This is a genomic window from Arthrobacter oryzae, assembly GCF_037911235.1.
Lineage (GTDB): Bacteria > Actinomycetota > Actinomycetes > Actinomycetales > Micrococcaceae > Arthrobacter > Arthrobacter oryzae_E.
Map to the genome: position 1 here is coordinate 1 of NZ_JBBLYW010000019.1, position 42,434 is coordinate 42,434.

Consider the following 42,434-nt stretch of genomic DNA (forward strand, 5'->3'; position numbering starts at 1 on the left):
CCCAAGAACGTGAAGGCCCCCACGGCTCCGGAAGAGGACGTCGTCTCCGTCCTCCGCGGACCGGCGAAGGCCATCGCGTCCAACATGGTTACCAGCCTGGAAGTTCCCACGGCCACCAGTGTCCGCGCCATCCCGGCCAAGCTGCTGATCGACAACCGGGTGGTCATCAACTCCAACCTGGCCCGTGCCCGCGGCGGCAAGGTTTCCTTCACGCACCTCATCGGCTATGCCGTCATCCGCGCCCTGTCCCAGTTCCCCTCCATGAACGTCTACTACGACGAAGTGGACGGCAAGCCCGTTGCAGTCCAGCCAGCACACGTGAACTTCGGCATCGCCATCGACATGCCCAAGCCGGACGGCACACGCCTGCTGATGGTGCCGAACATCAAGAAAGCGGAGACCCTCAACTTCTCCGAGTTCTGGCACACCTACGAGGACCTCATCAAGCGGGCCCGCAACGGCAAGCTGACCGCCGACGACCACTCCGGCACCACGGTTTCCCTCACCAACCCGGGCGGCATCGGCACCGTGCACTCCGTGCCCCGCCTTTCCAAGGGCCAGGCTGCCATCATCGGCGTCGGCGCGCTGGACTACCCGGCCGAGTTCCAGGGTGCCAGCGAGAAGATCATCGCGCACAACGCCATCAGCAAGGTCCTCACGCTGACCTCCACCTATGACCACCGTGTCATCCAGGGTGCCGGCAGCGGCGAATTCCTGAAGCTCGTGCACCAGCTCCTGCTGGGTGCGCAGAACTTCTACGACGAGATCTTCGAATCCCTGCGCATCCCGTATGAGCCCGTGCGCTGGAGCCCGGACCTGCAGGTTGACCCGGCCGACCAGATCAACAAGGTCGCCCGGATCCAGCAGCTGATCCACTCCTACCGCGTGCGCGGCCACCTTATGGCGGACACCGATCCGCTCGAATACGTGCAGCGCAAGCACCCGGACCTCGATGTGCTCACCTACGGGCTGACCCTGTGGGACCTCGACCGCGAGTGGCCCACAGGCGGCTTCGGTGGCAAGCCCATGCTTGCCTTCCGCGACATCCTCGGCGTGCTCCGGGACGCCTACTGCCGCACCACCGGCATCGAATACATGCACATCCAGGACCCCGCGGAGCGCAAATGGTTCCAGGACCAGATCGAGCACCCGTACTCCAAGCCGAGCCGCGAAGAGCAGCTGCGCATCGTTTCCAAGCTCAACGCCGCGGAAGCCTTCGAAACCTTCCTGCAGACCAAGTTCGTGGGCCAGAAGCGGTTCTCGCTGGAGGGCGGGGAGTCGCTGATCCCGTTGCTGGACGCCATCATCTCCGATGCTGCCGACGACAACCTCGATGAAGTGGCGATCGGCATGGCCCACCGAGGCCGCCTGAACGTGCTCACCAACATCGCCGGCAAGACCTACGCACAGGTCTTCCGCGAATTCGAAGGCACCCAGGACCCGCGCTCCGTGCAGGGCTCCGGCGACGTCAAGTACCACCTCGGCACCGAGGGCACCTTCACGTCGGACAACGGCAAGGAAACGAAGGTCTACCTCGCCGCCAACCCCTCGCACCTCGAGGCCGTGGACTCCGTCCTCGAAGGCATCGTCCGCGCCAAGCAGGACCGCCTGGACCAGGGCGAGGCCTTCCCCGTGCTCCCCATCATGGTTCACGGTGACGCCGCGTTCGCAGGCCAGGGCGTGGTGGCGGAAACGCTCAACCTCTCCCAACTGCGCGGCTACCGCACCGGCGGCACCATCCATGTGGTGGTCAACAACCAGGTGGGCTTCACTACCGCACCGTCGTCGTCGCGTTCCTCCACCTACTCCACGGACGTCGCCAAGATGATCCAGGCTCCGGTGTTCCACGTGAACGGCGACGACCCGGAGGCCGTGGTCCGCATCGGCCAGCTTGCCTACGAGTTCCGCCAGCGTTTCCACAAGGACGTTGTCATCGACATGGTCTGCTACCGGCGCCGCGGTCACAACGAGGGCGACGACCCCTCGATGACCCAGCCGCTGATGTACAACCTGATCGAAGCCAAGCGCTCGGTCCGCAAGCTGTACACCGAATCGCTGATCGGCCGCGGCGACATCACCGAGGAAGAAGCAGAGCAGCTGCTCCGCGACTACCAGGAACGGCTGGAACGCGTTTTCGCCGAGACCCACGCAGCGCAGACCTCGCCGATCCCGATCATCACCGCGGATTCGGCTGCCGTCTCGGACCTTGAGCGTCCCATCGCCCAGCAGACCGATCTCGACATCAACGCGCCGGCGTCCACCGCGATCTCCGCCGAAACGCTGGCGCGCATCGGCAAGGCCCACATCGAGATCCCCGAGGGCTTCACGGTCCACGCCAAGCTCAAGCAGCTCCTGGAGAAGCGCGAACAAATGTCCCGCGAGGGTGGCATCGACTGGGGCTTTGGCGAGATCGCCGCCTTTGGCTCACTCATCATGGAAGGCGTTCCGGTCCGGCTTGCCGGCCAGGACTCGCGCCGCGGCACCTTCGTGCAGCGCCACGCTGTGTTCCACGACCGCGCCAACGGCAACGAGTGGCTGCCCCTGGGCAACCTCTCCGATGACCAGGCCAAACTGTGGATCTATGACTCCCTGCTGTCCGAATACGCGGCCATGGGCTTCGAATACGGCTACTCCGTGGAGCGTCCCGACGCCCTGGTGCTGTGGGAAGCGCAGTTCGGTGACTTCGTCAACGGCGCGCAGACCATCATCGATGAGTTCATCTCCTCGGCTGAGCAGAAATGGGGCCAGCGCTCTTCGCTGGTGCTCATGCTGCCCCACGGCTACGAGGGCCAGGGTCCGGACCACTCGTCCGCACGGATCGAGCGCTTCCTGCAGCTCTGCGCCGAAGACAACATGATCGTGGCCAACCCCACGACGTCGGCTTCCCACTTCCACCTGCTGCGCCGCCAGGCGTACAGCCGGCCGCGGAAGCCGCTCATCATCTTCACGCCCAAGCAGTTGCTCCGCCTGAAGGCCGCAGCCTCTTCCGTGGAGGACTTCACCACCGGCGCCTTCCAGCCCGTCATCGGCGACCACGAACAGCTGCAGGCGGATGCCGTGGAGCGCGTTCTGCTGGTGTCCGGCCGCCTGTACTACGATCTCCTGTCCACGCGGCAGAAGACCGGCGACAAGACCACTGCGATCGTCCGCGTCGAGCAGCTCTACCCGCTGCCTGCCGCTGAAATCGCCGCCGAGCTTGCCAAGTACCCCAACGCCGAAGTGGTGTGGGCACAGGACGAACCGGCGAACCAGGGCCCGTGGCCGTTCATGGGCCTGAACCTGCCCGACGCACTGGACCGCCGGGTGAAGCTGGTCTCGCGCCCGGCCTCGGCCTCCACGGCAGCCGGTTCAATGAAGCGGCACGCTGCGGAGCAGGACACCCTCCTCAAGCAGGCGTTTTCACGGAAGTAGCTTGAACGCTGCCCGGCCGGAGCTCGACATTCACGACTCCGGCCGGGCAGCGTTGCTTAATGGATAAGGGGACAGCAGCCAGCCGCCGAAGTTGGCCAGGAACCCGTATCCATGGAACGCTAATTTTGTTGCACATTGAGGTTAAGAGGTAGTGGTGGAAGACAGAAAGCTGCGGATTGCGGCTGTTGGAGATGAACTGCTGGCCGGCCTGGGCGATCCCCGGGCGCTGGGCTGGCTGGGCCGAGTGTTGGCCCGCACTCCGCAGGACGGCATAACCGTTGAGTGTTACCCCCTCCCCTGCCCGCAGGAAGGCACCGAGGGCCTGGCAGCCCGCTGGCTTGATGAAGCCGGACGACGCTTCGGCAACAACCACGAAAACCGGCTGGTGATCGGGCTGAGCGGGCGTGACGTCGAGTTCGGACTTTCCACAGCCCGCAGCCGCCTCAACCTGGCCAACATCCTGGATTCGGCGTCCCAAAACAAAATCGAGGTCTTCGTGGTGGGCCCGCCGCCGTCACTTGACCCCTCGCAGAACCGCCGGCTGGGGGAACTGAACACGGCATTCGCCGATGTCACCACGCGGCGCAAACACCTGTACGTGGATACCTTCTCCCCGTTGCTCAACCACGAGCAGTGGCGCCAGGACCTCGCCGCCAACGGCGGAACGCCGGGACAGGCGGGCTACGGCCTGATGGCCTGGCTCGTGCTGCACCGCGGCTGGTTCCAGTGGCTCGGCATCGCCGCCCCGGAGTAGGAACGGCACCACGCACGACGCCGGCGTCCCGGCCTGCCCGCGCAGGGAAGGCTTGACACCTGCGGCCCGCACGTGCCCCAATGGCCCCATACCGCCGTCGACAAAAGGTTGTGGGTCATGACCGTCACCGGAAAATCCAAGGCCTCGAATACCGCGGCAGCGCTGGCACTGGCACTGGTTTTGGCACTGCCGGCTGCAGGCTGCAGTGCCGGGCAGGCTCCGGCGCCACCCGGGTCGCAGCCGGCCTCAGAGGCATCCTCCGACGGCGCCCTGCAGCGGTTCGACCAGGCGGCGCTCGAGCAGGCCTTCAAGAACGCCGCCCAGGAACTGCGCGTCCCCGGCGCGGCGATGCTGCTGCGGACCCCCGGCGGGAACCTCACCTACACGTACGGCGTGCGAAGCTTCGGCGGCACGGACCCCGTGACGCCGGCGGACCACGTCCGGATCGGCTCCATCACGAAGACCTGGACCACCACTGTCATTCTGCAGTTGGTCCAGGAAGGGAAGATCAAGCTCGACGACCCGGTGGCGGATTACCGTCCTGAAGTGCCGAACGGCGCAAACATCACCATCGAACAGTTGTTGACGATGCGCAGCGGACTCTACAACTACACCGAGGACCCCGATGTAAACCAGGTCCTCGATACCGATCCAGGAAAGGTGTGGACCACCGATGAACTGCTTGCCGCAGCCTTCCGCCATCCGCCGTACTTCGCTCCCGGCGAGGGCTTCCACTATTCCAACACCAACACGGTGCTCCTGGGCCTGATCGCGGAAGCCCTGGACGGCAAACCGCTCGCCGCGGCGTTCCGCGACAGGCTGTTCACCCCGCTCGGACTGACCGGATCCGTGTTTCCGGAGCAGGCGTCCAACGCAATTCCGGCACCGCATCCGCAGGGCTACATGTTCGGGACCAACGTGCTGACCCTCGACGACCCGGCCCTCCCCGAGGACATGCAAAAGGCTGCCGCCGACGGAACCCTCCTGCCCGCAGACCAGACAGCCATGAACACCTCGTGGGCCTGGTCCGCCGGGTCCGGAATTTCCACCGCGGAAGACCTGGCAACCTGGGCAGAGGCACTGGGCGGCGGGAAGGTCCTGGGGCCCGGCCTGCAGAAGCAGCGTCTTGACAGTCCGCGGCCGGTAAAAGCCGATGACCCGGGAGGCGCGCTCTATGGGCTGGGAATCGCAAAATTCGGGAAGCTCTACGGGCATACCGGTGAACTGCCCGGCTTCAACAGCTTCGCAGGCCACGACCCCGCCAACCGGGTCACCCTTGTCGTCTGGACCAATCTGGCCCCGGCGCCGGATGGCCGGGACCCGGCCACCACGATTGCCCGGACACTGATCGGAAAAATCTACTGGTAGCCGCCGTCGCCCATTGCATTCGCGTGGAACGCGATATATCGTCAAAATATATTCACGATATATCGCAACTTGGAGGGCGCAGTGGACGAGAACACCTGGACCGTTACCGGTCCGCAAACCATCGACGTGGACGGCGTCAGATCACTTAAACTCGGAATCATCCGGGGACGGTTCGACGTCGTCAGCCACGACGAGGACGTTACGCGGATCGAAGTGTCCGAAATCCACGGCGACCCGCTGACCATCACCAACGTCAACGGCCGGCTTGAGGTGCGCCACCAGCTGCACGGCGCCCAGGGCTGGTTCAAGAACCTCATGGAGACGGTCAACAACAGCAGCACCAACTCCATCGTCATCAGCATTGCGCTGCCGGCCGGGGTGGAAGTTGAGGCAGGTACCGTCAGCGGCGACGGCCTCGTCTCCGGGATCACGGGGCACACAAAGCTAAACACCGTCTCCGGTTCCGTCATGGCAGACCGCACCGGCGGGGAACTCCACGTCAACACCGTTTCCGGCGACGTCATTGCCCGGAACCATGACGGCGTGCTTACCGCCAAGAGCGTCTCCGGCGAGGTCACGGCCTCCGGCCGGTTCAGCAACATCCGCGCCAACACGGTTAGCGGCGACATGAGCTTCGACCTGCATGGATTCACCCACGATTTCGGGGCCAACTCAGTGTCGGGCGACCTCACCCTCAGGCTCCCGCACGACGTCGGAGTGGACATCGTCGCCAAATCCGCCAGCGGCGCCGTGGTCATCGATGACCAGAAATATGTTGTGCCGGGCGGCAAGGTCCAGACCATCGCCGGGCCGGATGAGCAGCTCATGCTCGTCCGAACGAACTCCGTCTCCGGCAAGACCTACATCATCCACAGCCAGCCGCCTGCGGACGCCGAAACGGAGGCCTAGATGCCTCCGGTCTTCGCCCACGGCGCCCTTCGCCTCTATCTGCTCTCGCTTCTGGAATCCGGCCCCAAACACGGCTATGAGCTCATCAAAGCACTCAGCGAACGGTTCGGCGGAACCTACTCCCCCAGCGCGGGCACCATCTACCCGCGGCTCGGCAAGCTCGAGGAGGAAGGGCTCGTGGCGACGGAAACCGTGGGACGCCGCACCAACTACCGCATTACCCCCGCCGGGCTGCTGGAGCTCAACCGGCGCCGGGACGAACTGGCCGGGGTCGAGAATGACATATCCGCCTCGGTCCGCCGGCTGGCCGACAACTTGCGCGAGGATATCCGCGTCAACATGCGCGGCCTCCGGGCCGACCTCGCCGCCACGGCGGAAGCAGCCAGGGCGTCTGCCCGTTCTGCCGGTTTTCCGGAGCGCGGCATGCGGCACACTCCGGAAGGCGACCGCGCCCTGAAAGAGGCGGAAATGCTGGTCCAGGCGTTCAGGGACGACCTCCGGGTGGAACTTCGGCTCCGGGCAAGCGCTACGCCTGTCAGCGGGGTCACGCTCGAAACGATCCGGACGGTCCTGGACCAGGCCCGCATTTCCATCCGTAACTCCCTGAATGCCGACAGTTACTGAACTGCGTCAGTCACTGAGGGTGCCGGTTCGCGGGCCGTCGCGTGATGTGGGAGACTTGAGGGCAGCTCTTTTGAGTACCAAAAGATTAAGGAGGCCAGCTATGAGCAAGCGTGCACGTAAACGTCGTGACCGTAAGCGTGGCGGCGCGAACCACGGGAAGCGCCCCAACACCTAAGCTACGGTTTGGAACATGAGCTTTAAAGCGAAGGGCCCCGGAAACCACATGGTTTCCGGGGCCCTTTGCTGTGGAACTAGGCCTCGACGGGGCGGATCGAGTGGATCCGGTCAAGGATGGCGCTCTTCAGGTTCTCCGGGGCGGCTTCCGTGCAGGAGCGCTTGACCACCTTGCGGATGACGCACTCGAGATCGTACTCCTCAAGGCACTCCGGGCAACCGTCCAGGTGATCCTTGATCTCGGCGATGTCGCTGTGTGTCAACGCACCGTCCAGGTATTCGTAAATACGTTGCATCCGGGCGTCATCGCAATCGCCCAGTCCCTGGCAGTCGCTCATTTCCTGTTCTCCTGTTTTGTGCTTTCGGCCGCTGCGCCGGGATCGGCTGCGGCTTTGAAACCCCGCTCTGCGGCGTAGTCCGCGAGCATGTCGCGCAGCATTTTGCGGCCGCGGTGGAGCCTGGACATCACAGTGCCGATGGGGGTGTTCATGATGTCTGAGATTTCCTTGTAGGCGAAACCCTCCACGTCGGCGAAGTACACAGCGAGGCGGAATTCCTCCGGAATCGCCTGCAGTGCGCGTTTCACATCGGAATCGGGAAGGTGGTCCAGTGCTTCCGCTTCAGCAGAGCGCAACCCGGACGAGGTGTGCGATTCCGCCCGTGCCAGCTGCCAGTCCTCGATGGTGTCCGAGTTCGACTGCAGCGGCTCGCGCTGCCTCTTGCGGTAAAGATTGATGTATGTGTTGGTGAGGATCCGGTAAAGCCATGCCTTGAGGTTGGTCCCGGGCTTGTACTGATGGAACGCGGAGAACGCCTTGGTGTAGGCCTCCTGCACCAGGTCCTCAGCATCGGCCGGATTCCGTGCCATCCTCATGGCAGCGGAATACAGCTGGTCAACGTACTGCATGGCATCGCGTTCAAACCGCTGCCTGCGCTGCTCGGGGGTCTCGGACACTACGTCGACTTCCGCCTCCGCAGATTCCGCCTCCGCAGATTCCGCGACCGCCGCGTCCTTGCCAGCCGCGGCATCCGCCGGAGGCGCAGTGGTGGTCTTGCCGTCGTTTCCGGCAGCCTCATATATGGCCGCAACGGCCGGATCAATGGTGCTCATTGCCTTCAAGTCTACTGTGACGCGTCCGGCAGCCGCCGGACGGTCTCCGCCCGCCTCGCCGCCGCGTCTGGAGAACTCCAATGGCGCAAGGAGTTCCACGCTGTCCCTAACCAATGTCAAAGCTCCATCTCCGCTCAGTGTCCTGACGTCCGTCGTTACTAGGACGTCCTTGCAGGCGTCGGTGCCGGGCGCCCGCGCTGACCCTCCCAGCGCCGCGCCCGCGCGGCGTCCGCAAGTGCCTCAGGCCGTAGCCAAGCACTGCCCCTGACTCACTGGGACCTGCTTTTCACAACCACGGCCGGCGGGCAAATATTCCGCAAAAGTGCAAGACTAGAACCGGTTCCCCCGCAGAAGTTCCGCGGCTCGTCCACCCAGGAGGAAATTCATGTCGTTTGTCCGTATTCTCGCCCGGCCCATGCTGGCCTCAAGTTTCGTTCTTGCCGGCCTGGACAAGCTCAAGAACGCGGATGACACTGCGACGCAGCTGTCCCCCTTGTTGCGCCGGGCTGCGGATTCCCTCCCGTTCGCCACCAACGAAAAGGTCCTGGCACGCGTCATCGGCGGCGCCCAGGTGGGCGCCGGCGTGCTTTTTGCACTCGGCAAGTCGGCCCGGCTGGCCGCCACCGTGCTTGCGGTGATTTCAGCACTGAACGCCTTTGTCGAGTGGCGCAGCGCGGACATCACGTCCAAGGAGGGCAGGGACGCGCGGCGAAACCAGCTCCTGAAGAACGTCACCCTCACCGGCGGTGTATTGCTTGCATCCGTGGACACCGCGGGCAAGCCGAGCCTCGCCTGGCGGGCCGAGCACCTGGCAGCCGACGCCCGCAAGGGCGCCAGCCACCTCGCTGCAGACGCCAGGAAGACCACCTCGAAGAAGCTCAAGAAGGCCGACAAGGCTGTCCGCAAGGCCGTGGACCACGCAGTGAAAGCATAGGCACGAATGACAGGCACTGCCCCCGCCACCCCCGTACCGTCCGCACCGGCTGCGGCGGGTTCCTGCTGGCCCGCGCCGTTCGCCGAAGGTCCGGTCGATGCCACAGTCACCGTCCCGGGCTCCAAGTCCCTCACCAACAGGTATCTGGTGCTTGCAGCCCTGGCAGACGGTCCGTCCCGTCTCCGCGCACCCCTGCACTCGCGCGACTCGACCCTGATGATCCAGGCCCTCCGCCAGTTGGGAGCAGGCATCCGGGAAGTTCCGGGAGACGGCTCGTTCGGCCCCGACCTTGAGGTCACGCCCCTGAGCCCGGACGCTGTGCCGGGTGACGTTGCTATCGACTGCGGACTCGCCGGAACGGTGATGCGCTTTGTCCCTCCGGTGGCCGCCCTCCGCAGCGGCGCCACAGTCTTCGACGGCGACGCGCACGCCCGCAAGCGGCCGATGGGCACCATCATCGAGGCGCTTGCTGCCCTTGGCGTTGGCGTCAGTGCCGCGGACGGAACCAGGCCCTCGTCGCTTCCGTTCTCAGTGGACGGAACGGGCGAAGTGCGGGGCGGCCACCTGGTGATAGACGCGAGTGCCTCGTCCCAGTTCGTGTCGGCGCTGCTCCTTGTCGGTGCACGTTTCGCCGAGGGCCTGCACCTCGAGCACGTGGGCAAACCCGTCCCCAGCCTCGACCACATCAACATGACCGTGGCTGTACTGCGCGAGGTTGGCGTGTCCGTGGACGATTCCGTCCCGAACCACTGGGTTGTCGCGCCGGGCGTCATCCGGGCCTTCGACCGCCGAATTGAACAGGACCTGTCCAACGCCGGTCCCTTCCTGGCGGCTGCGCTGGCAACCGGCGGCACCGTCCGCATTCCCAACTGGCCAACACCCACCACGCAGGTGGGTGACCTTTGGCGCAGCATCCTGGCTGCGATGGGCGCCACAGTCACCCTGGACAACGGGACACTCACCGTCACGGGCGGGCCCGAAATCAAGGGCGCGGACTTCGCGGATACCAGCGAACTGGCACCGACCGTTGCCGCGCTGTGCGCACTGGCCACGAGCCCGTCGCGGCTGACGGGCATAGCGCACCTCCGTGGGCATGAGACGGACCGGCTGGCTGCGCTCGTCACCGAAATCAACCGCCTGGGCGGGGACGCCGAGGAAACCGCCGACGGCCTGGTGATCCGGCCCGCGAAGCTCCACGGCGGCATCGTCCACAGCTACGCTGACCACCGGATGGCCACGGCCGGGGCCATCCTGGGCCTCGCCGTGCCCGGCGTGGAAGTAGAAGACATCGGCACCACCTCCAAAACGATGCCGGACTTCCCGCAACTGTGGGAAGCCATGCTGGCGCCGCGGCGCCAGGGGGAACAGGCCAGTGGGGCGTAGCACCGGGTCGTGGGACGAGTCCGATATCCGGATCCGTCCCAACAAGAAGGGTTCACGCCCGCGGACCAAAGACCGGCCCAGCCATGACGACGCCGTGACCGGCCGGATCGTCACGGTGGACCGCGGACGCTACACGGCAGTGGTGGGCGAAGACAGCGGCAACGAACGCACGGTGATCGCTGCACGTGCGCGTGAACTCCGCCGTTCACCTGTCGTCGCCGGGGACTTCGTGTCGCTGGTGGGGGATGTTTCAGGAGCGCCGGATACCCTTGCCCGGCTGGTCAAGATCCAGGACCGCCGCACGCTGCTGCGGCGCAGCGCCGATGACACGGATCCTATCGAGCGGGCGGTCGTCGCCAATGCGGACCAGCTTGTTGTGGTGGTTGCCGCCGCCAATCCGGAACCGCGTACCGGTTTTATCGACCGTGCGCTCGTGGCGGCCTACGACGCCGGGATCGAGCCGCTGCTGCTGGTCACCAAGGCGGACGTCAAGGATCCCACCGAACTACTGTCCAACTACCGCCACTTGGATTTTCCGGTCATCATCAGCCGCACGGCCGATGCAGCGGCCTCGGGAATCGATGCCCGCTCCGACGACGGACTCTCCGCCCGCCTCGACAGCGACGCCGTGTCGCAGCTGCGGGCCCACCTCAACGGCAAGGTCACAGTCATGCTGGGGCATTCGGGCGTGGGGAAGTCCACCATGGTCAATGCCCTGACCGGTGCTGAACGGGCAACCGGAGGGGTCAACGCCGTCACCGGGCGGGGGCGGCACACGTCGTCGTCTGCGCTTGCCCTGAGGATCAGTGACGCGCCCGCCGGAAGCTGGATTATCGATACCCCGGGCATCAGGTCCTTCGGCCTGGCCCACGTGGATCCGGACCGGATCCTGCGTTCCTTCCCCGACCTCGAGCCCGGAACAGACGCATGCGAACGCGGCTGCAAGCATGATTCCTCTGCTGTCAACTGCGGCGTGGACGCCTGGGTGGCCGAAGGCCACGCTGGCCCGTCCGGTGCTGCGCGGCTGGCTTCCCTGCGTCGCCTGCTCGGCACCGATCCCCGTTTGGAAGCGCAGGAAGCCAAGGAACTCGGCATCGTTTCCTAGGGTCCGGTACGCGACCTCCCGGCCGGCCGGCCCCGGAGACGGTAGTTTGGAAACATGACCCAACCCGCTTCGAGCTACAACGATGACCTGCGGCTCGCCCATGTCCTGGCCGACTCCGTCGACTCCCAGACCATGAGCCGCTTCAAGGCGCTGGACCTTCAGATTGAAACCAAACCGGATCTGACCCCGGTAACGGATGCTGACAAGGCAGCTGAGGAGTCCATCCGCGGCCAGCTCTCCCGTTCCCGCCCGCGAGATGCCGTCCTCGGTGAAGAGTTCGGCAGTTCAGGGCACGGTTCCCGCCGCTGGATCATCGACCCGATCGACGGCACCAAGAACTTCGTCCGCGGCGTGCCGGTATGGGCCACCCTGATCGCCCTCGTGGATGAGGGCGAGCCGGTGGTCGGCCTCGTCAGTGCCCCGGCGCTGGGCAAGCGCTGGTGGGCCGCGAAAAATGCCGGCGCGTACATGGGAAGGTCCCTCGCTGCTGCCACGCGCCTGAAGGTCTCGAACGTGTCCAAGCTGTCCGACGCTTCGCTCTCCTATTCGAGCCTGGGCGGGTGGAAGGACCGCGGGAACCTGGACGAATTCCTTGGCCTCACAGAGGAAGTCTGGCGGACCCGCGCCTACGGCGACTTCTGGTCCTACTGCATGGTGGCCGAGGGATCAGTGGACATCGCCTGCGAGCCGGAGCTTAACCTTTACGACATGGCCGCGCTGGTGCCGATTGTTACCGAAGCCGGCGGCCGCTTCACCTCCCTCGAAGGCGTGGACGGCCCCTTCGGCGGCAACGCCCTCGCCACCAATTCCATCCTCCACTCCGAGGTCCTCAAGCGGCTGAACCCGGACCTCGACGACCTCCTCTGATCCGGTGGCAGATCAGCGAAATTCCGAATAAACGACGGCGGGCGCCCTTCCCAAGGGGTGCCCGCCGTCGTATATTCGACTGAAACCCCGTTCTTCCGCCGTGCGTAACAAAGTGCTTAATATTCGCCGCGGCTTTCCCGCGACGCCGTGAATGTCCTAGTCTCGAAGCAGGTCACGAGTGCCAGCGCTAAACCCCGGTTTGCTGGCCGGCAACCCTCCATTCGCGGTGGGGTGCCCCGGGTGACGACCAGGCCGGTCCGGAACGGACCCGGCAAGCGCGGATCCCCGGAGTGAGGGGTCCCTTTACAGTGAGGTCCCCATGACTACTGCCACGTTCCCCGCCACCCCCGGAACCACCTCCGCCGCAGGACTTCTGGACGAACGGTTCAGCGTCGCCCGGCGCCCCCTCTCAGCCGTCACCGGAGCGGAAATCCAGGCGCCGCTGATCCAGGGCGGCCACGTCCGCTACGCGAACCTGGACTACGGCGCGTCCGCGCCGGCGCTGTCCGTAGTCTCCGCCTACCTCAATGAGATCCTCCCGTACTACGCCAGCGTGCACCGCGGGGCGGGCTACGCCTCGCAGATCAGCACGTCAGTGTACGAGAATGCCCGGAACATCGTCCGCGGGTTCGTGGGCGGCCGGCCGGACGATTCCGTCATTTTCACTCGGAACACCACCGACTCGCTGAACCTGCTGGCCGGCTGCCTCCCGGTGGCCGACGGCCGCCACACGGGCGAGGTACTGTACCTCGACATCGAACACCACGCCAACCTGCTCCCCTGGCAGGGCGTGCCGCACCGCAGCGTTGTCGCCGCCTCCACCCTGAAGGCCACTTTGGAGAGCCTGCGGTCCGAGCTCCGGCAAGGCGACATCAGCCTGCTGGCCGTCACGGGCGCCTCCAACGTCACCGGCGAGATCCTCCCGATCCGCGAGCTGGCCGCGCTGGCCCACGAACACGGAGCAAGGATCGTTGTGGATGCGGCACAGCTCGCACCGCACCGCCGGATCGACATCGCCGCGGACGACGTCGACTACCTCGCTTTTTCGGGCCACAAACTGTACGCGCCTTTCGGCAGCGGCGTCCTGGTCGGCCGGCCGGACTGGCTCGACGCCGGAACCCCGCACCTGGCAGGAGGCGGCGCCGTCCGCGAGGCACGGCTGGACTCCGTCAGCTGGGCCACGGGACCGGCACGGCATGAAGGCGGCTCGCCCAACGTGCTCGGGGCGGCCACGCTGGCCCGGGCCACCCAGGTCATCGGTGCCCTGGACCAGGAGCTGTGGCACGCGCATGAGACAGCCATCCGGTCCTTCCTCGTGGAAGGGCTGCGAAAGATCGACGGCGTTACGGTGCACCAGATTTTCAGCGACACGGACCAGGCAACAGACACCATCGGCGTCGTGAACTTCTCCGTGGCCGGCTACGACGCGGGACTTGTAGCGGCCTATCTCTCTGCTGAACACGGCGTGGGCCTGCGGGACGGCCGCTTTTGCGCCCATCCGCTGCTCAAGCGGCTGGGCCTGCCGTCCGGCTCCCTGCGGGCAAGCTTCGGCGTCGGCTCCCGGCTGGAGGATGCCCAGCGCCTGCTTGCCGGCATCGAGGAACTCCGCCGGACCGGACTGGGCTGGGACTACGTGGTGGACGCGGGCCGCTGGGTGCCGGCCAATGACACCCGCAGCTACCCGGACTGGGCACCCAACACTCCCGGCACCGCCGGCGCAGCGCCCTGCAGCGACGACTAGGGACCGACGACTAGGGACCGAAGTCCAGGGCCGCGCGCAGTACGGTAAATTCGAGGGGTAAGAATTCCAGCCTGCCCGAAGGAGACTGCACGTGGCACGGGGAGGCCCCAAACTGCACCACCGGCGCCGTTATGAGCTCGGCCAGAGTTTCCAGGACGGCGGCGAGCATTACGACCGCGTCCGGCCCGGTTATCCTGCCGACTCCGCAGACTGGCTCGTCGGCAGCGTCCGCAGGGCGGGCGGGGCGTCCGACGCCGCCGACATCGGGGCCGGGACCGGCAAGTTCACGGCGTTGCTGGTCCAGCGCGGACTGGCCGTCTCCGCGGTGGATCCCTCGGAGGACATGCTCACGCAGCTGCGGTTGGCACTTCCGGGCGTTCCCGCGTTCGTGGGCACCGCGGAAGCCACCGGCCTCGCGGACGAAGCGTTCGACGTCGTGAGCGTTGCCCAGGCATGGCACTGGTGCGATCCGCTCCTGGCCAGCACCGAGCTTGCCCGCATCCTTCGCCAGGGCGGAGTGCTGGGGCTGTTGTGGAACCAGCTTGATACGTCGGTCCCGTGGGTGCACAGGCTTTCCCGGATCATGCATGCCGGCGATGTGCACAAGCCGGACTTCCGCCCCGTCGTCGGCCCCGAGTTCGAGGGGCTGGAGAGCCACCTGACACGGTGGGAAGACCCGGTGACCACCGGAGACATCATCCAACTGGCCAAATCCCGCAGCTACTACCTCGCCGCCGGAGAAAGCACCAGGGCCAAGGTTATGGCCAATCTGGACTGGTACCTCCACGAACACCTGTCGCATTCCCCTTCCGACGTCCTGGAACTGCCGTACCTGACCCAGACCTGGCGGGCGTTCAAGACGTGAGCGCCGGCGCCAAAGCGGTAGGCTTGGACTCGTGAAGACCAGCGCGCCCTCCTCCTCCATCGAGGACTACGTCAAGGTCATCTACTCCTTTACGGAGTGGCAGGACAAACCCATCACTTCCTCGCAGCTTGCGCAACGGCTCGGCGTCGCCAACTCCTCGGTTTCGGAAATGGTCCGCAAACTCAAGGACCAGGGCCTGGTCGACCACAAGCCCTACAGCGCCATCACGCTCACGGCCGACGGCGTCCGGCTCGCGCTTTCCATGGTGCGCCGTCACCGGCTCATTGAGACCTACCTCGTCCAGGAGCTCGGTTACAGCTGGGACGAGGTCCACGACGAAGCCGAACTCCTGGAACATGCCGTATCGGATACCTTCATCGAGCGGATGGCGCGCAAGCTTGGCAATCCGCTGCGCGACCCGCACGGCGATCCCATCCCGGCAGCCGACGGCACCGTCCACATGCCGCACGCCCACCGCATGAGCGAACTCGACGAAGGCCACACAGGCCGGATCACCAGGATCAGCGACGACAATCCCGAGCTCCTGCGCTATCTCTCGGCCGAGGAAATCGACCTCGACGCCGACATCGAAGTCCTCGGCCGGAAGCCGTTCGGCGGAGCCCTCGTGGTCCGGATCGGCACCGCAGGCAGCCACCGCGAATTCGACCTCGCCGATGAGGTGTCGTCAGCCCTGTGGGTGCACAGCGAGTCCCGCCATGCCGGTTGCCGGCTGGCAGACGCCTGAATGGTTCCTCCTGGATGAAGGTTTCCGGCGTGAAGGCCGACAAGAGCCCAGGCTGGCGGGCATGGACGGCAGTGGCTGTCGGCGCACTCGTGGGGACGGAGCTCCGCTATGGCCTCGGTGTGCTCTTCCCGGAAACCGCGGGAGCAGTTCCCTGGACCACGCTGGCCGTCAACGTTTGCGGAAGCTTCGTCCTTGCCGCCCTCACCACAGTGTGGATCGCGCGCCCCAGGACCGCGTTCTGGTTGAGGGCCGGTATCGGCCCGGGGCTGCTGGGGTCCTTCACCACCTTCTCGGCAGTGGTCTTTACCATTGACCAGCAGGCACGCTCCGGGCAGCACCTGACGTGGCTGATCTATCTCGGGCTTTCGCTGGTGCTGGGGCTCGGTGCGGCCGCCGTGGGCTGGAAAACCGGCAAGGCCCTGAGCGACCGGACGGCCGGAGCCTCATGACTGCACTGTTGGTCGGGGTCTTCGGCGTGGCCGGAGGGTTGCTCAGGTTCACCATCGACACGTGGTTCGCCCATCGCGCGGGGATACGCAGGCACTGGCCCTGGGCAACACTGCTGGTAAATGTTCTTGGCTCGCTGATCATCGGCCTGTCCCTGGGCGTGACCGGCAGGCTGGGGCTCGGCGCGGAGTGGCAGACGGCGATCGCCACCGGGCTGGCCGGCGGCCTGACGACGTTCAGTTCCTGGACCACTGCGACGATCCGGCTCGTCAGCGAGGTCCGGTATCTGGCAGCGGCGCTGAACGTGGGCGTCAATCTCCTGGCCGGGCTCTCGGCGGCCGCGGCCGGCATCGCCCTCACCGGTGGACTGCTCGCCGGCTGACAGCATGGGGCGGGACGGCCGCGGGCGCCGGCGTCCCGCCGTCGTGAATCTGAAGCGGTCCGGCGTCCCGTATCGTTAAACGATGGTTACGCGACGTGAAGCAGCTCAGATCCTCGATATTCCGCTGGAAATGGCACACCGTCACGGTATCCCGGCCCGGCTGTCGGACGCCGAACTGTCCGAGCTCCTGGACAACCCCCCGGCCTGGCTGGTTCAGTCCAAGGCGAACCGCACCGGCAAGCGGCCCGTCTGGGTCCAGCTGACCTGCGCGGTCTGCGGTTTCTCGGAAGCCGCCCGGCCCAAGAAATGGTGGCCGCCGTTTACGTACGTCTGCTGCGTCCATCATGCACCGGCCGACTTGCCGCCGGTCCTGCCAGGCCAGGTGCGCAGCGAATACGAGGGAATCGGCAGCCGATTCGTCGGAATCGTGGACGTTGAGGTGCCGGGTTCCTGACGTTCCGGCGCCCGGCCAGGAGCCGCGGTGCACGTAGAAGGACCGGGGTCTGAGGCCGCCGATGGAGCCAGTTTCATTCGCGGCAAAACAGGCGTACCTTACAAGCACGGGGCTTATTCAAGGCCCCGATGTAAGGGAGGGCGACATGCCTGACAAATCGCCGCACCGGCAGGTCACCAAGAAATCGGACAAGACCATCAAGCAAAAGAGGGCCGACAAGAAGTCCAAGCATGAGCTGGACGCCCACGTAGACCCCGTGGCGCACATCAAGAAGCGCTAGATCCGCGGCCGCCGACGGCCGCTGGAGAATGCAGGAACGGTGCAGAAAACAAAAGGCCGGAAGCTTTCGCTTCCGGCCTTTTGCACCGGGTGGAACCGCGTTGCCGCTGTCCCGATGGTGGAGATGGGGGGAATTGAACCCCCGTCCGATGTCGTGTTGTCAGGGCTTCTCCGGGCGCAGTTTGCGTCGGATTTTCTCGGCCCCAGCTATCCTGCAAACAGGTAGCTGATCCGGGCCCAGTCATTTAAGAGTCCCGTTCACCCCAATGACGAAGGTCAACAGCAGTGGCTATCTTAATGACGCCAGGATCCGGGACGATAGCAATCCCGGGCTGACGGACTGTCTTACTGCTTAGGCAGCGAGAGCGAAGTCAGTGCGCGTTTGTTTGGCACTTATTGTTTTGCAGACAGCGTTTACGAGATAATTCTGCATCCTCGGCCCGCTTCACCTGTCGCGACTAACATCGTCGAAACCGATCATCCCCGTATTTTGTTACCAAACCGGTCAGGTTCCTTGCAGACTCCTTGCGGTTTCCGCGCCGTTCCTTCCCGGACTACCAATCATAACGCACCGCCGCCCGGAATCATTCCCGGCAAGCCGGAGGCGGATTCAGCGGCTGGTTCAGCGGCACGTTCACCGTCTGGTTCAGCCGCGGTTTCTCTCGCGCATGACGCGCAGCGCTTCGCGCTTGTCCTGCTGTTCGCGGAGCGTCTGCCGCTTGTCGTATTCCTTCTTACCGCGGGCGACGCCGATCTCCACTTTCGCCTTGCCGTCCAGGAAGTACAGCTGGAGCGGAACGATGGTGAAGCCCGATTCGCGGACCTTGTGTGAGATCTTGGTCAGTTCCTCGCGGTGCAGCAGCAGTTTGCGCCGCCGCCGGGCGGAGTGGTTGGTCCAGCTCCCCTGGTTGTATTCGGGAATGTGAATCCCCTCCATCCAGAGTTCGTCGTTATAGAACGTGCAGAACCCGTCAACCATGGAGGCGTGGCCCTCGCGAAGGGATTTAACTTCCGTCCCCATCAAGGCAATGCCCGCCTCATAGGTATCCAGGACATGGTAGTCATGCCGGGCCTTCCGGTTGGTGGCCACTACCTTACGGCCACTTTCTTTCGGCACGGTGGAACTCCTCAACTCTTGGTCTGGATGCTTTCCCCGACGTTGTGGTCGGAGCTATTTAATTCTACGGCAGGGCCAGGCCTGCCGTGGGTACCGGCCATTGCCCCGACCGTGGTTGGCAGAGCATGCTCGTGCCCGCGTGGACGCAACCGTCAGAGCAGGATCATCGGATCAACGGCCTGCCCGTTAAGCCAGGTCTCGAAGTGCGAGTGGCAGCCTGTTGAGTTGCCGGTTGTGCCTGAATAGGCGATGAGCTGACCCTGGCTGACCTGCTGGCCCATGGACACCACCACGCTGCTGTTGTGGTAGTAGACGGTGGTCAACGAGTTGCCCTGGACAACGCCATGCGAAATCTTCACGTTGTTTCCGCCGCCGTCGCTGCCCCAGCCCGCTGAAACGACAGTGCCGGCCGCCGGAGCGTAGACCGGGGTGCCGCAGCCGGCGCCGAAGTCGATGCCCGTGTGCATGTAGCCGCCGGAGCCGTAGAAGTCGACTGTGCCGGGAGGCGTCGCGCGCCACCCGAAGCCGGAGGTGATGGCGACGTCGGACGAGAACGGGTGCCGCAACCCAAAGGCGGAGGGAGGCCCGACCTGCGGAACGTAGGGCTTGGCTGCCTGCCCTGCGGCCCTTGCTGCGGCGGCTGCGGCCTCGGCGATGCGGCGCTGCTCAGCTTCCCACGCCTCGCGCAGCTTCCTGTCACGTTCAACGATCTCCGCGGCCACGGCGTTCTGCGCGGCCTGGACCTTGGAGAGCTGGCTCTGGATGCCGGGCTTCGCGGCCTGCAGCTCGTTGTTGATCCGGGTGGTGTCAGCGATGAGCTTGTCCACCTGTTCCTTCTTGGCTGCAGCTTCGTCGCGGGCTGCCTTCTCCCGGGCCAGCGCGGCATCCGCCTTGGCCTTGAGATCCTTGATCTCCGCCTCAACCGCTTGCAGGCGTGCCTGCGAATTGACGTTGGTGGCGTTCTGCTGGGACAGCTTGTCCATCGCCGAGTTCTGGCTGCGCATGGCCTGGTCCGCGAGGTCCATCGTGTCCGTCAGGCTGCCGCCGCTTTTGGATCCAAAGAAGAGGGTGAGGTTGGAGGGAACGCCGCCCGACTTGTATGCCTGGGTGGCGATCTGGCCGATGAGCTTCTTGGTGTCGGCGATTTTCTGTTTGTCGGTTTCAAGCTGCTGCGTGATCTTGGCTTTGTTCTGCTGGGCCAGATCGACTCGGGCGGCCAGTGCTTCGACTTCCTTCACCGCACTTGCTACCTTGCCCTGCGCCTCCAGCAATGCCTGCTGGGCGGCCGGGAGCTGTCCCTGGTAGATCACCAGGTCTCCCGCGGCCTTGGCGATCTTGGCATCGACGAACTCAAGGGACTGCTGTACACGCGCCGCCTCGGCCTCAAGCGCTGCCTGCTTGTCTTCGAGTTCGTCAGCGAAGGCCACCGGGGTGGAAGCGCCCAGGCTCGCGGCAAGGACCAGCGCCAGGGCAGCGCTGATGATGCGGCTGCCCCGTCCCGGTGTCCGGAGCCTGCGGGCCTTGCGGTCCATTTCTGTCATGGTCAATCCTTCGTTGGTATGCACAGCCTAGACCCGCAAATATCTACGTAAGGTCAAGAGAGACGAAATTCCAGCCAAAGTCGCCCCCAGTCCCAGGAGCGCCGGAGCGAGGATCAGGGTCTGCGCCGGAGAGATGAACGCTGTGTCCGGATACTGCTTGGACATGTACTCGCCGAGGAAGAAATGCGCCACGGCCCAGAGCGTGCCCGAAGCCAGCGCCGCTCCGATCACGGCGGCGATGACACCTTCGAGGATGAACGGCAACTGGATGACTGTCTTGGAGGCACCGACCAGCCGCATGATTCCGGTCTCCCGGCGCCTGCTGAAGGCTGACAGCCGGATGGTGGTGGCAATGAGCAGGATGGCGCAGACAATCATGACACCGGCAATGATCACTGCAACCAGTGAGGCCGCGTTCATGACGGAGAAGAGCCGTTCCAGGACCTGCCGCTGGTCGATCACGGTCTCGACGCCGGGCTGCGACGAGAACGTCTCGCTAATGATCTGGTATTTCTCCGGGTCCTTCATGTTGATCCGGAAGGATGCCGGCAACTGGTCCGGCGTCACCGAGTCGACAATGGGCGAGTTGGAGAACTGCTCCTTGAAATGCTTGTAAGCCTCTTCTTTGGACTCAAACTGGAAGTCGTTGATGTACTGGGCCACGGCGGGAGATTCCAGCAGCGTGCGCAGGTTCTCCTGCTGCTCCGGCGTCGCCGTCCCGGTGGCGCAGCCGGCCGCCGTCGAGCCGTCACCGCAAAGGAAGATGGCCACCTGGACTTTGTCGTACCAGTAGCCCTTCATCTGGTTGATCTGGAGCTGCAGCATGCCGGCGGCACCGACGAATGTCAGCGACACGAAGGTCACCAGGATGACCGACACCACCATGGACAGGTTGCGCCTGAGACCGCTGCCGATCTCGCTCAGGATGAAGGCGAGCCTCACAGTGCCTCCCCCGTCCGCGAGGAAGCGGAGCCGTCTCCGAGGCCGGGCTCGGCGCCCTCCGGGCGTCCGCTGGCGTCCTTAAGACGCCGGGACTGCCCCACCACCGGAATCATGGAGGTGTACAGGGCCCGGGCCTCGTCGCGGATGACGATGCCGTTCCTTAGTTCCACCACGCGTTTGCGCATCTCGTTGACGATGTCGTCGTCGTGCGTTGCCATGACCACCGTGGTGCCGTTCTGGTTAATCTTGTCCAGCACGCCCATGATGCCCATCGACGTTGTGGGATCAAGGTTTCCGGTGGGCTCGTCCGCCAGCAGGATTCCCGGACGGTTGACCACGGCGCGGGCGATCGCCACACGCTGCTGTTCACCGCCGGAGAGTTCGTGCGGCATGCGGTGTTCCTTGCCTTCAAGGCCCACCGTCTTAAGTACTTCGGGAACGGTGTCCCGGATGATGCTGCGGCTTTTGCCGATCACCTGCATGGCGAAGGCAACGTTGGCAAAGACGTTCTTCTGCGGGAGGAGGCGGAAATCCTGGAAGACGACGCCGATGCCGCGGCGCAGCCGGGGAACACGCCAGCTTGATATGTTCGCAACGTTCTGGCCGGCGACGTAGACGGCGCCGGAGGTGGCCCGGTCCTCCTTGAGGACCAGCCTGAGGAAGGTGGATTTGCCGGAACCGGAAGCGCCCACGAGGAACGCAAACTCACCACGGTCGATTTCAAGGTTGACAGAGTCCAGCGCAGGCCGGGCTTTCTGGTCATAGACCTTGGTGACATTCTCGAAACGGATCATTGCCCTAAGTACCCTGCAGGACATGGCTGATGGAGCCCAGTACTGCAGCCGGTGCACGGGCTTTCTTTTGGGGGAAGTAGAGCTCCGGCCCCTCGACTATACGCACGGCCACCTGCAGAAAAGCTGGAGTTCCGGGGCGTGTCGCGGGATTCAGCCACCGAATGGACGCCCTGGGCGCCTGCGCGCCTAGTCGGCGGCGTTGCGGTTGTCGGTGCGCCAGCGGATGCCGGCATCGATGAAATCGTCGATTTCGCCGTCGAACACCGCCGACGTATTGCCGACTTCGTGTTCGGTCCGGAGGTCTTTGACCATTTGGTACGGATTGAGGACGTAGGAGCGCATCTGGTCGCCCCACGACGCCTTGACATCCCCGGCGAAAGCCTTCTTTTCCGCGTCTTCCTGCTCCTTCTTGAGAAGCAGAAGCCTGGACTGGAGGACCCGCAGGGCCGCCGCGCGGTTCTGGAGCTGCGATTTTTCGTTCTGCATCGACACCACTGTCCCGGTGGGGATGTGTGTCAGGCGCACCGCCGAGTCGGTGGTGTTAACGGACTGTCCGCCGGGGCCCGAGGACCGGAAGACGTCCACGCGGATTTCGTTGTCCGGGATGTCGATGGAGTCCGTCTGCTCGATCAGCGGAATGACTTCCACGGCTGCGAAGGACGTCTGGCGGCGGCCCTGGTTATCGAAGGGGCTGATCCGGACCAGGCGGTGTGTGCCGGCTTCGACGCTCAGCGTGCCGTAGGCATAGGGTGCGTTGACTTCGAAGGTGGCGGATTTGAGGCCGGCTTCCTCGGCGTAGGACGTGTCCATAATGGTGGTCGGGTAGCCGTGGCGTTCCGCCCAGCGAAGGTACATCCGGAGCAGCATCTCCGCGAAGTCCGCCGCGTCCACTCCGCCTGCGCCTGCACGGATGGTGACAACAGCTTCCCGCTCGTCGAACTCACCGGACAGCAGCGTCACCACTTCAAGGTCCTTCAGCGACTTGCGGATGGACTCAAGCTCCGCGGCAGCCTCGCCCATGGAATCGGCGTCGTCCTCGTCCTGGCCCAGCTCAACCAGGACTTCAAGGTCGTCGATCCGGGAAACCAGGGTGTTGAGCCGTTCCAGCTCGCTCTGGCGGTGCGAGAGCCTGGAAGTGATCTTTTGCGCGGCCGCAGGATCGTCCCAGAGGTTCGGCTCGCCGGCGCGTTCGCTCAGTTCGGCGATGTCTTCCTTCAGCTCTTCAACATTCGAGACGTTTTCGATGGAGGTGTAGGTGGCGCGCAGAGCGCGGATTTCTGCGGAAAAATCAATTTGAGCCATGGTTGTTAAAGCCTACGCTATCCTTCCTAGCCGCCCCGCACCGGTTCCGGACCGCTACCGGACAAGCCTGGAACGCGCCGTGGACGCCGCCTCAATCCTGATTCCGTCCGGGATAAGGAAGTTGACGATGGGTGGATGCACTTCCGCGCTCAGTACGACGACGGCCGTGGAACCGTCGGGACTCCCGGTCTCCGGTGCGACCGCGAGGCCGTCGAACCGGTCAAAGGCACCGTTCCGGCTCAAGTAGTCCGCGGCAACGCTGCGGACCCGGCCGCCATTGAGGACCGCGGACGGGCTTCCGCCAGCAGTCTCGACCTGACCCAGCGTGTAGCTGTCCGCCGCTGCCACGGAGGCACCGTCGGCCGCGGACAGCAGCTTCTTATGTTCAAGGTAAAGCGAGGACGCCGCCATGACTGCGGTGGTGACCAGGAGCGCCAGGAGTACGTAGCCGATGATCAGGACCATCATCTGGCCCTCTTCCCGGCTGTGATCAGCGGTGGGATGTTGAGCCGTTATCGGAATCGCCCCACAATCTGTGTGGCCGAGGCATCCAGTTGGCTTACGTTGAGCCGGAACGAATCGCTGAAGGGCACAAAGGGCAGCGGGACCGAGAGGTGGACGGTGATGGTGACAGCCGACCCCGGGGCCAGGCAGTCCGAGGGCTGGCAGCTTGCGTCCATACGTGCGTTGTCCGCCGGATGCCCGTAGTCCGCGAGGGCGAGCATGACTGCCTGTTCGGCCGCAGCGCGGCCGCTTTCTGCATCAGGCTGGGCGACGTATACCTTGGCGGCCTGGTCGGCCGCTCCGACGACGGCGAAGGCGCCGCCTTGGATCTGTCCCACGGTGATGATGAAGTATACGAGGGGAACCATCAGGAGCAGTGCGAGGAACGTGAACTCGACGACGGCGCTCCCCCGCTCCCCCGGGAGCGCTTGCCCGTCACCGGCCATGGGACCCGGTCCCGCTTGGTGTCCGCTGCTTCGGGCGGAGCAACGTTCATGTTCCGGACCGGCCATGATGCATGCGGCCTCAAGGAACCGGCGCGACAATCTGGCTCGAATCCTACGGCTGGATGGCAGCATGGCCTTTCACCTCCAAGGCCTCCCGTGGACCGATCAGGCCAATTACCGGCAACGGCGCCCTGACCGTCACCTCGAGGGAACGGACACCTTGATAATTCACTTCCGAAGTGGTCACGTCTTTCGCGAAGTCCCCGTTGAGCGCCATTCCGATCAGCTCGCCCGTGCGGTCCCTCGCATCGGCCGCGTTCCGATCGGCGAGTGTGCCGTACCTGGCTCCCGACGCCGCGGCGTCGATCAGCGTGTTGCGGACGTGCAGGACAAGCGCCAGTTGGATGATCGCGAGGAAAAACATCGTGAGAAGCCCTCCAACGAGGACGAAATCCACAACAGCGGAGCCGCGCTCCCGCCGGAACGGATCATCGCTCCCGGCCGGCTTCCCGGTTGGCCGGCAAGCCGTGTCTTCCGCCGCCCGGAGCCCTGCGGGCATGTGCTAGTTTCCGACCTTGTCCATGGCTTGGTTGAACAGCCCTTCCAGGGCTGGTCCGGCAAGCGCCAGCAGGGCGGCCACGAGCACGGCTGACATCAGCGTGATCATCACCCAACCCGGGACGTCCCCTCTTTCGGGATGGTCGGCGCTGCCGGGCTGCCTGCCGCAATCTTTAGCGACGAGCGCTGCCGATGATGTCCGGAGCAGCAGGGTGATGGTGTGGATCAAGGCCAGGGCACGGATTCCGAGGTGTGTCATCGAGCTTCCATTCTGTGTTTAGGGCTGGATTGTCCCGGCAGTCCGGGCGGTCTGGGTTCAGTCATAGTCCAAGGCTGATGGCCGCGAGGCCGGGAAACACCGCAAAGATGACAGTCAACGGCAGCACGCCGAACACCAACGGCACCATCATGGCGATCTCTTTCCTTCCGGCCGATTCCATCAACTCGCGCTTGGCGGTGTCGCGGACATCCTGCGCCTGGGCCCTAAGGACGTCCGCAAGCGGTGTCCCCCGCTCCACTGCCACGATGATGCCGTCAACAAATCGCACCAGGGGACCCAGGTCGGTCCGTGAGGAGAATCGCTGCAACGCTTCAATCAGTGGCTTTCCGGCCCGGGTTTCACCCAGCACAAGCTCGAACTCCCCTGCCAGTTCGCCTCGCGAACTGCGGCAGACCCGGTCGAGTGCCCCGGTGGCACTTTCGCCCGCACTGACGGCGAGCGCCATCAGCTCGGCGAGGCTCGGGAACTCGGCCATCATGCGTTTTTCCCGCTTCTTGATCTGGGCACCCAGCCAGTAGTCCCTGAAGAGGAATCCGCCAAGGGCACTCCCCAGAATTGCGACGACGGCGAGGAACGGATTGAACTGTCCCCTTGCGGCTCCGATCAGTACCAGCCCGGTGGTGATGACGAATCCCAAAACGGCCCACAGCAACTGCTCGGCCCTGAAGTCGACGACGGACTTCCGGATCCCGGCTTGGGCCAGCCTTCGGCTCAGCGCCGTCGACCCTGTGTTGAAACGCATGAGGAATGCCAGCCCGTCCTTCAGGAATGGACGCAGGATGCGCTCCAGCGGCCCGAACGGCGTGAGGTTCTCGGTGGACGCTGACAGCAGCTTGGACTCGAGGTTCTGCGACTTCAGCTGCGGCTCAATGCGTTCCGTAAAGCTCATGGGCCGCATGAAGGGCAGCCGTACAACCAGTAGCCAGAGTCCGGCGCCGAGGAGGAGTCCGCAGATCACTGCGCTGGCGCCAGTCGACGTCACCTGAGCACCCGTTCGTCCTCGGGTAGGGCCCCGATCCGCAGCATGACGGAGTAGCATATGGCCGAAACCACCAGCCCGCCCAGAAGCACAGCCGCACCCATCGCGGTGTTGTAGGCGGCGACCGCTTCGGGCCGCGTGGCCAGCAGTACCATGACAATCCACGGCGCAGCCACTGCAAGCCTGGCCGCATTCACCGTCCACGACTGCCGCGCTTCAAGCTCGCTTCTGGTCCGAGCGCTTTCCCGCAGGAATTCGCCCAGTGTTCCCAGCAACCGGCCCAAATCGGAGCCGCCCACCTCGCGGGTGAGCCTGAGGGCTTCGACAATCCGGTCCGCGACAGGATCGGCGAGACGCTCCTTGAGCCTGTTGAGGGCCGGATCGAACTGACCGCCGGCGCGGTAATCGGCACCAAAATCGCGAAAAACGTGCCGCAGCTCCTCAGGGCCTTTTTCACCCAGTTGGATCAGCGCTTCTGGAAGTGACAGCCCGGCCCTGATCGCGGAACGAAGGTGGTCAACAACGTCGGGCCACAACTGACGCAGCGTCGCGGTGCGCTTGCGTGCCCGCCACCTGACGACGGCTATCGGCAGCCAGCCTCCAAACAGGCCAAAGCAGGCGGAGATTGGCCAGGACCTGGTCACAGCGAAGAAAACGATGCTGACGAATGCCGCAACACCAAGGCAGGTGGATACAAGGCCGGTTCCCGATACGTTTTCAATCCCGGCCGCACGCAGGAGGTCCCTGAGCCGACTGGACCGCGGACGCCGTGCAACGGACCGGGGCTGCTCCCAGGCCGACCACCAGATAAGGAACAAACCAGCCCCCAGAACAACCCCCAGCAAGGGTGCCATCAGCGGACCTCCAGCAGGGCAGCAACGTCGAATCCCGCAGCGGCAAACTTCTCAACGGCGGGCATCGAGTTGGCCTTGGGTTGCAGCTGGCCGTCGGCCAGCGCGAAAACCATGGAGGATTCGATGATGCCATTCTCAACGCGCCTGCCGAGGGAGAGGATTTCCGTCACCTGGCGGCGGCCGCTGGCCTGCCGGCTGCAATGGACCACCAGATCGATGCATGAAGCGACAGTCGGCACCACGAACGCACTCGAGATATTGTCACCCGCCAGAAGCGGAAGGGTGCACAGCTTGGTGACGGCGTCGTGCGCCGAGTTCGCATGAACGGTACACATGCCGGGGAGGCCGGAGTTAAGAGCGATCAGCATGTCCAGGCTTTCCGCCTCACGGACCTCGCCCACCACGAGGCGGTCCGGCCGCATCCTCAGGGCTTCCTTGACAAGCCTTCGTAGCGGGATCTCCCCTTCGCCCTCCAGGTTCGGCTGACGGCACTGCAGTCCCACAACGTCACGCAAAGGAAACTGCAGTTCGAAGATTTCTTCCACAGTGATGACGCGCTCCCGTGCGCCAATACTCGCGGCTAGGCAGTTCAGCATGGTGGTCTTGCCCGCCTGCGTGGCACCCGAGACCAGGATATTGAGACCGCTGGCCACCGCGGCGCCGAGGAACCGGGCAGCCTGTGGAGTAAGCGTCCCGAGCTCCACCAAGTGCTCCAGCCGGCTTGCCTTGACCACAAACTTCCGGATGTTCACCGCCCAGTGGCGCCGCGTGACGTCAGGAATGACTACGTGGAGCCGGGATCCGTCAGGGAGGGCCGCATCTACAAACGGGGAGGACATATCGAGGCGGCGGCCAGAGCTTTTCAGCATGCGTTCCACGAGGTCCCGAACCTGCTGGTCCGAGAGGCTGAGGGAGGTGAGCTCAGACTCCCCGTTCCGTGCCACGTAAATTTCGTTAGGCGCGTTAAGCCAGATTTCCTCGATACCGGGGTCATCCAAAAGGGGCTGCAGCGCCCCGAATCCGGCTACGGCGTCGTAAACGTGGCGGCGGGCGGACTCCAGCGGGCCGATCGGCGGCAGCGGGCCCATCAATGCGCGCTCGTCGTAGTCGCTGACTGCCGCCTCGACCAGGCGCCTGACCTCGCCGGCCTGCCTCAGCGGATCCAGGCCGCGGCGCCTGATCAGCTCGCGGACCTCGTCCTCCACGATTCGAACAGCATCCATGAGTTCCCCAATACGACTGCCGCCCCCGGCTGAGGCAGTACAACTGCGTTAAAGCTAAGGGAGCATACACATGTCGGCCAAGTCACACGGATAAAACTGTGGATAACCCCTAAACAGGGGCCTGGGAACGGGGCGCTACGTCACACTGATTCTTCGTAGCCTGACGGGTTCCTGCTTTGCCAGCGCCAGTGGTCTTCGCACATTGTTGCCAGGTCCCGCCGTGCTGACCAGCCCAGATCCGCGAGTGCCGCGGAAGGATCGGAATAGCTGACGGCGGCGTCGCCGGGCCGCCGGGGAGCGATCTCGTACGGTACGGGCGCTCCGGCCGCCTTGCTAAAGGCCTCGATGACTTCAAGGACGGATGACCCGCGGCCCGTCCCGAGGTTCCAGCGGTAGACGCCGGCCTTGTCCCGCAGGTAGCCCAGTGCGGCAAGATGACCGGCCGCAAGGTCCATCACGTGGATGTAGTCACGGACACCGGTGCCATCAGCCGTCGGATAGTCATCGCCGAAAACCATGACCTTTTCACGTCGGCCCACCGCAACCTGGGCCACGAAGGGCAGCAGATTGTTGGGCACGCCGACGGGGTCCTCACCGATCAGACCGGATTCGTGGGCACCAACGGGATTGAAGTAGCGGAGCAGGGCTATGCTCCAGCTTGGGTCCGCCGCACCGAGGTCCGAGAGAATGTCCTCGATCTGTTCCTTGGTCCTGCCGTAGGGATTGGTGGCGTCCAGCGGTGCCTTCTCTATCAGGGGTACTTCCTCGGACGCCCCGTAAACGGTGGCGGAGGAGCTGAAGACGAGCCGGCGGACACCGGCGCGCTCCATGCTGTGCAAAAGATTGAGGGTGCCCACCACGTTGTTCTGGTAGTACCAGAGCGGTTTCGCGACCGATTCCCCGACTGCCTTGAGGCCGGCGAAGTGGATCACGGCATCGAAGGTGCCCTCCTCGAAGAGGCGGTCCACCGAGGCGGCATCAAGCAGATCGACCTTGCGGAAGTCCACTTTCTTTCCGCTGAGCTTCTCCACCCGGCGGAGCGACTCGGGGTTGGAGTTCATCAGATTGTCGAGGACGACTACCTCGTGTCCTGCTTCCAGCAAACAAAGCGTCGTGTGCGATCCGATATATCCGGCGCCGCCGGTGACCAATACTTTCATGGCCTCTAGTCTAGGGCGGCGTTGGACGTAGGTCACAGCAGGGACGCTGCAGAACGTGATGCGACGCCGCCAGGAACAGACACATCCGGCCGCGGGGTCCGCACGGCAGAAGTCCTGTGCTTCGGCTCGAACGTTAGGATGTTGAGCATGACGACCCCCGAGCACGGCACTCCGCCTGCCCACCAGACCGGCCCCTCAAACCCGTTGAACGTGGGTGTTTCCATGCTCACCCTTGTCCCGGGCGGAATGGGCGGCAGCGAAACCTACGCACGCGAATTGGTCCGCCAGCTTGGAGCTTCCCCGGCAGTCAATCCCACCTGTTACGTCAATGAATCAGGGCGCGGCTTCAGTGAAGGGGCGGAGGAGGTTGTGATTCCTGGGCTGGCCGGCGGCGGCTCAACCGTTGCCCGATTGGCCACCCTGGCCAAGGGCCTCGTCATGAGAAGTTCAATTCTGCGCAGGATGCGCCCGATGGACGTTTTCCACGTCCCGTTCACGGTGCCGCTGCCGAAGCCGCCGAAGGGCACGCCGTTTGTTCAGACGCTGCTGGACGTTCAGCATCTCGACCTCCCTGAACTGTTCGGCACCGCAGACAAGCTTTACCGCAAGGTCTTCTATGAGAAAGCCGCACGCGACGCGGACGCGATCGTGACCATCAGCGACTTTGCCAAAGAGAGCATTGTCAGCCACCTCGGCATCTCCCCGGACAAGATTTTCACGGCCCATCTGGGTGTCAATGCCGAAGAGTTCACACCGAATTTGGGACCGCGCGACAGCTTCATCATGTATCCGGCCCGAGGGTGGAAGCACAAGAACCACGCCAAACTTTTCGAGGCCATGCGGTTGCTTGAGGTTACTCATCCCGGGCTTCGCCTGATCCTCACAGGCGGGGCCCTGGACGACCTCACCGACATTCCCGCCAACGTCGAAGTCCGTGGCCTGGTCCCGCTCGCCGAGCTGAGGGAACTGTATCGCCGAGCCGCGTGCATGGTCTTTCCCAGCCTTTACGAGGGATTCGGGCTTCCGCCGCTGGAGGCAATGGCTTCGGGCTGCCCCGTGGCAAGCTCAACCGCTGGTTCGCTTCCTGAAATCGTGGGAGATGCCGCCGAGTTGTTCGATCCGCAGGACCCTGCGGCGATCGCCGAGGCAATCCGGAACGCCATCGCGAGGACCGACGAACTACAGCGGCTCGGCTTGGAGCAGGTGCGCAAGTTCACGTGGGAACACTGTGCAGAGGTGCACGTACAGGCGTACCGCTACGCGCTTAATCAGCGCTCCACAGCTGCGCGTACCGTTTGAGCGGCGCTACGTCCGCCGCTGAGCCAAGGCTCCCTCCCATATATAGTTGCTGTAGCCCCGCAAACAATCTGTAAGGACCTCTTCCCATGCCCCGTGCGCTAATCACCGGAATCACTGGCCAGGACGGCCTGTATCTCGCAGAGCTCCTTCTTTCGAAAGGCTATGAGGTGTTCGGCCTCATCCGAGGACAGAACAACCCCAAGCACGACCTGGTCCGTCAGACCGTTCCGGGCGTCAAGTTGCTCACCGGCGACCTCACGGATGTCTCTTCACTGGTCCGGGTGCTCGGCGTTGCCCAGCCGGACGAGGTCTACAACCTTGGGGCAATTTCCTTTGTTGCTTACTCCTGGGAGAACGCCTCACTGACCACAGACGTCACTGGCAAGGGCGTCCTGAACATGCTTGAGGCGACCCGCCTCTATGCCGGGGACGACATCTCCAGGGTGCGCTTCTACCAGGCGTCCTCGTCCGAGATGTTCGGCAAGGTTCAGCAGGTCCCCCAGACCGAGGAAACCCTCCTCTGGCCCCGGTCCCCCTACGGCGTGGCCAAGGTCTTCGGCCACTACATGACGATCAATTACCGCGAGTCCTACGGGATGCACGCATCAAGCGGAATTCTCTTCAACCACGAGTCACCGCGCCGCGGGCCTGAATTTGTCACCCGCAAGGTTTCCATGGCGGTCGCACGGATCAAGCTCGGGCTCCAGGACGAAATCGTCCTTGGCAACCTGGACGCCAAGCGCGACTGGGGCTTCGCAGGGGACTACGTGGAAGCCATGTGGCTGATGCTGCAGCAGCCCGAAGCCGACGACTACGTCATCTCTACCGGCGAAACACACTCCATTGAAGAGCTGCTCCAGGCTGCCTTTGACGCTGCGGGGCTGGACAACTGGAAGCAGTATGTCCGACAGGACCCCAAGTTCATGCGTCCCGCCGAAGTCGATCTGCTGATCGGTGACGCGTCCAAAGCCCAGGATAAGCTCGGCTGGAAGCCCAAGGTCTCCTTCAACGAGCTCGTCACGATGATGGTTGAGAACGATATTGCCGAGCAGTCTGCCCTGATGCGGTGAACCCGCTCAGCGAGGCGGGACCTGTGCCCGTCGGCACCGCTTTCCTTACCGGGGTAACGGGCCAGGACGGGTCCTACCTGGCCGAATCCCTGCTCTCCCGCGGCTGGGAAGTCCATGGCCTCGTCCGCCATGCGCTGCTGCCGGGAGCGCATGGCGAGGGGGAAACCTCCGTCGAAGGGGTGGAGTACCACGTCGGAGATCTTTCCCGCCCTGACGAGGTGGGCTCGATTCTGAAATCGATCAAACCAGACCTGGTCTTCAATCTCGGCGGCATCAGTTCGGTGTACCAGTCGTGGCAGCACCCCTACGACACAGCGCTGGTCTCGGGCGCCTCTGTCGTCGCCATGCTGGAAACCACCTGGCAGTTGCAGCAGGCGACGGGCAAGGAGATCCGTTTCCTTCAGGCTTCCAGTGCCGAGCTGTTCGGCGAGGCGGAGTCGGCGCCGCAGAGCGAGGCCACTCCGATACGACCCATTTCCCCGTATGGCGCCGCGAAAGCGCTGGCGCATCACGCCGTCAGCGTCTACCGGGGCCGCGGGATGTTTGCTTCCTCCGCGATTCTCTACAACCACGAATCGGTCCGGCGACCGGCAAAATTCGTGACCCGCAAGATCACGTCGGGGGCAGCTGCCATCGCGGCAGGCAAGCTCGACAAACTTTCGCTGGGAAACCTGAACGCCATTAGGGACTGGGGCTGGGCTCCTGACTTCGTGGACGCCATGGACATGATCATCCGCGCAGCTGAGCCGGACGACTTTGTGGTCGCCACCGGCGTCTCGCACTCCGTCCAGGACTTCGTGGAGGCGGCCTTCAAGGCTGCCGGCATAGACGACTGGCGCGCAGTGGTGGACGTTGACGAATCACTGGCTCGTCCCACCGACGCAGCCGAAATGAGGGGCGACATCACCAAGATTTCGTCCAAGCTGGGCTGGCGGCCATCGGTGGATTTCGATGCCCTGGTGACTGCCATGGTGCGCCATGACCAGGCACTCCTCGCCGACGAATAGGCCGAGCCTTCGTTCACACTGGTAACAGTAAGCACTCTGGTTACACCCGTAACATTGGTGCTACATTAGCCGGGTCATGAAGATGATCTGGAACGGCTGAGCTGTCGCCACCGTCCGAAATGACAAACCAAAAGGTTTCTAATTTTGCGATGTGTGGGGGATCTGCGCGTTGCCGGCCGGAGCAGAACATGAGTCTTAGCAAAATCAGCAGCGCACGAACAGTCGCGTCCACCTCCTTCGGCGGACGGATTCTGGCGGCGGCCGTTCTGACCTCAGCCCTGGTATGCAGTTCTTTCGCGCCGGCGCTGCCTGCAGCCGCCGACGAGCAAGCCCTGCCAGCACCGGTGTCCACTCCGGTTCAGACGGCTGACGCCACACCGGCCCCTGACTCCCCGGCGGCCCCGACGACGAGCGCGGCAACAGAAAGCCCGACTGCGCCCGCTCCGGCTCCGACATCGACCCAAGAGACAGCGCCGGCCCCGGATCCGGCCGCCGCCGATTCCGTTCCGCCGGGATCGACCATTGACGCGGAGATGCTGGCCAAGCTCAAAGCCGCCCAGGGGGCCCATGGCGCGCACATGGGCCAGGGGCTTGAGCAGAAGCTCGGGATCCGGGCAACCACCGAATCAGGCGGGACCTCGACCGAGGCCACCTATATGCCGCCCGGCATCCAAGGACTCGACGTCAGCAGCCATCAGGGAAACGTGAACTGGCAGGAACAGCGCAACATGGGTGCGCTGTTCGCCTACGCTAAGGCGTCAGAGGCCCTCAGCTATCTCAACCCCTACTTTTCCAGTCAGTACAACGGCGCCCGCAGCGTCGGAATGATCCGGGGCGCTTACCACTTCGCGATCCCGAATGTTTCGTCCGGCGCCGCGCAGGCAAATTACTTTGCATCCAACGGCGGAGCCTGGAGCGGCGACGGAACCACCCTTCCTCCCCTTCTGGATATCGAATACAACCCGTACCCGGAACTCGGCAACACCTGCTACAACATGTCGCAGAGCCAGATGGTTTCCTGGATTGCAGACTTCTCCAACACCCTGTACACCCGGACGGGCCGCTACCCCGCGATCTACACCACCACCGACTGGTGGACCCAATGCACGGGGAACACCCCGGCGTTCAAAAACCAGCCGCTCCACATCGCGTCGTACCGCACCGTCTCACCGGGCGTGTTGCCGGCCGGCTGGACCAAATACGATATCTGGCAGTACAGCAGCCAGGGCCCCTTCGCCGGCGATTCGAACGTCTTCAGCGGCAGTTACGCCGAACTCCAGGCACTCGCAACCGGCTTCGATCCTGTCCTGACCAAGTACAACTCGATGGGCGGCGCTTCCAGCCGGCTGGGCGCGCAGACGCTGCCGCTGTACTGCGGGCTGCCAGCCGGCGGGTGCTACCGGCAGTATGCCGGCGGCCAGATCATCTGGCATCCGAATACCGGAGCAAAGGCCGTCTATTTCAGCTCCATCGGCGGCACGTGGCGTGGCTGGGGCGGCGTGGACGGCCGCCTCGGGTACCCGAGAACGGATGAAACCTGCTCGGCCACCGCCTGTTCCCAAGCCTTTGTTGGCGGCGAGGTGTACTGGTCCACGTCAACGAACGCCGCAGCAGTCTTCAACGGCGGAATCGGCGCGCGCTGGCGCATCATGGGTGGCACCTCCGGGACCCTCGGCTACCCCACAGCTTCTGAGACCTGTTCCGCCTCCGCCTGCAGCCAGACCTTCCAGGGCGGAAAGATCCTGTGGACAGCCGCCACAGGTTCCTGGGCGATCACATCCGGGGACATCGCGACGGCCTGGGAGGCACTGGGCGGCGAAGCCAGCCGGCTCGGCTACCCCACCAACAACAAAACCTGCACCGACACCTCCTGTGTCCAGAGCTTCCAGGGCGGAACGATGGTCTGGACCGGTGCCACCGGCGCGGTCCCGGTCTGGCGCACGTCCATTGGTAGCAAGTGGCAGGCCGACGGCGGACTCTCCGGCATGGTCGGGGCGCCCCGGTCAGCCGAAAGCTGCGAGGGTTCGGTCTGCCGCCAGCTTTTCGTCAACGGCCAGATCTTCTGGGCCCCGGCGTCCGGGACGCGAACCATCGTCGACGGTGAAATCGCCAAAAAGTGGACCGCGCTCCAAGCCGAGAAGGGGCGCTTCGGCAGTCCGATCACCGACACCAACTTCTGTGACGGAAAAGAGTGCTTCCAGGACTTCGAGGCTGGCCGGATCCTCAAAGACCCCGCCGCTCCTGCCCCTGCATTCGGAGTACTCCGCGGTACGGGCATCGGTTCCTTGTGGGCAGCCATGGGAAGCGAGAACGCCCGCCTGAGCTACCCTTCCACGGATGAAACGTGCGCCGGCAGCACCTGCAAACAGTCCTTCCGCGGCGGAACCATCTACTGGACGCCCGCCACCGGACAGTGGGCCGTATACAACGGAAGCATCGGCGGCCTCTGGCGGACCCTCGGAGCCGAGAACGCGCGGCTGGGCTACCCCGTCAGCAATGAGACCTGCCTGGTCAGCTCCTGCCGCCAGAGTTTCGCCGGCGGCGACATTCTCTGGTCCTCCGCTACCGGTACTGCCGCGGTGTACTCCGGAGGCATCGGATCGCTGTGGCGCTCGCTCGGGTCCGAATCGGGCCGGCTCGGTTTCCCGACGACGACGGAAACCTGCCTGACAAGCTCCTGTACCCAGTCGTTCGCGGGCGGCGAGATCCTTTGGGCATCGGGCGTGGGCATGGGCGCCGTTTACAACAGCGGCATCGGCGGCGTCTGGCGGGCCAACGGAGCCCAGCAGGGCTTCTTCGGGTTCCCCACCAGCACCGAAACCTGCACCTCTGATGTTTGCGTGCAGTACTTCAAGGGCGGCTCCATCAAGTGGAGTGCAACTACGGGCTACGCCATTACCCGCTACTGAGTTACCGGTTCCACCCCGTCCGTCGGCAAAGGGCCCTGCGGGGCCCTACGCCGACGGCAGGGCAGTGCGGCGTGAGAGCGCCACGGTGTGGATGGACACGCCGAGCAGCGGTCCTATCAGCAGGGATACGACGGCGCGGAGGTCCGCATCCAGGGGAAGCAGCAGGACCAGCAGGGTCAGGGCGCCTGCGCTGACCCAGCCGACCGAAGACACCCGGTGGCGGTTGAGTGCCACACACATGCCGCCGGTGAGTGTAAGTAAGGCCAGCACGGAGGCAGCGGCAGTCAGTCCCGCGAGGACCCATGGCGCGACATGGTAGTCCGGGCCGAACAGCAGGACCATGAGCCAGGGTCCCAGGAAGTACGCCGCCACGGCGCCCACGGCTGCGACGCCCGCGATGGCCAGGGCGATCGGCCGCAGTGCACCTAGCCCGCGGTCCCGGTGACGCACGAAATGGGCGATGGCGACGCTCTGGAATGTTCCGAGCGGAACCATCAGCGGCGCCCTGGTCAGGAGGATGGCAAGAAGCAGAGGAGCCGATGCGAGGTAGATGTCGGCGGGAGTCGTGATCCTGTAAAGGATCGGAAAGCCGACAACGAGGGATGCGCTGGCAGCAGTCGAGATGCTGGCGTGGCCCACTTTCCGCGCAAAGTCCCTGACGGGGACGGCCAACGGCATGCTGAACGCTGACCGGAGCTTGGGGCTGAAGACCGCCATCAGCGCCCAGGCGAGGGCCCCGGCCGCCGCCGCGGCGGCCAGCCCGGCCGTGGATCCCGCCAGCAGACCGACTGCAAGAACAAGGACCAGACGGAATATGGACTCGGAAGCGACCAGCGCCGAGAAATTACCCCAGAGGTGCCGGCCGCTGAGGACGCCCGCCAGTGCGGCATGGACCGAGAAAGCCACGCAGGCACCAGCTAAGACTAGAACCAGCACCGCCCAGTGGGGCCCGAGCACCGCGCGGCCCCACAGCAAGGATGTCACCGCCAGGACGATTGCTACCCCGGCGGCAATGCCGAAGACCACCGCGAACAGAGGAACGGTCCGGCGCCGCCCCGCACCGTCGAGGGGCATGGCGGGGCGGTCGGTGCCCAAGGCGGTGACGTACCGGATGATCTCCGTTTGCAGGCCGCCCAGAATACCGAACAGCAGAAACAGTGCGGACCAGAAGGCCAGGAACTCGGCGTTGTCCGCCTTGCTCAGGACCCGTGGCACAAACCAGATGACCAGGTACCCGGCAGCCGCAGAGGCAATTGATGCCAATCCGACGGAAGCCGCCTGGCGTGCAGCAATAGTCGACTTCTGCGGTGCCCTGCCTTCGGTGTGCGTCATCCGTTAAAGGCCGGGGCTGCAGGGGTCAATTGCCGGATAACGTGGGAGGTCATGGCAACATATTAGTGTCGGACCCGGACAGGCACTCAATTGAAGCCGCCGCCCCGGCACCCGTGAACGAGCTCAGACGAGCTACGACAACCCGTGGAAGTTGGAAAATGCCGCTCGATATTTTTGTACCGTACTGGGGCGATCCTGCGCTGCTGAAGGAAACCGTCGCGAGCGTCTTTGCACAGACCAACGGGGACTGGGTACTCACTGTCATCGACGACTGCTACCCCGATCCTTCCGTCAAGGAATACTTCGCGACCATCGATGATGAACGGGTCTCCTACCAGCGGAACGAATCCAACAAGGGCATCACCGAGAACTACCGGACGTGCGTTTCCCAGGCCACCCAGGAAATCATGGTGATCCTGGGCTGCGATGATGTACTGCTGCCCAACTATGTTGACGTCGTCCTGCAGGCCCACCGCGATTTCCCGGACGTTTCGGTGATCCAGCCCGGAGTTCAGGTCATCGATGAAACAGGGCAGGTTGTCCGGTCCCTTGCCGACTCCGTCAAGCGGAAGTTCGTCGGACCCAGAACCAATGCCACTACCGTCCTGGCCGGGGAATCCCTCGCCGTCAGCCTCTTGGGCGGCAACTGGTTGTACTGGCCTTCCCTCGCCTTCCGGACCGACGCAATCCGCAAGGTCAGCTTCCGCGACGGCCTCCCGATCGTCCAGGACCTGGCGCTGGTGATGGACATAGTCCTGCAGGGCGGATCGCTGGTTCACGTCCCGACGCTGGCGTTCTCCTACCGCCGCCACTCCGCAAGTGCTTCGGCTGCGACGCTGACCGACGGAACGCGTTTTGCCGGCGACCGGGAGTACGCGCAAATTGCCGAGGACCTTTGCCGGGCCAAGGGCTGGAAGAAGGCCGCAGTAGCGGCCCGCGTCCGCTGGACCTCGCGCCTGCACGCTGTCACCCTCATGCCGGGCGCCCTGCTCTCCCGCAATCCGAAAGCGGTCAAGGCCACCTTCAGGCACGCTTTCGGTCACTGACCCGCGCCAGTCCTATGAGAAACTGGACCTTGCAGATGTCCGCCCCAGAAAGGCCTCACTAGTGACCCCCTCCACGTCTTCAACAACGTCCCCTGCCAAACGAGGCACTGTCCTCGTGACGGGAGGCGCCGGGTTCATCGGATGCGCCATTTCCCCCGCCCTGGTTGCGGCGTTCGACCGAGTGGTAGCCGTGGACAGCCTGCACCCGCAGATCCATGCCAGCCAGTCACGGCCGGAGGAACTCGATCCCGCGGTCGAGCTCGTCGTTCGTGATATCACTGAGGCGCAGACATGGGACGACGTTCTCCCGGACGTCGCGCCCGACGTCGTGATTCACCTTGCCGCCGAGACCGGCACCGGCCAGTCGCTGGAGGAATCCACGCGCCATGCCATGGCCAACGTCGTGGGCACCACGCAGATGCTGGACGGCCTGAACCGGAGCGGCAAGCTGCCGCGCCGCATCGTCCTGACCAGCAGCCGGGCCGTGTACGGGGAAGGTGCGTGGAAGTCGGACGCGGACGGCACCCTCTTCTATCCCGGCCAGCGTTCGAATGAGATCCTGTCACGCTCACAGTGGGACTTCCCCGCCGCGCAGCCTGTGGCCATGTCCGCTGCCGTCGTGGCGCCGGCACCCGTCAGTGTGTACGGCTCCACAAAGCTGGCCCAGGAGAACATCCTTGAGTCCTGGGCCAAGTCTTACGGCGTCGAAGCCGCCGTGCTGCGCCTGCAGAACGTCTACGGTCCCGGTCAGTCCCTCATCAACCCCTACACCGGCATCATGTCCCTCTTCTGCCGGATGGCCAAAGCCGGGAAGTCCATCCCGCTTTACGAGGACGGCGAGGTACGCCGCGACTTCGTGCTGATCGACGACGTCGCCGCCGCTGTGGTCGCAGCCGCTGTGGCGGAGGAGGCACACGACGGTGCCCTCGACATCGGCTCCGGAGAATTCCAGACCATCCGGACGGCCGCCGAAATCATCAGCCGCCACTACGGAGCCCCGGAGCCGCACGTCACGGGCCAGTTCCGCCAGGGTGACGTCCGGCATGCGTGGGCCGACGTGGAGCCGGCCAAGGCCGCGCTGCCGTGGGAACCCCGCTACGACCTGGAAGCCGGCATTGCGCGCCTTGCCGAATGGATCGACGGGCGTTTGCCGGCAGAGGCAAAGCTCTAGGCTAACTGCCGCTAACGACTCTCCGGGCGAACAAAAACGAGGGCCTTCGGTGGGGTTTGGGTGATTACACTCAACCCCACACCGAAGGCCCTCAGTTTCTTGCTTTTGCTGCGACTTTTCCACGCGGCCCATAAGGTGCCCGCGGTCTGGCGCCGCGGTCCGGCCGTCGTGCTAGCGCCGTCCCGCAGTGGTGATCCCGGCTTCCGTCGGGGTTTCAGCAGGCACGGACACGAGTTCCTTTGCCGCTTCGGCAGGCGCCGCTGCCGGAACTGCAGAGGGTTCCGTTGCTTTGCGCCGCCGCCGGACCGCCCGCATGACGGGACGCTCCACCAGCAGCCAGCTGAGCGTGGCAAGGATTAGGGTGCCGCCTGCGGAGGCCAGGATGTAAATTGCCATGCCCCGGTCATGGACACCGTAGAGCGCCAGGAGCTGCTGGACAGGCCAAGCGTAGATGTAGAACCCGTAGGAGACATCGTGGATCCGGATCAGCTTCGGCGAGGGCAGCACTGACGAAACCCACAGCAAGCCGTAGGCAATGAACGGCCCGGCCAGCTGTCCTCCCCACACCGGAACAGCGAAAACGCAGAGGGCAGCGGCGGCGAGGGACCCGATGCCGGCAGCCCAGTGGAGCCCTATCCACTTCGAGACTGACTGGACAAGGGCTCCGCCAAGGAAGAACGGCAGCAATTTAGCCAGGAGGGAGAAGTCGGTGTCCTGCAGCAGGGGCATGATGGATGGCAGGTTCGCGTAGACGGCGACGCTTGCCCCGAATGCCAGCGCGAGCGGCACAGGCGAGCGGCGAACCCAGGCCAGGCCTCCGATTGCCGCGATGATCAGGTAGCAGAGGAACTCGTAGTAGAGGCTCCAGAGAGACCCGTTCCACGAGCCGGCAAAGGGCACCGTCGCGGGAGTGAAGGACACATCGTAGTTCTTCATCTCCAGGAACAGGTTGGAAAACACGAACCGCAGGGGCGTTGTTTCCGTGGTCCAGTAACCGGTCAAAGTGCCGTTCTGGTGGAGGAATCCGAGAGGTGCGAACACCAGGACTGTGACGGCGAGGCACGCCAGGAATGCGGGATAGATCCTCGCGACGCGGTGTACGAGGTACTCCCCAAGGCCATTGGTAAAGCGGCTGCCTGTGATGAGGTATCCACTGAGGGCAAAGAAGCCGGCTACGGCCCAGCCGCCCAGGTTCTCACCGCGAAAATGGGGCCCCTCCCCTGCGCCGGCCAGATAGAAGCTATGGGCAAAGAGCACCAAGGCAGCCAGACCCAGCCTGATCATGTTCATGCTGTTGTTGCGCGGGTCCAGTGCCTTGCCCCAGCGCAGGCCGGAAACCTGCTGCCCGGCCCGGGCAGGGGTGCCGGCAGCGGCCGAAGGCTTTCGCGTATTTTGCGACGTAGCGGAGGTCTCCTCCACTAGCTCAACTGCCCTGGTTTCTCAGCTTCATCAATGGCGATGCGGCGCGAGAGCTTGGTAAGCGCGTTCTCAGCGTGGCGGAAGCGCTGGTAGGTCGTGGCCATGAAGACAAACAGGGAAACTACTGCGCCGTAAAGCACCAGGTCGGTTCCTCGTCCGATGCCAAGGAAACCCGCAACCCGCGTAAGGGCCTCGGGAAAGAACACCGAGAGGGCCGCCACGACTGCGAAGATCATCAGCAGGATGCGGCGTACGGCCAAGTGCCGGGCATTGGATCCGCCGCGCATCAGGGCGAGCGAAACCACCATGACGGCAGCGACGAGGACAATTTGGACAATGATTAGCAATCGGACACCTTGGCTTGTTGAAAACTAGGGCTATTTGAAGAACAGTTCGGCCACGATGTTGACCGAGTTCAGCAGGGACTGTCCCTTGGACTTGGAATAGTCCGTGTAGATGATCTCCACGGGGTGCTCCGCATATTTCGGCTTGAGCCTGGCCAGCTGGTTCACCAGCTCGGAAGCGTGGGCCATCCGGTTCTGGGTGAGGTGGATGTTGGAGGCAACACGGGGGTTGAAGGCGCGCAGCCCGTTGTGCGCATCGGTCAGGTTCATTCCCGTGGCAAGCCTGGACTGAATCGCAGCCGTCTTGAGAACGAGCCGCTTCGCGGGTGAAAGCTTGGTACGGTCGTCCAGGAAGCGGGAGCCGAGGATGATTTCGGCTTCACCCGACTTAACCCGCTCCGCCATGGCCTTCGCGTCGTCAACCCGGTGCTGGCCGTCGGCGTCGAACGTCACGATGCATTCCAGTTCCGGATCCTGCAAGGCAAATTCGATGCCCGTCTGCAACGCGGCGCCCTGGCCAAGGTTGATGGGGTGCTGGACAACGACGGCGCCGGCCGCCCGCGCCTTCTCCTGCGACCCATCCGTGCTGCCGTCATCAACGCAAACGACGTAGGGGAACTGCTTCCGCAGGCCCTCGATGACCGAACCTACGACAGTAGCCTCGTTGTACATGGGGATGACGATCCAGGTGCGACTCACCAGTCAATTGTTGCATATGGCGCGCCTCAGGCTTGGCACCGGCGCCGGGGTCCGGCGCCGGCGCGACCGCCCTGAACACGGCAATTCCGGCCCGGTCAGGGCCGCGCCGGCCGCGTCCGCTAGCTCAAGTACTCTTTCAGCCTGCTCTGTGCCCTGGCAGGCTCAAAGCCCGTTGACTGTATTTTGGCCAGGTCCAGGACGCTGTTCAAAGGGCGGGGTGCCGCAGGCTTGCCCTTGAAGTATTCTTCAGTGCTGACGCCGGTGACGGCGGTCCGCGGCTTTCCTGAGAGCTCGTAGACGTCCGCGGCGATGTCCGCCCATGACTGCGGTTCGCCGTCGTTGCTCAGGTTGTAGGTGCCGTAGGCAGCGCCGGACTCCAGCAGGTGCCGGATCCCAGCCGCGATGTCTGCGGTGAAGCTGAGCCGGCCGATCTGGTCGTTGACCACGGACGGTTCGATGCCGCGGCCGGCGAGGGAGGCCATGGTGCGGACAAAGTTGTTGCCTTCACCGATGACCCAGCTGGTCCGCACGATGTAGTGGCGGGGAACCACGCTGACGACGGCGTCGCCGGCTGCTTTGGTCTGGCCGTACACGCCCAGCGGGGTGAACGGTTCCGTCTCGTCGTGGCTGGTGCGGACGCCGTCGAAGACGTAGTCCGAGGAGACGTGCACCAGGGTGAGGTCATGCTCGACGGCGGTCCGGGCCAGCCGTGAGACGGCGGCGACGTTGACGGCCCAGGCTGCTGCCCGGCCTTCCGCGGTTTCCGCGGTGTCGACGGCGGTGTAGGCCGCGGCGTTAACGATCGTCGAGTAGTTCTTCCAGTTGCGCTCCGTGAAGGAGGTCTCGCTGCCCAGGTCGAATCCGGCGCGGCCGGCGAACTCAACA

General features: G+C 64.5%; 43 protein-coding genes, 1 other RNA gene and 1 riboswitch. Of the genes, 23 read left to right on the forward strand and 21 right to left on the reverse strand.

Annotated elements, in window-relative coordinates; all coding sequences use genetic code 11:
- From WMN78_RS05810 to WMN78_RS21110, 6 genes are all read left to right on the forward strand, one after another.
- The coding region (locus WMN78_RS05810) for a multifunctional oxoglutarate decarboxylase/oxoglutarate dehydrogenase thiamine pyrophosphate-binding subunit/dihydrolipoyllysine-residue succinyltransferase subunit (protein WP_340532597.1) at positions 1-3,411 on the forward strand (3,411 nt) is incomplete at its 5' end.
- A 154-nt stretch (positions 3,412-3,565) separates the two neighbouring features.
- The gene (locus WMN78_RS05815) at positions 3,566-4,165 is read left to right on the forward strand and encodes a GDSL-type esterase/lipase family protein (protein ID WP_028270134.1); all 600 of its coding nucleotides are present in this window, start codon (positions 3,566-3,568) and stop codon (positions 4,163-4,165) included.
- Positions 4,166-4,282: 117 nt separating this feature from the next.
- Positions 4,283-5,533, forward strand: coding sequence for a serine hydrolase domain-containing protein (locus tag WMN78_RS05820; RefSeq protein WP_340532599.1), 1,251 nt, complete (start codon positions 4,283-4,285; stop codon positions 5,531-5,533).
- An 81-nt stretch (positions 5,534-5,614) separates the two neighbouring features.
- Entirely contained in the window at positions 5,615-6,442 is an 828-nt protein-coding gene (locus WMN78_RS05825) for a DUF4097 family beta strand repeat-containing protein (RefSeq protein WP_340532601.1), read from the forward strand.
- Positions 6,443-7,066, forward strand: coding sequence for a PadR family transcriptional regulator (locus WMN78_RS05830; RefSeq protein ID WP_340532602.1), 624 nt, complete (start codon positions 6,443-6,445; stop codon positions 7,064-7,066).
- A 100-nt stretch (positions 7,067-7,166) separates the two neighbouring features.
- On the forward strand, positions 7,167-7,241 hold the full coding sequence (locus tag WMN78_RS21110) for a 50S ribosomal protein bL37 (RefSeq protein ID WP_369299106.1): 75 nt from the start codon (positions 7,167-7,169) through the stop codon (positions 7,239-7,241).
- Positions 7,242-7,317: 76 nt separating this feature from the next.
- Here the strand turns inward: WMN78_RS21110 and rsrA are convergent, their stop codons facing one another.
- The gene (rsrA, locus tag WMN78_RS05835; protein ID WP_305941526.1) at positions 7,318-7,578 is read right to left on the reverse strand and encodes a mycothiol system anti-sigma-R factor; all 261 of its coding nucleotides are present in this window, start codon (positions 7,576-7,578) and stop codon (positions 7,318-7,320) included.
- Positions 7,575-8,351, reverse strand: a complete 777-nt coding sequence (locus tag WMN78_RS05840) for a sigma-70 family RNA polymerase sigma factor (protein ID WP_425341119.1) — start codon at positions 8,349-8,351, stop codon at positions 7,575-7,577. The genes rsrA and WMN78_RS05840 overlap by 4 nt, the downstream gene beginning before the upstream one ends.
- A 385-nt stretch (positions 8,352-8,736) precedes the next feature.
- On the opposite strand from WMN78_RS05840, the gene WMN78_RS05845 reads away from it, so the two are divergent.
- The 11 genes from WMN78_RS05845 (at position 8,737) to WMN78_RS05895 (ending at position 17,554) form a co-directional block, all read left to right on the forward strand.
- Complete coding sequence (locus WMN78_RS05845; RefSeq protein WP_340532604.1) at positions 8,737-9,285, forward strand: DoxX family protein; 549 nt, start codon at positions 8,737-8,739, stop codon at positions 9,283-9,285.
- Positions 9,286-9,291: 6 nt separating this feature from the next.
- The gene (gene aroA, locus WMN78_RS05850) at positions 9,292-10,668 is read left to right on the forward strand and encodes a 3-phosphoshikimate 1-carboxyvinyltransferase (RefSeq protein ID WP_340532605.1); all 1,377 of its coding nucleotides are present in this window, start codon (positions 9,292-9,294) and stop codon (positions 10,666-10,668) included.
- Positions 10,658-11,773 carry a ribosome small subunit-dependent GTPase A gene (locus WMN78_RS05855; RefSeq protein WP_340532607.1) on the forward strand — a complete coding sequence of 372 codons (1,116 nt, stop codon included), beginning with the start codon at positions 10,658-10,660 and terminating at the stop codon, positions 11,771-11,773. Before aroA ends, WMN78_RS05855 begins: the two co-directional genes overlap by 11 nt.
- Before the next feature lie 54 nt (positions 11,774-11,827).
- Complete coding sequence (gene hisN / locus WMN78_RS05860) at positions 11,828-12,640, forward strand: histidinol-phosphatase (RefSeq protein WP_340532608.1); 813 nt, start codon at positions 11,828-11,830, stop codon at positions 12,638-12,640.
- A gap of 170 nt (positions 12,641-12,810) precedes the next feature.
- Positions 12,811-12,924, forward strand: a riboswitch (SAM riboswitch).
- Between the two features lie 35 nt (positions 12,925-12,959).
- Entirely contained in the window at positions 12,960-14,381 is a 1,422-nt protein-coding gene (locus WMN78_RS05865; protein ID WP_340532610.1) for an aminotransferase class V-fold PLP-dependent enzyme, read from the forward strand.
- Between the two features lie 91 nt (positions 14,382-14,472).
- Positions 14,473-15,246, forward strand: a complete 774-nt coding sequence (locus WMN78_RS05870) for a class I SAM-dependent methyltransferase (RefSeq protein WP_340532612.1) — start codon at positions 14,473-14,475, stop codon at positions 15,244-15,246.
- 31 nt (positions 15,247-15,277) lie between these two features.
- Complete coding sequence (locus tag WMN78_RS05875) at positions 15,278-15,991, forward strand: metal-dependent transcriptional regulator (protein WP_340532614.1); 714 nt, start codon at positions 15,278-15,280, stop codon at positions 15,989-15,991.
- 29 nt (positions 15,992-16,020) lie between these two features.
- Entirely contained in the window at positions 16,021-16,440 is a 420-nt protein-coding gene (locus WMN78_RS05880) for a fluoride efflux transporter FluC (RefSeq protein ID WP_425341120.1), read from the forward strand.
- Positions 16,437-16,820 carry a CrcB family protein gene (locus WMN78_RS05885; RefSeq protein WP_340532618.1) on the forward strand — a complete coding sequence of 128 codons (384 nt, stop codon included), beginning with the start codon at positions 16,437-16,439 and terminating at the stop codon, positions 16,818-16,820. Before WMN78_RS05880 ends, WMN78_RS05885 begins: the two co-directional genes overlap by 4 nt.
- An 82-nt stretch (positions 16,821-16,902) precedes the next feature.
- Entirely contained in the window at positions 16,903-17,274 is a 372-nt protein-coding gene (locus WMN78_RS05890) for a hypothetical protein (protein WP_340532620.1), read from the forward strand.
- A 145-nt stretch (positions 17,275-17,419) separates the two neighbouring features.
- Entirely contained in the window at positions 17,420-17,554 is a 135-nt protein-coding gene (locus WMN78_RS05895; RefSeq protein ID WP_340532621.1) for a hypothetical protein, read from the forward strand.
- Between the two features lie 115 nt (positions 17,555-17,669).
- On the opposite strand, the gene ssrA is transcribed toward WMN78_RS05895, so the two are convergent.
- The 14 genes from ssrA to galE all read right to left on the reverse strand — a co-directional run bounded on the left by ssrA (position 17,670) and on the right by galE (position 29,253).
- Positions 17,670-18,038: a transfer-messenger RNA gene (gene ssrA / locus WMN78_RS05900) on the reverse strand.
- Positions 18,039-18,199: 161 nt separating this feature from the next.
- Positions 18,200-18,670: an SsrA-binding protein SmpB gene (gene smpB / locus WMN78_RS05905; RefSeq protein WP_043482605.1), complete on the reverse strand. Its 471-nt coding sequence runs from the start codon at positions 18,668-18,670 to the stop codon at positions 18,200-18,202.
- A gap of 152 nt (positions 18,671-18,822) precedes the next feature.
- On the reverse strand, positions 18,823-20,202 hold the full coding sequence (locus WMN78_RS05910) for a peptidoglycan DD-metalloendopeptidase family protein (protein ID WP_425341121.1): 1,380 nt from the start codon (positions 20,200-20,202) through the stop codon (positions 18,823-18,825).
- A gap of 36 nt (positions 20,203-20,238) precedes the next feature.
- Complete coding sequence (ftsX, locus tag WMN78_RS05915) at positions 20,239-21,153, reverse strand: permease-like cell division protein FtsX (RefSeq protein ID WP_340532623.1); 915 nt, start codon at positions 21,151-21,153, stop codon at positions 20,239-20,241.
- The gene (ftsE, locus tag WMN78_RS05920; RefSeq protein WP_340532624.1) at positions 21,150-21,947 is read right to left on the reverse strand and encodes a cell division ATP-binding protein FtsE; all 798 of its coding nucleotides are present in this window, start codon (positions 21,945-21,947) and stop codon (positions 21,150-21,152) included. The genes ftsX and ftsE overlap by 4 nt, the downstream gene beginning before the upstream one ends.
- Positions 21,948-22,133: 186 nt before the next feature.
- Positions 22,134-23,249: a peptide chain release factor 2 gene (gene prfB, locus WMN78_RS05925; protein ID WP_340532625.1), complete on the reverse strand. Its 1,116-nt coding sequence runs from the start codon at positions 23,247-23,249 to the stop codon at positions 22,134-22,136.
- Positions 23,250-23,303: 54 nt separating this feature from the next.
- The gene (locus WMN78_RS05930) at positions 23,304-23,717 is read right to left on the reverse strand and encodes a pilus assembly protein TadG-related protein (RefSeq protein WP_340532626.1); all 414 of its coding nucleotides are present in this window, start codon (positions 23,715-23,717) and stop codon (positions 23,304-23,306) included.
- Between the two features lie 44 nt (positions 23,718-23,761).
- Positions 23,762-24,199 carry a hypothetical protein gene (locus tag WMN78_RS05935; RefSeq protein WP_340532627.1) on the reverse strand — a complete coding sequence of 146 codons (438 nt, stop codon included), beginning with the start codon at positions 24,197-24,199 and terminating at the stop codon, positions 23,762-23,764.
- 112 nt (positions 24,200-24,311) lie between these two features.
- Positions 24,312-24,623, reverse strand: a complete 312-nt coding sequence (locus tag WMN78_RS05940) for a TadE family protein (protein WP_425341122.1) — start codon at positions 24,621-24,623, stop codon at positions 24,312-24,314.
- 138 nt (positions 24,624-24,761) lie between these two features.
- Positions 24,762-25,016, reverse strand: coding sequence for a hypothetical protein (locus WMN78_RS05945; protein WP_340532630.1), 255 nt, complete (start codon positions 25,014-25,016; stop codon positions 24,762-24,764).
- Between the two features lie 61 nt (positions 25,017-25,077).
- Positions 25,078-26,019 (reverse strand): type II secretion system F family protein, encoded by a 942-nt coding sequence (locus WMN78_RS05950; protein WP_340532632.1) that lies wholly within the window; start codon positions 26,017-26,019, stop codon positions 25,078-25,080.
- Positions 26,016-26,870 carry a type II secretion system F family protein gene (locus WMN78_RS05955; RefSeq protein ID WP_340532633.1) on the reverse strand — a complete coding sequence of 285 codons (855 nt, stop codon included), beginning with the start codon at positions 26,868-26,870 and terminating at the stop codon, positions 26,016-26,018. Before WMN78_RS05955 ends, WMN78_RS05950 begins: the two co-directional genes overlap by 4 nt.
- Positions 26,870-28,093 carry a CpaF family protein gene (locus WMN78_RS05960; RefSeq protein WP_340532634.1) on the reverse strand — a complete coding sequence of 408 codons (1,224 nt, stop codon included), beginning with the start codon at positions 28,091-28,093 and terminating at the stop codon, positions 26,870-26,872. The genes WMN78_RS05955 and WMN78_RS05960 overlap by 1 nt, the downstream gene beginning before the upstream one ends.
- Positions 28,094-28,233: 140 nt before the next feature.
- Positions 28,234-29,253 carry a UDP-glucose 4-epimerase GalE gene (gene galE / locus WMN78_RS05965; RefSeq protein WP_340532636.1) on the reverse strand — a complete coding sequence of 340 codons (1,020 nt, stop codon included), beginning with the start codon at positions 29,251-29,253 and terminating at the stop codon, positions 28,234-28,236.
- Between the two features lie 147 nt (positions 29,254-29,400).
- Between galE and WMN78_RS05970 the strand changes: the two genes are divergently transcribed.
- The 4 genes from WMN78_RS05970 (at position 29,401) to WMN78_RS05985 (ending at position 35,538) form a co-directional block, all read left to right on the forward strand.
- Entirely contained in the window at positions 29,401-30,552 is a 1,152-nt protein-coding gene (locus WMN78_RS05970; protein ID WP_340532637.1) for a glycosyltransferase family 1 protein, read from the forward strand.
- Between the two features lie 86 nt (positions 30,553-30,638).
- Positions 30,639-31,622 (forward strand): GDP-mannose 4,6-dehydratase, encoded by a 984-nt coding sequence (locus WMN78_RS05975; protein ID WP_340532638.1) that lies wholly within the window; start codon positions 30,639-30,641, stop codon positions 31,620-31,622.
- 23 nt (positions 31,623-31,645) lie between these two features.
- On the forward strand, positions 31,646-32,629 hold the full coding sequence (locus WMN78_RS05980; protein WP_340532639.1) for a GDP-mannose 4,6-dehydratase: 984 nt from the start codon (positions 31,646-31,648) through the stop codon (positions 32,627-32,629).
- Between the two features lie 188 nt (positions 32,630-32,817).
- Positions 32,818-35,538, forward strand: a complete 2,721-nt coding sequence (locus WMN78_RS05985; protein WP_340532640.1) for a GH25 family lysozyme — start codon at positions 32,818-32,820, stop codon at positions 35,536-35,538.
- Between the two features lie 45 nt (positions 35,539-35,583).
- Here the strand turns inward: WMN78_RS05985 and WMN78_RS05990 are convergent, their stop codons facing one another.
- Positions 35,584-36,870, reverse strand: a complete 1,287-nt coding sequence (locus tag WMN78_RS05990; RefSeq protein WP_340532641.1) for a hypothetical protein — start codon at positions 36,868-36,870, stop codon at positions 35,584-35,586.
- Positions 36,871-37,028: 158 nt separating this feature from the next.
- Between WMN78_RS05990 and WMN78_RS05995 the strand changes: the two genes are divergently transcribed.
- Entirely contained in the window at positions 37,029-37,916 is an 888-nt protein-coding gene (locus tag WMN78_RS05995; RefSeq protein WP_340532642.1) for a glycosyltransferase family 2 protein, read from the forward strand.
- 61 nt (positions 37,917-37,977) lie between these two features.
- Positions 37,978-39,087, forward strand: coding sequence for an NAD-dependent epimerase/dehydratase family protein (locus WMN78_RS06000; protein ID WP_340532643.1), 1,110 nt, complete (start codon positions 37,978-37,980; stop codon positions 39,085-39,087).
- Positions 39,088-39,258: 171 nt separating this feature from the next.
- On the opposite strand, the gene WMN78_RS06005 is transcribed toward WMN78_RS06000, so the two are convergent.
- The 4 genes from WMN78_RS06005 to WMN78_RS06020 all read right to left on the reverse strand — a co-directional run.
- Positions 39,259-40,506: an acyltransferase gene (locus tag WMN78_RS06005; RefSeq protein WP_340532644.1), complete on the reverse strand. Its 1,248-nt coding sequence runs from the start codon at positions 40,504-40,506 to the stop codon at positions 39,259-39,261.
- Positions 40,506-40,853 (reverse strand): DUF2304 domain-containing protein, encoded by a 348-nt coding sequence (locus WMN78_RS06010; protein ID WP_214953084.1) that lies wholly within the window; start codon positions 40,851-40,853, stop codon positions 40,506-40,508. Before WMN78_RS06010 ends, WMN78_RS06005 begins: the two co-directional genes overlap by 1 nt.
- Before the next feature lie 30 nt (positions 40,854-40,883).
- Entirely contained in the window at positions 40,884-41,549 is a 666-nt protein-coding gene (locus WMN78_RS06015) for a glycosyltransferase family 2 protein (RefSeq protein ID WP_309975885.1), read from the reverse strand.
- 119 nt (positions 41,550-41,668) lie between these two features.
- On the reverse strand, positions 41,669-42,434 hold a 766-nt coding region (locus WMN78_RS06020; protein WP_340532645.1), incomplete at its 5' end, for an NAD(P)-dependent oxidoreductase.

Excerpts from the sequence above, each read along its gene's own strand:
- WMN78_RS05820 (WP_340532599.1), top strand. The coding sequence starts at position 4,283 with ATGACCGTCACCGGAAAATCCAAGGCCTCGAATACCGCGGCAGCGCTG.
- WMN78_RS05830 (WP_340532602.1), top strand. The coding sequence starts at position 6,443 with ATGCCTCCGGTCTTCGCCCACGGCGCCCTTCGCCTCTATCTGCTCTCG.
- rsrA (WP_305941526.1), bottom strand. The coding sequence starts at position 7,578 with ATGAGCGACTGCCAGGGACTGGGCGATTGCGATGACGCCCGGATGCAA.
- WMN78_RS05840 (WP_425341119.1), bottom strand. The coding sequence starts at position 8,351 with ATGAGCACCATTGATCCGGCCGTTGCGGCCATATATGAGGCTGCCGGA.
- WMN78_RS05845 (WP_340532604.1), top strand. The coding sequence starts at position 8,737 with ATGTCGTTTGTCCGTATTCTCGCCCGGCCCATGCTGGCCTCAAGTTTC.
- aroA (WP_340532605.1), top strand. The coding sequence starts at position 9,292 with ATGACAGGCACTGCCCCCGCCACCCCCGTACCGTCCGCACCGGCTGCG.
- hisN (WP_340532608.1), top strand. The coding sequence starts at position 11,828 with ATGACCCAACCCGCTTCGAGCTACAACGATGACCTGCGGCTCGCCCAT.
- WMN78_RS05865 (WP_340532610.1), top strand. The coding sequence starts at position 12,960 with ATGACTACTGCCACGTTCCCCGCCACCCCCGGAACCACCTCCGCCGCA.
- WMN78_RS05885 (WP_340532618.1), top strand. The coding sequence starts at position 16,437 with ATGACTGCACTGTTGGTCGGGGTCTTCGGCGTGGCCGGAGGGTTGCTC.
- WMN78_RS05890 (WP_340532620.1), top strand. The coding sequence starts at position 16,903 with ATGGTTACGCGACGTGAAGCAGCTCAGATCCTCGATATTCCGCTGGAA.
- WMN78_RS05895 (WP_340532621.1), top strand. The coding sequence starts at position 17,420 with ATGCCTGACAAATCGCCGCACCGGCAGGTCACCAAGAAATCGGACAAG.
- WMN78_RS05910 (WP_425341121.1), bottom strand. The coding sequence starts at position 20,202 with ATGGACCGCAAGGCCCGCAGGCTCCGGACACCGGGACGGGGCAGCCGC.
- ftsE (WP_340532624.1), bottom strand. The coding sequence starts at position 21,947 with ATGATCCGTTTCGAGAATGTCACCAAGGTCTATGACCAGAAAGCCCGG.
- prfB (WP_340532625.1), bottom strand. The coding sequence starts at position 23,249 with ATGGCTCAAATTGATTTTTCCGCAGAAATCCGCGCTCTGCGCGCCACC.
- WMN78_RS05930 (WP_340532626.1), bottom strand. The coding sequence starts at position 23,717 with ATGATGGTCCTGATCATCGGCTACGTACTCCTGGCGCTCCTGGTCACC.
- WMN78_RS05935 (WP_340532627.1), bottom strand. The coding sequence starts at position 24,199 with ATGGCCGGTGACGGGCAAGCGCTCCCGGGGGAGCGGGGGAGCGCCGTC.
- WMN78_RS05940 (WP_425341122.1), bottom strand. The coding sequence starts at position 24,623 with ATGTTTTTCCTCGCGATCATCCAACTGGCGCTTGTCCTGCACGTCCGC.
- WMN78_RS05945 (WP_340532630.1), bottom strand. The coding sequence starts at position 25,016 with ATGACACACCTCGGAATCCGTGCCCTGGCCTTGATCCACACCATCACC.
- WMN78_RS05955 (WP_340532633.1), bottom strand. The coding sequence starts at position 26,870 with ATGGCACCCTTGCTGGGGGTTGTTCTGGGGGCTGGTTTGTTCCTTATC.
- WMN78_RS05960 (WP_340532634.1), bottom strand. The coding sequence starts at position 28,093 with ATGGATGCTGTTCGAATCGTGGAGGACGAGGTCCGCGAGCTGATCAGG.
- galE (WP_340532636.1), bottom strand. The coding sequence starts at position 29,253 with ATGAAAGTATTGGTCACCGGCGGCGCCGGATATATCGGATCGCACACG.
- WMN78_RS05970 (WP_340532637.1), top strand. The coding sequence starts at position 29,401 with ATGACGACCCCCGAGCACGGCACTCCGCCTGCCCACCAGACCGGCCCC.
- WMN78_RS05975 (WP_340532638.1), top strand. The coding sequence starts at position 30,639 with ATGCCCCGTGCGCTAATCACCGGAATCACTGGCCAGGACGGCCTGTAT.
- WMN78_RS05985 (WP_340532640.1), top strand. The coding sequence starts at position 32,818 with ATGAGTCTTAGCAAAATCAGCAGCGCACGAACAGTCGCGTCCACCTCC.
- WMN78_RS05990 (WP_340532641.1), bottom strand. The coding sequence starts at position 36,870 with ATGACGCACACCGAAGGCAGGGCACCGCAGAAGTCGACTATTGCTGCA.
- WMN78_RS05995 (WP_340532642.1), top strand. The coding sequence starts at position 37,029 with ATGCCGCTCGATATTTTTGTACCGTACTGGGGCGATCCTGCGCTGCTG.